The organism is Streptomyces sp. NPDC018029, from assembly GCF_044327655.1.
Taxonomy (GTDB): domain Bacteria; phylum Actinomycetota; class Actinomycetes; order Streptomycetales; family Streptomycetaceae; genus Streptomyces.
In genome coordinates, this window is record NZ_JBIRFV010000013.1 from 169,400 (window position 1) to 225,534 (window position 56,135).

At 72.6% G+C, this 56,135-nt stretch carries 49 protein-coding genes and 3 pseudogenes (1 of these 52 cut by a window edge); 14 read left to right on the forward strand and 38 right to left on the reverse strand.

Annotation, left to right across the window (positions count from 1 at the left end; genetic code table 11):
• Positions 1-132: the beginning of an MFS transporter gene (locus ACH4D5_RS33550; RefSeq protein ID WP_398310110.1), read on the reverse strand. It extends 1,500 nt beyond the left edge of the window; 132 of the gene's 1,632 nt are visible here — the first part of the coding sequence; it begins with the start codon at positions 130-132; its stop codon lies beyond the left edge, outside the window.
• 253 nt (positions 133-385) lie between these two features.
• Between ACH4D5_RS33550 and ACH4D5_RS33555 the strand changes: the two genes are divergently transcribed.
• Positions 386-1,543, forward strand: a complete 1,158-nt coding sequence (locus ACH4D5_RS33555) for a glycosyltransferase family 39 protein (RefSeq protein ID WP_398310113.1) — start codon at positions 386-388, stop codon at positions 1,541-1,543.
• Positions 1,544-1,791: 248 nt separating this feature from the next.
• A complete protein-coding gene (locus tag ACH4D5_RS33560) occupies positions 1,792-2,820 on the forward strand; it encodes a phosphatase PAP2 family protein (RefSeq protein ID WP_398310116.1) in 1,029 nt (342 codons plus the stop codon).
• Between the two features lie 129 nt (positions 2,821-2,949).
• Here the strand turns inward: ACH4D5_RS33560 and ACH4D5_RS33565 are convergent, their stop codons facing one another.
• Positions 2,950-3,174: an I78 family peptidase inhibitor gene (locus ACH4D5_RS33565; protein ID WP_398310119.1), complete on the reverse strand. Its 225-nt coding sequence runs from the start codon at positions 3,172-3,174 to the stop codon at positions 2,950-2,952.
• A gap of 452 nt (positions 3,175-3,626) precedes the next feature.
• On the opposite strand from ACH4D5_RS33565, the pseudogene ACH4D5_RS33570 reads away from it, so the two are divergent.
• Positions 3,627-5,156: pseudogene (locus ACH4D5_RS33570) on the forward strand (cbb3-type cytochrome c oxidase subunit I); the annotation flags it as partial.
• 43 nt (positions 5,157-5,199) lie between these two features.
• Here the strand turns inward: ACH4D5_RS33570 and ACH4D5_RS33575 are convergent.
• The 5 genes from ACH4D5_RS33575 to ACH4D5_RS33595 form a co-directional block, all read right to left on the reverse strand.
• Entirely contained in the window at positions 5,200-6,276 is a 1,077-nt protein-coding gene (locus ACH4D5_RS33575; protein WP_398310122.1) for a helix-turn-helix transcriptional regulator, read from the reverse strand.
• A 59-nt stretch (positions 6,277-6,335) separates the two neighbouring features.
• Positions 6,336-7,229, reverse strand: a complete 894-nt coding sequence (locus tag ACH4D5_RS33580) for a hypothetical protein (RefSeq protein WP_398310125.1) — start codon at positions 7,227-7,229, stop codon at positions 6,336-6,338.
• A complete protein-coding gene (locus ACH4D5_RS33585) occupies positions 7,226-8,488 on the reverse strand; it encodes a glycosyltransferase family 4 protein (protein WP_398310128.1) in 1,263 nt (420 codons plus the stop codon). The genes ACH4D5_RS33580 and ACH4D5_RS33585 overlap by 4 nt, the downstream gene beginning before the upstream one ends.
• 163 nt (positions 8,489-8,651) lie before the next feature.
• The gene (locus ACH4D5_RS33590; RefSeq protein WP_398310131.1) at positions 8,652-9,947 is read right to left on the reverse strand and encodes an ABC transporter substrate-binding protein; all 1,296 of its coding nucleotides are present in this window, start codon (positions 9,945-9,947) and stop codon (positions 8,652-8,654) included.
• Positions 9,922-10,491, reverse strand: a complete 570-nt coding sequence (locus ACH4D5_RS33595) for a hypothetical protein (RefSeq protein ID WP_398310133.1) — start codon at positions 10,489-10,491, stop codon at positions 9,922-9,924. Before ACH4D5_RS33595 ends, ACH4D5_RS33590 begins: the two co-directional genes overlap by 26 nt.
• A gap of 148 nt (positions 10,492-10,639) precedes the next feature.
• On the opposite strand from ACH4D5_RS33595, the gene ACH4D5_RS33600 reads away from it, so the two are divergent.
• From ACH4D5_RS33600 to ACH4D5_RS33610, 3 genes are read left to right on the forward strand one after another with little or no spacing between them, the layout of a single operon-like run.
• Positions 10,640-11,185, forward strand: coding sequence for a hypothetical protein (locus ACH4D5_RS33600; RefSeq protein WP_398310136.1), 546 nt, complete (start codon positions 10,640-10,642; stop codon positions 11,183-11,185).
• A gap of 4 nt (positions 11,186-11,189) precedes the next feature.
• On the forward strand, positions 11,190-14,021 hold the full coding sequence (locus ACH4D5_RS33605; RefSeq protein WP_398310139.1) for an ATP-binding cassette domain-containing protein: 2,832 nt from the start codon (positions 11,190-11,192) through the stop codon (positions 14,019-14,021).
• Positions 14,022-14,705 carry an ATP-binding cassette domain-containing protein gene (locus tag ACH4D5_RS33610; RefSeq protein ID WP_398310142.1) on the forward strand — a complete coding sequence of 228 codons (684 nt, stop codon included), beginning with the start codon at positions 14,022-14,024 and terminating at the stop codon, positions 14,703-14,705.
• On the opposite strand, the gene ACH4D5_RS33615 is transcribed toward ACH4D5_RS33610, so the two are convergent.
• A complete protein-coding gene (locus tag ACH4D5_RS33615; protein ID WP_398310144.1) occupies positions 14,671-15,264 on the reverse strand; it encodes a transglycosylase family protein in 594 nt (197 codons plus the stop codon). The two genes, ACH4D5_RS33610 and ACH4D5_RS33615, sit on opposite strands and share 35 nt — an antisense overlap.
• A gap of 83 nt (positions 15,265-15,347) precedes the next feature.
• Positions 15,348-15,968, reverse strand: coding sequence for a transglycosylase family protein (locus tag ACH4D5_RS33620; RefSeq protein ID WP_398310147.1), 621 nt, complete (start codon positions 15,966-15,968; stop codon positions 15,348-15,350).
• A 526-nt stretch (positions 15,969-16,494) separates the two neighbouring features.
• Here ACH4D5_RS33620 and ACH4D5_RS33625 point away from each other — a divergent pair.
• Together ACH4D5_RS33625 and ACH4D5_RS33630 are read left to right on the forward strand one after the other, a co-directional pair.
• Positions 16,495-17,301 carry a hypothetical protein gene (locus ACH4D5_RS33625; RefSeq protein WP_398310150.1) on the forward strand — a complete coding sequence of 269 codons (807 nt, stop codon included), beginning with the start codon at positions 16,495-16,497 and terminating at the stop codon, positions 17,299-17,301.
• A gap of 177 nt (positions 17,302-17,478) precedes the next feature.
• Complete coding sequence (locus tag ACH4D5_RS33630) at positions 17,479-17,784, forward strand: hypothetical protein (protein WP_398310153.1); 306 nt, start codon at positions 17,479-17,481, stop codon at positions 17,782-17,784.
• An 82-nt stretch (positions 17,785-17,866) separates the two neighbouring features.
• Here the strand turns inward: ACH4D5_RS33630 and der are convergent, their stop codons facing one another.
• The 5 genes from der to aroH form a co-directional block, all read right to left on the reverse strand.
• Positions 17,867-19,345 (reverse strand): ribosome biogenesis GTPase Der, encoded by a 1,479-nt coding sequence (gene der / locus ACH4D5_RS33635; protein ID WP_398310156.1) that lies wholly within the window; start codon positions 19,343-19,345, stop codon positions 17,867-17,869.
• Between the two features lie 81 nt (positions 19,346-19,426).
• On the reverse strand, positions 19,427-20,074 hold the full coding sequence (locus ACH4D5_RS33640; protein WP_398310158.1) for a lysophospholipid acyltransferase family protein: 648 nt from the start codon (positions 20,072-20,074) through the stop codon (positions 19,427-19,429).
• Positions 20,071-20,766, reverse strand: a complete 696-nt coding sequence (gene cmk / locus ACH4D5_RS33645) for a (d)CMP kinase (RefSeq protein ID WP_398310161.1) — start codon at positions 20,764-20,766, stop codon at positions 20,071-20,073. Before cmk ends, ACH4D5_RS33640 begins: the two co-directional genes overlap by 4 nt.
• 141 nt (positions 20,767-20,907) lie before the next feature.
• Entirely contained in the window at positions 20,908-21,993 is a 1,086-nt protein-coding gene (locus ACH4D5_RS33650; RefSeq protein ID WP_398310164.1) for a prephenate dehydrogenase, read from the reverse strand.
• Positions 21,990-22,358 (reverse strand): chorismate mutase, encoded by a 369-nt coding sequence (gene aroH, locus ACH4D5_RS33655; RefSeq protein WP_398310167.1) that lies wholly within the window; start codon positions 22,356-22,358, stop codon positions 21,990-21,992. The genes ACH4D5_RS33650 and aroH overlap by 4 nt, the downstream gene beginning before the upstream one ends.
• A 108-nt stretch (positions 22,359-22,466) precedes the next feature.
• Here aroH and ACH4D5_RS33660 point away from each other — a divergent pair, with 108 nt between their 5' ends.
• Positions 22,467-23,219, forward strand: a complete 753-nt coding sequence (locus ACH4D5_RS33660) for a DNA polymerase beta superfamily protein (RefSeq protein ID WP_398310170.1) — start codon at positions 22,467-22,469, stop codon at positions 23,217-23,219.
• On the opposite strand, the pseudogene ACH4D5_RS33665 reads toward ACH4D5_RS33660, so the two are convergent.
• The 12 genes and pseudogenes from ACH4D5_RS33665 to ACH4D5_RS33720 all read right to left on the reverse strand — a co-directional run bounded on the left by ACH4D5_RS33665 (position 23,136) and on the right by ACH4D5_RS33720 (position 36,398).
• Positions 23,136-23,740: pseudogene (locus ACH4D5_RS33665) on the reverse strand (DNA polymerase beta superfamily protein). The gene ACH4D5_RS33660 and the pseudogene ACH4D5_RS33665 sit on opposite strands and share 84 nt — an antisense overlap.
• Before the next feature lie 3 nt (positions 23,741-23,743).
• On the reverse strand, positions 23,744-24,718 hold the full coding sequence (locus ACH4D5_RS33670; RefSeq protein ID WP_398310276.1) for an ADP-ribosylglycohydrolase family protein: 975 nt from the start codon (positions 24,716-24,718) through the stop codon (positions 23,744-23,746).
• A gap of 23 nt (positions 24,719-24,741) precedes the next feature.
• On the reverse strand, positions 24,742-25,467 hold the full coding sequence (locus tag ACH4D5_RS33675; protein WP_398310173.1) for an NUDIX hydrolase: 726 nt from the start codon (positions 25,465-25,467) through the stop codon (positions 24,742-24,744).
• Between the two features lie 103 nt (positions 25,468-25,570).
• Positions 25,571-26,713 (reverse strand): pseudouridine synthase, encoded by a 1,143-nt coding sequence (locus ACH4D5_RS33680; protein ID WP_398310176.1) that lies wholly within the window; start codon positions 26,711-26,713, stop codon positions 25,571-25,573.
• A 12-nt stretch (positions 26,714-26,725) separates the two neighbouring features.
• Positions 26,726-27,373 carry an SMC-Scp complex subunit ScpB gene (scpB, locus tag ACH4D5_RS33685; RefSeq protein ID WP_398310179.1) on the reverse strand — a complete coding sequence of 216 codons (648 nt, stop codon included), beginning with the start codon at positions 27,371-27,373 and terminating at the stop codon, positions 26,726-26,728.
• Complete coding sequence (locus ACH4D5_RS33690; RefSeq protein ID WP_398310182.1) at positions 27,370-28,350, reverse strand: segregation and condensation protein A; 981 nt, start codon at positions 28,348-28,350, stop codon at positions 27,370-27,372. The genes scpB and ACH4D5_RS33690 overlap by 4 nt, the downstream gene beginning before the upstream one ends.
• 19 nt (positions 28,351-28,369) lie before the next feature.
• On the reverse strand, positions 28,370-28,981 hold the full coding sequence (locus ACH4D5_RS33695; protein ID WP_398310185.1) for a hypothetical protein: 612 nt from the start codon (positions 28,979-28,981) through the stop codon (positions 28,370-28,372).
• The gene (locus tag ACH4D5_RS33700) at positions 28,966-30,138 is read right to left on the reverse strand and encodes a ParA family protein (RefSeq protein WP_398310188.1); all 1,173 of its coding nucleotides are present in this window, start codon (positions 30,136-30,138) and stop codon (positions 28,966-28,968) included. Before ACH4D5_RS33700 ends, ACH4D5_RS33695 begins: the two co-directional genes overlap by 16 nt.
• Before the next feature lie 324 nt (positions 30,139-30,462).
• Positions 30,463-31,578, reverse strand: a complete 1,116-nt coding sequence (ald, locus tag ACH4D5_RS33705; RefSeq protein WP_362991203.1) for an alanine dehydrogenase — start codon at positions 31,576-31,578, stop codon at positions 30,463-30,465.
• Between the two features lie 145 nt (positions 31,579-31,723).
• A pseudogene (locus ACH4D5_RS33710) lies at positions 31,724-33,815 on the reverse strand (tetratricopeptide repeat protein).
• A gap of 175 nt (positions 33,816-33,990) precedes the next feature.
• Positions 33,991-34,617 (reverse strand): NUDIX domain-containing protein, encoded by a 627-nt coding sequence (locus ACH4D5_RS33715; RefSeq protein WP_398310191.1) that lies wholly within the window; start codon positions 34,615-34,617, stop codon positions 33,991-33,993.
• Positions 34,618-34,703: 86 nt separating this feature from the next.
• The gene (locus ACH4D5_RS33720; protein WP_398310194.1) at positions 34,704-36,398 is read right to left on the reverse strand and encodes a CTP synthase; all 1,695 of its coding nucleotides are present in this window, start codon (positions 36,396-36,398) and stop codon (positions 34,704-34,706) included.
• A gap of 443 nt (positions 36,399-36,841) precedes the next feature.
• Here ACH4D5_RS33720 and ACH4D5_RS33725 point away from each other — a divergent pair, with 443 nt between their 5' ends.
• Positions 36,842-38,653, forward strand: a complete 1,812-nt coding sequence (locus tag ACH4D5_RS33725) for a glycoside hydrolase family 15 protein (protein ID WP_398310278.1) — start codon at positions 36,842-36,844, stop codon at positions 38,651-38,653.
• 5 nt (positions 38,654-38,658) lie between these two features.
• On the opposite strand, the gene ACH4D5_RS33730 is transcribed toward ACH4D5_RS33725, so the two are convergent.
• Positions 38,659-40,179, reverse strand: a complete 1,521-nt coding sequence (locus ACH4D5_RS33730) for an APC family permease (RefSeq protein ID WP_398310197.1) — start codon at positions 40,177-40,179, stop codon at positions 38,659-38,661.
• 159 nt (positions 40,180-40,338) lie between these two features.
• On the opposite strand from ACH4D5_RS33730, the gene ACH4D5_RS33735 reads away from it, so the two are divergent.
• Positions 40,339-41,982, forward strand: coding sequence for a PucR family transcriptional regulator (locus tag ACH4D5_RS33735; RefSeq protein ID WP_398310200.1), 1,644 nt, complete (start codon positions 40,339-40,341; stop codon positions 41,980-41,982).
• Between the two features lie 37 nt (positions 41,983-42,019).
• On the opposite strand, the gene ACH4D5_RS33740 is transcribed toward ACH4D5_RS33735, so the two are convergent.
• The 4 genes from ACH4D5_RS33740 to recN all read right to left on the reverse strand — a co-directional run bounded on the left by ACH4D5_RS33740 (position 42,020) and on the right by recN (position 46,943).
• Positions 42,020-43,156, reverse strand: coding sequence for a glycosyltransferase family 4 protein (locus ACH4D5_RS33740; RefSeq protein WP_398310202.1), 1,137 nt, complete (start codon positions 43,154-43,156; stop codon positions 42,020-42,022).
• A gap of 168 nt (positions 43,157-43,324) precedes the next feature.
• Positions 43,325-44,377 carry a hypothetical protein gene (locus ACH4D5_RS33745; protein WP_398310205.1) on the reverse strand — a complete coding sequence of 351 codons (1,053 nt, stop codon included), beginning with the start codon at positions 44,375-44,377 and terminating at the stop codon, positions 43,325-43,327.
• A 27-nt stretch (positions 44,378-44,404) separates the two neighbouring features.
• A complete protein-coding gene (locus ACH4D5_RS33750) occupies positions 44,405-45,184 on the reverse strand; it encodes a hypothetical protein (protein WP_398310208.1) in 780 nt (259 codons plus the stop codon).
• A 31-nt stretch (positions 45,185-45,215) separates the two neighbouring features.
• Positions 45,216-46,943: a DNA repair protein RecN gene (gene recN / locus ACH4D5_RS33755; protein ID WP_398310281.1), complete on the reverse strand. Its 1,728-nt coding sequence runs from the start codon at positions 46,941-46,943 to the stop codon at positions 45,216-45,218.
• A 202-nt stretch (positions 46,944-47,145) separates the two neighbouring features.
• Here recN and ACH4D5_RS33760 point away from each other — a divergent pair, with 202 nt between their 5' ends.
• Positions 47,146-48,501 (forward strand): FtsX-like permease family protein, encoded by a 1,356-nt coding sequence (locus tag ACH4D5_RS33760; protein ID WP_398310211.1) that lies wholly within the window; start codon positions 47,146-47,148, stop codon positions 48,499-48,501.
• Between the two features lie 117 nt (positions 48,502-48,618).
• On the opposite strand, the gene ACH4D5_RS33765 is transcribed toward ACH4D5_RS33760, so the two are convergent.
• From ACH4D5_RS33765 to ACH4D5_RS33775, 3 genes are read right to left on the reverse strand one after another with little or no spacing between them, the layout of a single operon-like run.
• Positions 48,619-49,524: an NAD kinase gene (locus ACH4D5_RS33765; protein WP_398310214.1), complete on the reverse strand. Its 906-nt coding sequence runs from the start codon at positions 49,522-49,524 to the stop codon at positions 48,619-48,621.
• A gap of 11 nt (positions 49,525-49,535) precedes the next feature.
• Positions 49,536-50,351, reverse strand: a complete 816-nt coding sequence (locus tag ACH4D5_RS33770) for a TlyA family RNA methyltransferase (RefSeq protein WP_398310217.1) — start codon at positions 50,349-50,351, stop codon at positions 49,536-49,538.
• Between the two features lie 7 nt (positions 50,352-50,358).
• On the reverse strand, positions 50,359-50,670 hold the full coding sequence (locus tag ACH4D5_RS33775) for a hypothetical protein (protein WP_398310220.1): 312 nt from the start codon (positions 50,668-50,670) through the stop codon (positions 50,359-50,361).
• Positions 50,671-50,712: 42 nt separating this feature from the next.
• Between ACH4D5_RS33775 and ACH4D5_RS33780 the strand changes: the two genes are divergently transcribed.
• A complete protein-coding gene (locus ACH4D5_RS33780; RefSeq protein WP_398310223.1) occupies positions 50,713-51,060 on the forward strand; it encodes an alkyl sulfatase C-terminal domain-containing protein in 348 nt (115 codons plus the stop codon).
• On the opposite strand, the gene ACH4D5_RS33785 is transcribed toward ACH4D5_RS33780, so the two are convergent.
• The 3 genes from ACH4D5_RS33785 to ACH4D5_RS33795 all read right to left on the reverse strand — a co-directional run bounded on the left by ACH4D5_RS33785 (position 51,044) and on the right by ACH4D5_RS33795 (position 54,017).
• Positions 51,044-51,883 carry an ABC transporter ATP-binding protein gene (locus ACH4D5_RS33785; protein ID WP_398310284.1) on the reverse strand — a complete coding sequence of 280 codons (840 nt, stop codon included), beginning with the start codon at positions 51,881-51,883 and terminating at the stop codon, positions 51,044-51,046. The genes ACH4D5_RS33780 and ACH4D5_RS33785 overlap by 17 nt on opposite strands.
• Before the next feature lie 65 nt (positions 51,884-51,948).
• The gene (locus ACH4D5_RS33790) at positions 51,949-52,977 is read right to left on the reverse strand and encodes a FecCD family ABC transporter permease (protein WP_398310226.1); all 1,029 of its coding nucleotides are present in this window, start codon (positions 52,975-52,977) and stop codon (positions 51,949-51,951) included.
• Complete coding sequence (locus tag ACH4D5_RS33795; RefSeq protein WP_398310234.1) at positions 52,974-54,017, reverse strand: FecCD family ABC transporter permease; 1,044 nt, start codon at positions 54,015-54,017, stop codon at positions 52,974-52,976. The genes ACH4D5_RS33790 and ACH4D5_RS33795 overlap by 4 nt, the downstream gene beginning before the upstream one ends.
• 99 nt (positions 54,018-54,116) lie before the next feature.
• Here ACH4D5_RS33795 and ACH4D5_RS33800 point away from each other — a divergent pair, with 99 nt between their 5' ends.
• On the forward strand, positions 54,117-54,950 hold the full coding sequence (locus tag ACH4D5_RS33800; RefSeq protein ID WP_398310237.1) for a siderophore-interacting protein: 834 nt from the start codon (positions 54,117-54,119) through the stop codon (positions 54,948-54,950).
• A gap of 129 nt (positions 54,951-55,079) precedes the next feature.
• Here ACH4D5_RS33800 and ACH4D5_RS33805 read toward each other — a convergent pair whose 3' ends face one another.
• Entirely contained in the window at positions 55,080-56,132 is a 1,053-nt protein-coding gene (locus tag ACH4D5_RS33805; protein ID WP_398310240.1) for an HAD hydrolase-like protein, read from the reverse strand.
• Positions 56,133-56,135: the final 3 nt, after the last annotated feature.

Here is a 56,135-nt window from a genome sequence, read left to right on the forward strand (position 1 = left end):
GACGGTGGCGTCGACGGCGACGAGCAGCAGGCTGACGCAGAGGACGACGAGCACGACCCAGCGGTTGGCCCCGGCACCGGCCCCGGATCCCCGACGGCCCTGCGGTGCTGCGGCCGTGGTCGTCCCGGACATGTGCGTACCTCCCAGTGGTCCCTCGCAACAGCGGCCTGCGGGAGGGGGAACTCCCTGCTCCGGCGGCACAGACAAGGCGAGTGAGCCGTCAGAGTACGCGAGTCCACGCCTGGGGCGCGTGGCGGACCTCTCACGGTTGTACGGATGCGGTGTGGTGTGCGCCACGCCCGCGACTTCCGGCCATGCCCCCGCACAGGCGTACGACATGCCCCGCGCGGGCGTCCGACTTCCCCCACGGCCGATAATCGAGCCCGTGACTGATCTTGATCAACGCCGCACGCCGTCCCCGCCGTCCCCGGCGGGCCACGTGCTGCGCCGCGCGGCGCCCGCGGTCCTCGTGTACGCGGGGGTGCGTGCGCTGGGACTCGCCGTCCTCGCGGTGTGGGGCGCGGTGGCCGGCAAGAGTCCGCACACGCTGCTGTCGGCCCGCTGGGACTCGCTCTGGTACACCCGCGTCGCCGAGCACGGGTACGGCTGGGAAGTGACGCTCCCGGACGGCAGCGTCCACTCGAACCTCGCGTTCTTCCCGCTGCTGCCCTGGCTGGAACGGCTCGTCTCCGCGGTCGGTCCGCTGTCGTACGCCGACGCGGGGCTCGTGGTGAGCTGGGTCGCCTCGCTCTTCGCCGCCGCGGGGATCTTCGCGGTCGCCGACCATCTGTACGGGCGCCGGGCGGGGATCTGCGCGGCCGCGCTGTGGGCGGTCCTGCCGGTCGGCATCGTGCAGTCGATGGCGTACAGCGAGTCCCTGTTCACGGCGCTCGCCGCCTGGTCGTTGTACGCGGTGCTCAGGGAGCGCTGGGTGGCGGCGGGTGTGCTCGCCTCGCTCGCGGGGCTGACCCGGCCGGTGGGCGCCGCGGTGGTCGCGGCGATCTGGGCGGCTGCGGCCGTGCGGATGTACCGGGAGCGGCGGGCCGACCGGCGCGTGCTCCTCGGGGTGATCCTGGCTCCGCTCGGCGCCGCGGGCTATGTGCTCTGGGTCGGCCACCGCACCGGCGGCGGTCTCTTCGGCTATCTCGACGTCCAGGCGGGCTGGGGCAACGGCTTCGACTTCGGCTATGCCTTCGCGCGGTTCGTCGGGGAGAAGTTCACCTCGGTCCCCGGCGCCCTCGCGGGTCTCGGCCTCATCGCCGGTGTCGCCCTGGTCTGCGGGCTGTACGTCCTCGGCGTACGCGGGAAGCAGCCGCTGCCGCTGCTGGTCTACTGCGGGATCGTCGTCGTGCTCGCCCTGTGCGCGGCCGGCTACTTCGGCTCGAAGCCGCGGCTCCTGATGCCCGCGTTCCCGCTCCTGCTGCCGGTCGCGGTGGCGCTGGCCCGGCTGCGTACGTCCAGGTCGGCGCTGGTCCTGGGCGGTGTGGCCGTGGTGAGCGCGGTCTACGGGGCGTTCTGGCTGCACGGCTCGGGCCCGCCCTGATCACGTCATGATCATTTCGGCGGCCCCCGGCGATCGAACGGGAAATTCCACACCAGCCCCCGGTGAACCAATTCAAAAGGGCTATAAAACAGCACCGGAAATGATCAACGAATTGGGTAAGGGGTCGGCGCACAATAAACAAACCATGAGGAATAAACCTCTTCCTGAGATCAATCCCACATCACATCGTCATCACAAAGCCACTGATTCGGCCTAGTGCCGCACTCACTCGCTGTAACGTCGATTGGGTGCGTACCGAACGAAACCTCACCCGTCTTGACCGGGTCTTCGCCCGGCTGGACCGTGAGCCGGAACGACCGGCCCACCTCGCCATGCCGAGGATGAGCCGGCACAGGGTCGTGCTCTTCGGCGCGACCCTGGCCTTCTACCTGGCCATCGTCGTGGCCGTGCTGACCACCTCGTGGCTGGTGCGGTTCGACTGGCAGGTCATGTTCTTCCGGCCCTACCAGCAGTGGCCGGAGATCCACGCCTTCCTCGACTACTGGGTCGTCCTCGGCCAGCGCGGCCCGACCGCCGTCATGGTCGCGGCCTGGCTCGGCTGGCGCTCCTGGCGGCAGCACACGCTGCGCCCGCTCCTGATGTTCGGCGCCTCGCTCCTCCTGCTGAACGTCACGGTCGGCGCGGCCAAGCTCGGCATGGGCCGCCTCGGCCCGCACTACGCCACCGCGATCGGCTCGAACGAGATGTGGCTCGGCGGCGATATATTCCCTTCGGGCCACACCGCCAACGCCGTCGTGACCTGGGGAATCCTGGCCTATCTCGCCTCCACCCCGCGCACCCGCCGCTATCTGTCGGCGCTGTCCGCGGTGGTCTCGCTGAGCGTCGGCCTCACCACCGTCTACCTCGGTACGCACTGGCTGAGCGATGTCTTCCTCGGCTGGGCCGCGGGCCTGCTCATCCTGCTCGCGCTGCCCTGGTTCGAGTCGCTGATCGCCCGGGTCGAGGCCGGGATCTTCCGCGTCCGCGACTCCTGGCGCGCCCGCCGCGCCCAGATCATCACGGTGCCCGAGCCCGCGTCCGCGCCGGTCGGGGCCCCCGCGATGGTGCCGCAGCGCCCTGCCGCGGACGACAGCGCGCCCGCGCGCGAGCCGGTCGGCGCCGCCCGCGGCGGCCGCCCCGCGGCCTATCTGGCGCCGGGCCCGCACACGGCCCGTTCCGAGCGCACCCCGGTCACCCCGGCGGGCAGCCGCCGCCCGCCGCACTCCGACCGCGTCACCCGCGGCACCACGTCGGCCCGCCCGGTGCCGGGCGGCTGACCCCACAGGCAGCGGGGGCCGGTACGCACAGCCCACCCCCCGCACCGCGAAGGCCCCGGCTCCGTTCAGGAGCCGGGGCCTTCCGCCATGTGCCTCGGGTGTGTCCCGGATGTGTCTCGGAGCGGGCTCTCAGCCCTTCCAGCAGCGCCTCACGACGCCTTCCTCCACCTCGAAGTTGAGCCGTCCCGCGAGGTACTCCATGGTGATGATCGTGCCCGGGGCCAGCGACCTGACGGTGGACCAGCCGCGCTCACGCGCCCGCTGCCCGGCCGCGTCGGCCGTCAGGCCCACGTAGCCGTCCAGGCTGTCGGCGCTCTCGGGGGGCTCTGCGGGAGGGGTCGGAATAGGTGCCATGGCCGCCACGTTAGGCGGCGCGGCACCGGCGGGGAAGCCCGGGAGGCGCACACCATGCGTCACCGGTACCTCTCCGGTCACGCTTTTGTCACAGGATCACCACGTGCGTTTCGGTCGAACTCCGTCACACGAACGGGCGGTTCCGTCCTTCTACCGACGTAATTCGGTGGTGTCTTCGCGTCACTCGGAAGGCTTCTTTCCCACTCCCGGAAAAGCGCCTCCCGAATGAGACCGCGGGCTCTTTACGAACCCTCCGCATTTCCGAATCCCGGCGCCCGCACGGGATGTGACGGCGCATGGGGGAATTACCCATTCCGGCACCGGTGTCCGCTCACCGGTCACCCGCAACCGGCGTACGCCCTCTGTCGAAGCCGCCCCGACGCGAGCATCATGGCGTGAGCTTCGAACAGCCTGCGGGCAGGGCCCGGGACGCGATGGCGAAGGGGCGAGCGATGGGGACGGAGACGGCGCGGGAGACCGGAGAGCCGGTGCGGGAGCAGCGCCCCGGCCGGGTGATCGTCGACTGGCTGACCACCACGGACCACAAGAAGATCGGTCACCTGTACCTGATCACGTCGTTCGTCTTCTTCCTGGTCGCCGGCGCGCTGGCCCTGCTGATGCGGGCCGAACTGGCCCGTCCCGGGCTGCAGCTGATGAGCAACGAGGAGTTCAACCAGGCCTTCACCATGCACGGCACGATCATGCTGCTGCTCTTCGCGACGCCGACGTTCGCGGGGTTCGCCAACGAGATCATGCCGCTGCAGATCGGCTCGCCCGACGTGGCCTTCCCCCGGCTGAACATGCTCTCGTACTGGCTGTTCCTCTTCGGCGCGCTGATGGTCCTCGGCTCGCTGATCGTGCCGAGCGGGCCCGCCTCGTTCGGCTGGTTCGCGTACGCCCCGCTCAACAGCATGGAGCGGTCGCCGGGCATCGGCGCCGACCTGTGGATCATGGGGCTCGCGCTCTCCGGCTTCGGCACGATCCTCGGCGCGGTGAACTTCCTGACCACCATCATCGGAATGCGCGCACCCGGTATGACCATGTTCCGGATGCCGGTCTTCACCTGGAACGTGCTGTTCACGTCGATCCTCGTGCTGATCGCGTTCCCCGTGCTCGCCGCCGCGCTGCTCGTCCTGGAGGCCGACCGCCGCTTCCACTCCCTCGTCTTCGCCTCGGAGAACGGCGGGGCGCTGCTGTGGCAGCACCTGTTCTGGTTCTTCGGGCATCCCGAGGTCTACATCATCGCGCTGCCGTTCTTCGGCATCATCACGGAGATCATCCCTGTCTTCAGCCGGAAGCCGATCTTCGGCTATCTGCCGCTGGTCGGCGCGACGATGGCCATCACCGGGCTCTCCGTGGTCGTGTGGGCGCACCACATGTTCGCCACCGGCGCGGTCCTGCTGCCCTTCTTCTCCTTCATGTCCTTCCTGATCGCGGTGCCGACGGGCGTGAAGTTCTTCAACTGGACGGGCACGATGCTCAAGGGCTCGCTGTCCTTCGAGACGCCCATGCTGTGGGCGGTCGGCTTCCTGGTGAGCTTCCTCTTCGGCGGCCTGACCGGCGTCATCCTGGCCTCGCCACCGCTCGACTTCCACGTCACCGACTCGTACTTCGTCGTCGCGCACTTCCACTACGTCGTGTTCGGCACCGTCGTCTTCGCGACCTTCGGCGGCTTCTTCTTCTGGTGGCCGAAGCTGACGGGCAAGATGCTGGACGAGCGGCTCGGGAAGATCCAGTTCTGGACGCTCTTCGTGGGCTTCCACACGACGTTCCTCGTCCAGCACTGGCTGGGGGCCGAGGGCATGCCCCGCCGCTACGCCGACTACCTGGCGGCGGACGGCTTCACGGTGCTCAACACCGTCTCGTCCATCGGGGCGTTCCTGCTCGGCCTGTCCACGCTGCCGTTCCTCTACAACGTCTGGAAGACCGCCAAGTACGGCGAGAAGGTGGACGTCGACGACCCCTGGGGCTTCGGCCGCTCCCTGGAGTGGGCGACCTCCTGCCCGCCCCCGCGGCACAACTTCGTCACGCTGCCCCGGGTCCGCTCCGAGTCCCCGGCGTTCGATCTGCACCATCCCGAGTACGCGGCGTTCGAGGCGCGGGACCAGGACCGGGTGCGTCAGGATCCGCAGACGGAACACCCCGGTCCAGGGCCCGGCTCAGGAGGTCCCTAGCGGACCTGACCCGGTCGGCGAGCTCCGGCGGGTCGACGATCTCAAACTCGATGCCCATGAACAGCACATGGAAGACCATCACGTCCAGGCTCGTCGCGCCGGTGTGCAGGAGGCAGCTCTCCTCGGTCTCGGCCTCCAGGGTGCCGTCGGTGGGCGTGATCCGCTGGGCGGCATCGGCGAGCGGGACGAGGAGCCGGACCACGGCATGGGTGGCGTACGCGCGCGTGGAGACGCCCTGCGCGACGTACGCGGCGAGATCCTCGGCGGGCGGGGTGCGCGGCGCGAAGCGCGGTCCGTGCGGCGGCCTCGGCTCGACGCGGTCCGCGCGGAACGTGCGCCAGTCGTCGCGGTCGAGGTCCCAGGCCACGAGGTACCAGCGCCGCTCGCTGCACACCAGGCGGTGCGGTTCGACGGTCCTGCGAGTCGACGTGCCCTCGTGGTCGCGGTAGTCGAAGCGCAGCCGCTCCGAGTCCCGGCAGAGGTCGGCGAGTTCGGTGAGGACCGCCGGGTCGACGCCCTGCGGCTGCGGGGGGCGCAGCATCGGCACGGTGTACGCGTGCAGGGCGCCGACGCGGCGGCGCAGCCTGTTCGGCAGCACCTGTTCGAGCTTGGAGAGCGCGCGGACCGAGGTCTCGCCGATGCCCTCGACGCCCTGTCCCGCGGCGGTGCGCAGGCCCACGGCGACCGCGACCGCCTCGTCGTCGTCCAGGAGCAGCGGCGGCAGCTCGGCCCCCGCGCCGAGCTGATAGCCGCCGCCGGTGCCCGGGGTGGCGTTGACGGGGTAGCCGAGCCCGCGCAACCGGTCGACGTCGCGCCGGACCGTGCGCGGGGTGACCCCGAGCCGGGCGGCGAGGTCCGCGCCGGACCAGTCGCGGTGGGCCTGCAGCAGGGAGAGCAGGCGGAGCAGTCGTGCCGAGGTCTCCAACATGGACGTGATTGTGCCGGTGTCCGAGGACAGCCACGGTCCGCGGTGCCGCTCCCCCGGCGTCAGCCGCCCTGGCCGGCCTCCTTCTCGCCGCGCGGCTCGCGGACGCGCACCGACAGGTCGTTGTCGAGGGTGTAGTACGGGCCCGCCTCCAGCGTGCCGTGCCGCTCCGTCACGCACGGCACGACCGGGTAGGTGAAGATCGTCTTCTTGTCCGGGACGTCGTCCAGGATCCGGGCCAGGCGCACCCGGGGGCCGCTCTCGCCGGCCGGGCACAGCCACAGGTCCCAGGGCCCGGCACCGTGCCCTGCGAGGGGGGCGTACGGCAGCGTGAAGGTGAACTCCGGTCCCTCCGCGGTGACGTCGACGCGGTGGACGACGTCCGGCTCGGCGCGCCGGACGGCCTCGACGTACGCGCTGTCGGTGAGCCCGGTGCCGTACACCCGGCCCTGCGCGCTCATGGCGGCGTCGGTGATCTGGATCTCGCCGGCCTCGGCGTGCGGCGCGCGCAGCCAGCTGCGCACCGAGAGGTTGCCCTGCTTGGTGGCGTAGGGGATGCGCACCGCGACATGGCCGCGGTTGCCGCTGGGCGCGCGGTCGACCAGCGAGCGCAGGTCGTTCACGCCCGGCATGAGGCGGCGCGGCTCGCCGCCCGCGACCTGTGCGTACGCGTTCCAGCGGCCCTCGGCGAGCTCGACGCTGCTGGGCAGCGCGGCCCGCAGCCGGCCGTCCGCCGACGGGGAGAGCGGCAGCCGCACGCAGTCCTCGGGCGATTCGGCGTCGCGGCGGCGCAGCAGCAGGTGGGCGGCGTCCGCCGTGCCGGGTTCGCCGGGGTCCGTGACGTCGAAGGTGAGTCCCCCGGCGGAGTCGGCGATGCAGTCGGCACGGGGCGCTCCCGCGGCCTCGTGGTCGTCCCCGGCGTGCGACGCCGACTGCGAGGTGGCCAAGGCCGTCATGCGGTCGATCCCTTCGTCTGTATGCGGCCGAGATCACGCACGGCGTACGCGCCCCCGAGCAGCGCGCCTCTCGTGCGGTGCAGGGAGCCGCGCATCCGGCCCCCCATCGAGCTGCTCCGGGCGATCATCCCGGAGAACATCGCGTCGTAGCGCTCGGCTATGCGTTCCGGGTCGAAGCGCTCGGAGTCCTGGAGCGCCGCGCCCGCCATCCGCTGCCGGAGCGAGTCGTTGTTGATCAGTTCGAGCAGTCCGCCCGCTATGGCGTCGGCGTTGCCCGTCTCGACGAGCCGCCCGTCGACACCGTTGTCGATGATCTCGCCGGGTCCGTGCGGGCAGTCGGTGGCGACGACGGGGAGCCCGCAGCGCATCGCCTCGACGATCGTCATGCCGAAGGACTCCAGGCTGGAGGTGACGGCGGCGATGGAGCCCTTGGCCCACTCGGGCTCGATCGGGTGGGCGGGGCCCATGAGGAAGACGTGGTTGTAGAGGCCGAGTTCGTCGATCAGGGCGCGCAGCTTCTCCTTCTGCTTGCCGCCGCCGTAGATCCGCAGCCGCCAGTCGGGGCGCTCGCGCCGCACCTTGTCGAAAGCCCTGATCAACAGGTCGTACCGCTTGACGGGGGCCAGCCGGCCGGCCGCGACGACCCACTTGTGGGAGCCGTCGGCGGGCTCTATGCCGGGCGCGGGCACGGGGTTCGGCACGGCCTGGACGTGCACGCCGGGCAGCCGCATCTTGCGGGTGTAGGCGCGGGCGTCGGCCTCGGTCGTCGTGGTCAGGACGTCGAGGCGCGGGTAGACGCTGCGCAGCTGGCGGCGCAGTTCCTTGCTGTGGCTGTCGAGCGTGAGGTGTTCCTGGCCCACGCGCAGCGGGCCCCGCGCGGTCTGCCGGGCGATGTGTACGTTGAGGCCGGGCCGGGTACCGACGACGACGTCCGCGTCGAGACGCGCGAGGTGGTCGGCCACGCGGCGGTCGGTGAGGGCGCTGTACTGGGCGTAGCGGCCCTCGGCGCTGGGGAACGTCCGGGCAGGGGTCAGATGCTCCGGGTCCTTCCCCTCGTAACCCGATGTGCCCTCGCGGAGGTCGACGAGGTGCCTCAGTCGCACGCGCTGGTCAGGCGCGAAGACGGGCTCGTCACGGTGCCGGAAGACGGATACGACCTCGACGTCGTGCTGTTGGGACAGCGTGTTCGCCAGGTTGTACGTCGTCCGGATCGTCCCTCCGATTCCGTACGCGTTGTGAATCAGGAAAGAGATGTGCATGCGTCCCCGTATTCCGCGCTTCCATGCGGACAGTCCCCCTCGTCCGCCTACCGCAGGGTTAGACGGGGATTCCTGGCCAATGGTTGGGTGACAACACCATCCTGTTTCCGAACAGATGCGTGATCGCAAGCCAAGGAGGGGAACTTTTTCGCGTTGTCGCCCATCAAGGCTGGTAGGAGAGCTGAGGGACGTCGAAGCAGTTTTCGTTCATGTCGCCGCCCTGAGTGACCCAGCCCTTCCCGTCCCGCCAGCGGGCCACCGACACACACGTCCTGCGCGTCGCGGGCGGCTCCCTGCGCTGCTCGAAGGTCACGGGCACCAGCAGCCCCCGCGCGGAGTACGGCTCGTTCCTGCGCATGAAACGGTCCACGCACGCGCGCGTGATGCCGGCGCCGCTCCCGCCCGGGCAGGACCGCGCCGCGTCGGTGAACCACATGGCGGCGGCCCACCCCTCCAGCTGCCACTGCGAGAGCGCCTTGCCCCGCATGGCCGTGCGGAACTCCCGCACGGCCGGGTGGCCGGTGTCCTCGTGGTTCCTGCTCGACCCGGTGGCCCACAGGGCGTTGCGGCAGCGGGGCGCGTCCTTGTAGTCGTCGGCGACGGCCGAGGTCCAGTTCTGGACGTTGGTGACCTTGGCGGTGACCCGCGCGCCGACGTCGTCCATCGCCTCGCACAGCCGCGCGTTGCCGTGTGTGTCCATCGCGTCGAAGACGAGGTCGGCGCCCTGCTCCTTCAGGTCGGCCGCCGCGGCACGGAAGTTGGGCAGCGCGAAGTCGACCTGTTCGGTGACCACCTTGTAGCCCTCGGCCTTCAGGCCCCGGGTGACGAGCCGTGCGTACGCGGCGGACGCGGCCTGGTTGTAGGAGACGACGGCGGCGGTCCGCGCGCCGTGCTCCCGCTTGAAGTAGCGGTAGACCTCCGTCCCGCCGTACAGCTTGCCGTCCCAGCCCGGCTTCCCGTTCCGCGGGGCGAGGCTGCCGTAGATCCCGTACAGATGCGGATACGTGTCGTAGGCGGACCCGATGGGCTGGCCCCCGATGTCGGGCACGCGCGCGCGGGAGACGCGTGCCGCCCCCGCGTAGTCCAGCGAGGACGTGGCGACGAGCGCGACGACCCGCTGCTCCTCGACCAGCTTGCGCACGCAGTCGTTGTTGCCGACGCCGCTGCCGCCGTCGTCGCAGGTGCGCACCTCGACCCTGCGCCCTTCGATGCCGCCGCGCGCGTTCAGCCGGTCGAAATAGGCCTTGGCCCCGTCCCGCGGCCCGGTGAAGGCGGCGCCGCCGACCGGGCTGGTCGCGCTGGTGATGATGCCGACCCTGACCGGCGCTCCCCCGGCCGGGGCGGGCCCGGTGCCGCGCCGTTCGAAGTCGCTCTCGGGCAGCCGGCTCCCGCAGGCCGCGCACGCCACCAGGAGTGCGGCGGCGGTCAGTACCTCAGCAGCCCGGACCGGGCGACGCATTCCCGCTCAGCTTCACCAGGGCGCAGAGGGTCTTGACCGACACCTTCCAGGTGCCGTCCTCGTCGACGGCCGTCCCGGAGGCGTCGGGCAGCGCGGTGGCGCCCTTCAGCGTCAGCGCGTACGTCACCTCGGCCTCGGTGGCGGAGTCGAACTCGACCTCGCCGACCTCGGCCGCGACCTGCTCGCCCCGCTCGTCGCCGCTGAAGCTCCTGAGCACGGCGCGCATCTCGGCGCCGTTCTCCAGGACGGTCTCCTTCTCCTTCAGGGACGTCTTCGGGTCGAAGAACTTCTCCCAGTTCTCGCGGACTTCCTTCTCCGCGGCGGCCCGGTCGGCAGGCGCGCTCGCTTCGGTGGGCTCGGCCGCTTCGGTCGTCTTCTGCACGGACGGCTCGGGCGGCGTGCCGCTGTCCCCGCCTCCGCTGTCGTCGCCGCAGGCCACGGCGGCCGGTCCGATCAGCAGGACCGCGGCGGCCGCCAGCGCCGCGCCCCGCGCCCTGCCCCGCCCGGGGCGCGTCCCCCGCCTTGGGCTGCTCCCGAGAACCATCTGGCTCACCACCGGGTGTCGGTCCGGACCGCTCGGGCCCGGAGCTTTCAGCGTCGGCTTCCAGAAGGCATAGTGCAAGCCATCGGCTGACATGGACAGCCCACTGACGTCACTGACGTGACCGACGACGTGTCCCAGGGGGGCTCCGATGGGGGCGGATCGGACAGTTCGGACGGCCGGTGCGTCCGGCCGGGACCGCTCGCGCGCCGTGCGCCCCGTGCTGTGGGCGGCCTTCGCGGCGCTCGCCGGCGGCGCGGTGCTCTGCGTGATCGGCTGGTACGGCGTCTCCGGAGAGCGGTTCACCGAACGGCAGTTGCCCTATCTCGCCTCCTGCACGGTGCCGGGCGCCGCGCTGATCGTCGCGGGTGCGGTGCTGCTCACCCACGGCAGGAGCGCCTTGGCGGCGGCGCGCGTCGAGGAGCTGTACGGACTCCTGGTGGCGACGGAGCCCGCGCCCGCCGGGGACCGGCCGCAGCCCCCCGTGGCGACCGGCGACGCGCTCCTCATGGTCCCCGGCGGCACGCTCTGGCACCGCGCGGACTGCCCGCTGGTCGCCGGCAAGCCGACGGCCGTCCCCGCCGACGCCACGATCCTCGCGGCGGGCGCCCTGGCCCCCTGCCCGATCTGCGAACCACGGCGTCCCCCGGAGCCCGACGACCCGCCGGCCGCCCCCGCACCGGCGCCGGAGGACTGACCCGGTGGCGTCCCTGAGCTACGACCTGACACTGGCCGGGCTCTCGGTCGGCAGCGCCGCCGCCCTCACCGGCATCGGCCTGATCGTCACCCACCGCGCCACCGGCGTCCTCAACTTCGCGCACGGCGCGATCGCCATGCTCTGCGCCTACGTCCTGCGCCAGCTGACGGCCGAATGGCACTGGCCGCTCCCCGTGGCGGCCGCCGTCACCCTGCTCGTCGTCGCCCCGGCCATCGGCCTGCTCCTCGACCGCGCGGTCTTCCGCCCCTTGGCGGTCCTCGGCGGAGACCCGGCGCAGACCCTGGTCGCCTCGATCGGCGTCTTCGTCCTGCTCGTCGGCGGAGCGGCGCTCCTCTGGGGCCCCGGCGCCCGCGACGACGCGCCCGAACTCCTCTCCGCCGACCCCTGGGCGCAGCTCGGCGCGGCCGTCGCCCTCGCCGCCGCCGTGGGCGCGCTGACCCGCTGGACCCGCTTCGGCAGGGAGCTGCGCGCGGTGGTCGACAACCGCCACCTCGCCGTGCTCTCCGGCATCGACGCGGACCGGGTGGCAGCGGCGGGCTGGGCCTTCGGCTCCTTCACGGCCGGCCTCACCGGCGTCCTGCTCGCCCCCCACGTACGCCTCGATCCGTACGGCATGCCGCTGCTCGTCATGGAGGTGGTGGCGGTCGCCGTGGCGGCCGGCATGCGCAGCCTGCCCGTCGCCGTGGCGGTCGCCCTCGGCCTGGGCGTGGCGCAGAGCCAGCTGACGCGCCTGCACCCCGGGGGCCGGCAGGAGCAGCTCCTCCAGACGGCGGGCGCCAACCTCTTCGTGATCGCCCTGCTGATCGCGGCGCTCGTCCTGCCCGGCATCGGCTCCCGTGACGCCCTCCCCCGCACGGCGACGGCCCGCGTCCCCACGCCGCCGGGCGCCTGGATCGTGGCGACGGTCCTCTTCCTCATCCCGCTGGGCTTCGCGGGCAGCGACCTCACGACGTCGGTGCAGGTCCCGGCCCTTGCGGTGATTCTCCTCTCGCTCGTGATCGTGACGGGCCGGGGCGGCCAGATCTCCCTCGGCCAGGCGGCGTACGCGGGTCTCGGCGCCCTCTTCACGGCGCTCCTGACGGCGGGCCGCTTCCCCGGCCTCCCCGAACTCCCGCACCTGCCCGCCCTGGCCGTCGCCGTCCTCCTCGTCGCGCCCCTCGGCCTGCTCACCGGGCAGCCCGCGATCAGCAGACACGGCCTGGCACTGGCCCTTGCGACCTTCGCGGTCGGCGTGGGCGTCAGCCGCTTCGTCTTCACCCAGCCGTACGCGACGGCGGGCCTGACCATGGACCGCCCCGCGGGCTTCACGGGCGACCGCGCGTACTACGTCCTCGAACTCGCCCTCCTCGCGGGCGCGTTGCTCCTGGTCACCGCGTTGCGCCGGGGCCGCACGGGCCGGGCGCTCGCGGCGCTGCGGGACCACGAGGCGGGCGCGGCGGCCGCCGGGGTGCCGGTCCCCGGCCTGAAACTCGCCGCGTTCGTCACCGGGGCGGCGCTCGCCGCGCTCGGCGGCGGCATGCTCGCCATGGGCCACCGGGCGTTCGACGCGGGCGCGTACGACCCCGTGCGCGGACTCCTCTGGTTCGCCGCGATCGTGGTCCTCGGCTCGGACAGCGTCCTCGGCGCCCTGGCCGCGGCAGCGCTCCTGGTCGGCCTGGACGCGGGGACGCAGGGCGGCATGGCCGCGGCGGTGATCGGCCTCCTGGCCGTCCTGATCGGCCGCTTCCCGGGTGGCCCGTACGAGGCACTGCACGCGGCCACCCGCGGCTTCCGCCGCACCCCGCGCCTCACCCCGGCGGGCCGGTCGGCCCGCGCGATGCTGACGGTCGCCACGAGCGCCACCGGCCCGCGGCCGCCGAACCCACGGGAGGGGATGTGGGGGTTCCTGCGAGCGCGGCACCGAGCCAACGCTGACAGCGCCGCAGCAAGGGGACCCGGCCGCAGCGACGGCGAGCACGCAGACACCCCCGCGGCCCCACACCCCACCCGGACCACACCCGCACCCGACCACCCGAGCCGCACTCCCCCGCGCACCGTCGCCGACAAGGGGAAGGCCGCCCCCACACCCCCGCAGCCGCCGAACCGGCGACACGCAGCACAGGGGTCCACCCGAACGGCGCGCACTCCCGACCACCCGAGCCACACCCTCGCCGCCCACCACCTCACCCTCACCTACGACGGCTTCAAGGCGCTCGACGACGTGAGCCTCACCGTTCCGGCGGGCCGCGTCACCGCGATCGTGGGGCCGAACGGCGCGGGCAAGAGCAGCCTCTTCCACTGTCTGGCAGGGACCCTCCGGCCCACGTCCGGAAGCGTGACCCTGGGCCCCCGCGACATCACCGCGCTCCCCGCCCACGCCCGCACCCGCACCGGCCTGGCCCGCACCTTCCAGCAACTGGCGGTCTTCCCGTCGCTGACGGTCGCGGAGAACATCCAGGTGGGCGCGGACCGAGACCCCGGACAGCGCCCCGGCGCCACCGCCCGGGCCCTGCGCCTCCTGGGCCTCACGCCCCTGGGCGCCCACCCCGCCGCCGACCTCTCCACCGGCGTCCTCCGGCGCACGGAACTCGCCAGGGCCCTCGCGGGCGACCCCCACACCCTCCTCCTGGACGAGCCGGCCGCGGGCCTGGACGAGTCCGAGGTGGCGGCCCTTGCCACCCTGTTGCGCGCCCTCGCGGCCGACGGCACGGCGCTCCTGGTCGTCGAGCACGACCTCGACCTCGTGGCGGGCCTCGCCGACACCGTGCACGTGATGGCGGCGGGCCGCATCGTGACCACGGGCCCCGCGGGCCAAGCACTGGAAGAGGTCCGCTGAATGCGAGGAGGCATCGAACTGCGAGCGGCCCGCGTCCGCTACGGCCCCCTGGAGGCCCTGCACGGCGTGACCCTGGCCGCCCCCGCGGCCGCCGTCACCGTGCTCCTGGGCCGCAACGGCGCCGGCCGCACCACGGCCCTGCGCGCCCTGGCCGGCACGGCCGCCCTCTCCTCGGGCGCGGTCGTCCGCGACGGCCGGGACATCACGCGCCGCCCCGCCCACGAACGAGCGGCGGAAGGCGTGTGCTTCGTACCGGACCGCCGGGCGGTGTTCTCCTCCCTCACCGTCGCGGAGAACCTCGCCCTGTCGTACCCGGCGGGCGACTTCACCCGCGCCCTCGACGCCTACCCCGAGCTGCGCCCGCTGCTGCGCCGCCGCGCGGGCACCCTCTCGGGAGGCGAGCAGCGCATGCTGGCCCTGACGCGGGCGCTGCTCCCGACGGTGGAGGTCGTCCTCGCGGACGAGCCGACGCAGGGCATGTCGCCTGCCGTCGCGGCCCGGACCTACGCCCTCCTGACGGAGCTTGACGCATGTGTGGTCCTGGCCGAGCAGCGCCTGCCGCCCGCCTTGCGCGAGGGCGCGAGCCGGACGGCGGTCGTGCACGAACTGCGCCGCGGCGCGGTCGTGTTCAGCGGTGAGCCGGGAGAGCTCAGCTCCGCCCCGCCGCGGTACGCCCCGGAATGACGAGGACGGCGCCCACGCCGATCCGGTCGGGGCTGCTCCCGATCGTGTCGCGGTTGGCCTTGTACAGCGCCTGCCAGCCTCCCTTCACCCCGTACCGGCGCGCGATCGAACTCAGCGTCTCGCCCGCCTTCACCGTGTGGCCGTCCCGCTGGAACCGCGCGATGCGCACCTTCTTGGAGCAGGCGGGCCAGGCGCCCCAGCCCTGGGTGCGCAACACCTTCTCGGCGACCTTGATCTGCTCTTCCTTGGTGGCGAGGTCGGCGCGCGGCGCGTACTTGAGCCCGCCGTACGCCTCCCAGGTGGGCTGCCAGAACTGCAGCCCTCCGTAGAAGCCGTTTCCCGTGTTGGTGTGCCATCGGCCGTTGCTCTCGCACTCGGCGAGGCACTCCCACGGTCCTTTGGTCGTGGAACAGTCGTACGCCCTGGAGGCCGCGCCCGGCTTCGACGGCGGAGCCGCGGACGCGGCGGCCGTCGGCAGCGCCGCCGCCGCCAGGACGGCGCCGAGGACCAGGGACACGGACCGGACACGCTTGGTCAACTTCCGGTGCATCGGGTGCATCGGGTCACGCTAGGCAGCTCCGCGGCGGGCCCGGAGTGTGCCGCGCCGCCGCGGAGCCGCCCCCACCCGGTCGGACTATCGGGTCAGACGCTCAATCGCTGTCCCGGCACGATCACGTCCGGATCACCGCCGATGACCTGCCGATTGGCGGCGTAGAGCCGCTGCCAGCCGATGCCGTGCTTGGCCGCGATGCGGCTGAGGGTGTCGCCCTGCTGGACGGTGTAGGTGCCGGAAGCGCCGCGGGAGGCCCCCCGGTCGGACCGGCCGGGTGCCTCGCCGGACCGCTGCTGCACGGCCTTCGGCGCCGGCTTCGCGGCCTTCGGGACCGGTGCCGCGGCGGACGGCGCGCTCCCGTACGCGCCCGCCCGGGCCGCACAGGTGGGCCACGCGCCCCATCCCTGGGCGCGCTGGACCTTGGTGGCGACCGCGATCTGCTGCGCCTTCGACGCCTTGTCGGCGGTCGGCGCGTAGGCCCCGCCGCCGAACGCACGCCACGTACCGGCGGAGAACTGCAGTCCGCCGTAGTAGCCGTTGCCCGTGTTGATCTGCCAGTTCCCGCCGCTCTCGCACCGTGCGATGCGGTCCCACACTCCGCTGTCGGCCGCGCCGGCCTGGCCGGTCGCGGCGAGCAGGCCCAGCGGGGCCAGGAGTGCGGCCCCTCCGATCACTGCCGTGGTGCGCGTGCTCTTGGGACGTGCGGACATGTATTTCCCTCTCGGAGGACCCGGGCTCCCCCTGGCCGTGCGGGCCCCTCACGCATCCGGCGCTCAGGACCCCGCAGGACCCGCCCGCCGGTGTCGGTGCTCGAGCTGGCTGATGCGACCGGCGGACGTACCCGAGCGGTGCTCGCTGCACACGGCGGTGGAATCTAGGAGTCCCCTCGCCCGGTATCAACCAAGTCCTTGTCATTCCAGGCCAGTTGAGCGTTACCTACGGTATCGGCGACTTTCGGCCACCCACTTCATAGGCCGATATCAGGATTTATCGACCACTCGCCGTGTCGATCTGTGACTCAGCTCACTGGCCCAACTTCCTTGGCCCCAGCACCTGTTGGCGCGGAGTGACGGATTCCGCGAGCCGTTTCACCCTCCGCTGCGGATGGTTCGATTCCGTTCGCCTTCGCGCGTGACTTGCGCCACTGATCCACCGTTGTCTTCTTACGAGTCGGACACCGTCCGGCTCGGCACACCTTCCCCATGCACCCCAGAAGACGATCCCGAGGAGCCACCCGTGCCGCGCATGCTCGACCTCAGCGACGACGTACGCGCCGAGATCGGCGACGAAGAAGCCGACCGGCTGCTCGCCGGAGACAACACCCCGGGCAGCTACGACTGCACGTCCTGCCGCACCCCGGGCGACGCCGAACAGGAGCGCACCAGCACGGTCCTGTTCGTCGGCGACGAGACAGCCGTGCTCGCCTTCGCCCACTCCAGCTGCCTGCCCTCCCAGATCGTCACGGTCTCCGAGGAGCAGCTGCAGGGTGCCGTGCGCTCAATCACCGGGGACGACGGCGGAGCGGCGCCGGAGGCGGCGTCCGGGGCGGTGCCCGAGGCGGCGCCGACCCAGGCCGTCCTCGGCGTGACCAGCGGCCTCGTCCTGATCGAGGGCGAGCTGCGCCCCGCGCTCGTCGTCGAGCCGACCGGCCCCATCGCCCGCCCCGGCGCCGCGCCGGGCGGCGGTGACGACTTCCTGCCGCTCCTGATCGAGCAGGGCTTCACGCCGGTCGCCTCGCTCGACTCCCCGCCGCCCGCGCTGCCCGGCTGGTCCGTGCTGCTCGCCATGGGCCAGCTGCACGCCGTCCTGCAGCCCGGCACCGGCGGCGGCTCCCCCGTCGCCTGGTGGCAGGCGCACCACCCGCTCCAGGTCACCGAGGACTGGCGGACCGCGGCCAACAAGACGCAGACCGTGCTGCTCTTCGCGGCGCCGGTCGGCTCCATCGGCCGGCAGCCCCGCGAGGACATGCTGCGGGCCGCACTGGACAAGGCCGCGACCCACGGCCGCCTCGTCGCGGCCACCATGCCGCTCGCCGGAACCTGAGCTCCCGGGAGTACGCGGGAGGCCGCCCCGGGCCCCGAAAGTGCCGGTCACACCCCTGCCGGACCGGGGAAAGCGGCGCGGCCCCCGCATCCGTAGAGCGGTCGTTTCGTTGGCACAGTCGTGCACCCATACGACCCCTCCCGTCACCGGCCGGCGTACCAGAGCCCCATCCCGTCCATGCGCACCGCGCCGGACACCGCGGGCAGCCACTCGGCCACACCCATCTACGACACGCTGTACTCGGAGTACCTCAGGTCCTTCAGGTCCCTGCCGGGCGACCGGTCCGGCGAGGAGAACCTGGGGTTCGTCTCCTTCGGCTCGGGGCAGTACGGCGTCCAGCACCGCACCGACGGACGGCACGAACCGCGCCACAGCTCCTACGGCCAGTTCCAGATGGCCCGCTACGGCCAGCAGGACCACTACGCCACGGGCCACTACCAGGTCCCCGCGGCCCTGCCGCCGGGACCGCGCCGCGAGCACTGAGCCGCGCCCCCGGACAGCCGAATGCCCGGCCTCCCCTCTACGGGGGGCCGGGCATTCTCTCGTACGCCTTACCGCTTACTGCTTACTTCTTACGGCCGCGCTTCTCGCGCACCCGCACCGAGATGTGGATCGGCGTCCCCTCGAAGCCGAACTCCTCGCGCAGGCGACGCTCCAGGAAGCGGCGGTAGCCCGCCTCGATGAAGCCGGACGCGAAGAAGACGAACCGCGGCGGCTTGGTGCCCGCCTGCGTGCCGAAGAGGATGCGGGGCTGCTTGCCGCCGCGGACCGGGTGCGGGTGGGAGGCGACGATCTCGCCGAGGAACGCGTTGAGGCGGCCGGTCGGCACGCGCGTCTCCCAGCCTGCCAGAGCCGTCTCGATCGCCGGGACCAGCTTCTCCATGTGGCGCCCGGTGGCCGCCGACACGTTCACGCGCGGCGCCCAGGCGACCTGGCCGAGCTCGGTCTCGATCTCCCGCTCCAGGTAGTAGCGGCGCTCCTCGTCGAGGGTGTCCCACTTGTTGTACGCGACGACGATCGCGCGGCCCGCCTCGACGGCCATCGTCACGATGCGCTGGTCCTGGACCGAGATCGTGTCGGAGGCGTCGATGAGGATCACCGCGACCTCCGCCTTCTCGACGGCGGCCGCCGTGCGCAGCGAGGCGTAGTAGTCGGCGCCCTGCTGGAGGTGGACGCGCTTGCGGATGCCCGCCGTGTCGACGAACTTCCAGGTGATGCCGCCGAGTTCGATGAGCTCGTCGACCGGGTCACGGGTGGTGCCCGCGAGTTCGTTGACGACGACGCGGTCCTCGTTCGCCACCTTGTTGAGCAGGGAGGACTTGCCGACGTTCGGCCGGCCGATGAGGGCGATGCGGCGGGGGCCGCCGATGGCCGCGCCGAAGGTCTGCGCGGGCGCCTCGGGCAGCGCCTCCAGGACGGCGTCCAGCATGTCGCCGGTGCCGCGGCCGTGCAGCGCGGAGACGGGGTGCGGCTCGCCGAGGCCGAGGGCCCACAGGGCGGTGGCGTCGGCCTCGCCGGACGGGCCGTCGACCTTGTTGGCGCAGAGCACGACGGGCTTGCCGGCCTTGCGGAGCAGGCGGACGACGGCCTCGTCGGTGTCGGTGGCGCCGACCGTGGCGTCGACGACGAAGACGACGGCGTCGGCGGCCTCGATCGCGTACTCCGCCTGGGCGGCGACGGACGCGTCGATGCCGAGGACGTCCTGCTCCCAGCCGCCGGTGTCGACGAGCTTGAAGCGGCGGCCCGCCCATTCGGCCTCATAGGTGACGCGGTCGCGGGTGACGCCCGGACGGTCCTCCACGACGGCCTCGCGGCGGCCGATGATGCGGTTCACCAGTGTCGACTTGCCGACATTGGGGCGGCCGATGACGGCGAGGACGGGCAGCGGGCCGTGGCCCGCCTCCTCGATGGCGCCCTCGACGTCCTCGATGTCGAAGCCCTCTTCGGCGGCGAGCTCCATGAACTGTGCGTACTCGGCGTCGCCGAGCGCCCCGTGGTCGTGCTCGGCGGAGCCGTCGCCCTCGGGCTGGATCTGGTCGTTCATGAAGTCCGTACCTCGTCGTTCATCGTGGTGATCGGTGCACCGTCCTGCCTGTCGGGCCGGGGCACTACTGATAAGTCTCGCTCAGCGCCCGGTCAGGCGCCTGGCGTTTTCCAGGTGGGCGGTGAGCCGCTCCTGGATGCGCACGGTCGCCTCGTCCAGCGCCTTGCGCGTGCGCCGCCCGCTTCCGTCACCCGCGTCGAAGGGGTCGCCGAAGACGACGTCGACGCGGCTGCGCAGCGGCGGCAGCTGCTTTATCAACCGTCCGGGACGCTCGGTGCTTCCCAGCACCGCGACCGGCACGATCGGGGCGCCTGCCCGCACCGCGAAGTACGCGAGGCCGGCCCGCAGCGACGCGAAGTCGCCGTCCCCCCGGGTGCCCTCCGGGAAGATCCCGAGGACGCCGCCCTGCTCCAGGACGCCCAGGGCGCGGGTGATGGCCGTGCGGTCGGCGACCGAGCGGTCCACCTTCAGCTGGCCGATGCCGTGCAGGAAGGAGCCGAGGGGCCCGATGAACGCTTCCTTCTTGATCAGGAAGTGCGTCGGCCGGGGCGCGACGCCCATGACCATCGGGCCGTCGACGTTGTGCGAGTGGTTGACGGCCAGGATGACCGGGCCGCTCACGGGCACCCGCCAGGCGCCGAGGACGCGCGGCTTCCAGAGCCCGTACATGAGGCCGACACCGATCCGGCGGCCGACCTCGGCCCCCCGCGCGGAGGGAGCGTCGCTCACTTCGCGGCCCGCTTCTCCTCGACGAGGGTGACGACGCACTCGATGACCTGCTGAAGCGTGAGTTCGGTGGTGTCGACCTCGACGGCGTCGTCGGCCTTGGCCAGCGGGGACGTCTTGCGGCTGGAGTCGGCCGCGTCCCGCTTGATCAGGGCCTCCTGGGTCGCCTTGATGTCGGCGCCCTTCAGCTCGCCGGAGCGGCGGGCGGCGCGCGCCTCGGGCGACGCGGTGAGGAAGATCTTCAGGTCGGCGTCGGGCAGCACGGTCGTACCGATGTCGCGGCCCTCGACGACGATGCCCTTCTCCGCCGAGGCCGCGATGGAGCGCTGCAGCTCCGTGATGCGGGTGCGCACCTCGGGGACGGCGCTGACCGCGCTGACCTTGGAGGTGACGTCGGTGGTGCGGATCGGTCCTGCGACGTCCGTGCCGTCGACCGTGATGGTCGGGGCGGCCGGGTCGGTGCCGGAGACGATCTCGGGCTTGCCCGCGACGGCGGCGATGGCCGTCGGGTCGGTGAGGTCGATGCCGTTGTGGACCATCCACCACGTGATGGCCCGGTACTGGGCGCCGGTGTCCAGGTAGCTGAGACCGAGCTGGGCGGCGACGGCCTTCGAGGTGCTCGACTTGCCCGTGCCTGACGGTCCGTCGATGGCGACGATCACGGCTGCCGGGGCGGCGGTTTCGGCTGTTTCCACGGGGCGGTGGGCACCTTTCGCTGTACGCGGGCCAGGGAAGCGGGGCGCGACCGCGCCCCGCACAAGGTTACTGGCTCGCACACCCTGCCCCGACAGCCCCTGCGGAGATGGCCCGGGGCCCGGCCCGGAGCCCGTGTGCTCCTACTGCCTGATCGACCAGCCCTGCTCCCGCAGCGCCGCGGTCAGCACGGGCGCGGAGGCCGGCTCGACCATCAGCTGCATCAGACCCGCCTGCTGTCCGGTCGCGTGCTCGATGCGGACGTCCTCGATGTTGACCCCCGCCCGGTCCGCGTCGGCGAAGATCCGGGCCAGCTGGCCCGCCTTGTCGTCGATGAGCACCGCGACGATCTCGTACGCCGCCGGGGCCGCCCCGTGCTTGCCGGGCACCCGGGTCCGGCCCGCGTTGCCGCGCCGCAGCATGTTCTCGACGCCGGCCGCGCCCTCCGACCGCTTCGCCCCGTCGGCGGACTGCAGCGCGCGCAGGGCGGCGACCGTCTCCTCCAGGTCGGATGCGACGTCGGCGAGCAGGTCGGCGACGGGGCCGGGGTTGGCGGAGAGGATGTCGATCCACATCCGCGGGTCGGACGCCGCGATCCGCGTGACGTCGCGGATGCCCTGGCCGCAGAGCCTGACGGCCGACTCGTCGGCGTTCTCCAGGCGGGCCGCGACCATGCTGGAGACCAGGTGCGGCATGTGCGAGACGAGGGCGACCGCGTGGTCGTGGGCGTCGGCGTCCATGACGACCGGCACGGCGCGGCAGAAGGCGACGAGCTCCAGGGCGAGGTTCAGCACCTCGGTGTCGGTGTCCCGGGTCGGGGTCAGCACCCAGGGCCGGCCCTCGAAGAGGTCGGCGGTGGCGGCCAGCGGGCCGCTGCGCTCCCGGCCCGACATGGGGTGCGTGCCGATGTACGTGGTCAGGTCGAGGCCGAGCGCCTCCAGCTCGCGGCGCGGGCCGCCCTTCACGCTCGCCACGTCGAGGTAGGCGCGCGCGGCGCCGCGCCGGATGACGTCGGCCAGCGTGGTGGCGACGTGCGCGGGCGGCACGGCGACGACGCAGAGGTCCACGGGGCCCTCGGGCGCCTCGTCCGTACCGGCGCCGAGCGCGGCCGCGGTACGGGCCTGCTCCGGGTCGTGGTCGGCGAGGTGGACGGCGATGCCGCGGGAGGCGAGGGCCAGGGCCGCGGACGTGCCGATCAGACCGGTGCCGATGACGAGGGCGGTTCTCACTGGGCGATGTCCTTGCGGAGTGCGGCCGCGGCGCCGAGGTACACGTGCGTGATCTCGGAGCGGGGCCGGTCGGTGTCGATGTGGGCGAGGACGCGGACGACGCGGGGCATGGCGCCCTCGACGTCCAGTTCCTGGGCGCAGATCAGCGGTACGTCGGAGAGGCCGATGCCGAGACCGCGGGCGGCGGCCGCCGGGAAGTCGGAGTGCAGGTCGGGCGTGGCCGTGAACCAGATGCTGATGAGGTCGTCCCCCGTCAGCCCGTTCCGCTCCAGGAGGGCGGTGAGCAGCGCGCTGACCTGCTCGCCCATGTGTCCGGCCTCGTCCCGCTCCAGCTGGACGGCGCCCCGGACCGCTCGTACCGCCACGTCGCTGCCCCTTCTCGTCTTGCGCGCGCCATATGTGAAGGCAAGCCTATCGGGGGTCGTGCGGACCTGGGGCGTACGGGCCGCGGACCCTGGCCGTACGCTCGCCGCATGCGCCCTCAGGACCTGGTACGCGACCACACGATCTACTCCTGCGTGATGGGCTCGCGCGCCTTCGGCCTGGCCACGGACGGCAGCGACACCGACCGCAGGGGCATCTTCCTGGCCCCCACCCCGCTGTTCTGGCGCTTCGAGAAGCCCCCGACGCATGTCGACGGGCCGGCCGACGAGCAGTTCAGCTGGGAGCTCGAGCGCTTCTGCGAGCTCGCCCTGCGCGCCAATCCGAACGTGCTGGAGTGCCTGCACTCCCCGCTCGTGGAGCACGTCACCGGCACCGGCCGCGAACTGCTCGCCCTGCGCGGAGCGTTCCTCTCCCGCCAGACCCACGAGACGTTCGCCCGCTACGCGCTGGGCCAGCGCAAGAAGCTGGACGCGGACGTCCGCACCCACGGCGCCCCGCGCTGGAAGCACGCGATGCACCTGCTGCGGCTGCTGATGTCCTGCCGCGATCTGCTGCGCACCGGCGAGCTGCGGATCGACGTCGGCGAGCAGCGCGAGCCGCTGCTCGCGGTGAAGCGCGGCGAGGTCTCCTGGCCGGAGGTCGAGTCCTGGATGAACCGCCTCGCGGCCGAGGCGGAGGCGGCGGCGGAGCACAGCCCGCTCCCGCCGGAGCCCGACCGGGAGCGGATCGCCGACTTCCTGTTCCGTACGCGCCGGGCGTCAGCCCTGAGTCCCCTGGAGCCGTACGCGGACGACGAGGTCGTGCAGGGCGTCGTACGCCGTGTGGGCACCGGGCAGGGCTGACTCCGCCTGCGCCGCGTCCAGGAGGGCGTGCAGCCGCTCCACGTCGGCGGCCACGCGCGCGTGGTCCACGTCGGCCCCGCCGTGCTCGGCCTCTGCCTTGGCGGCGATGAGCTCCGGCAGGTACGCGGGGGCTTCCGCCACCTCGCCGAGCAGCGTGGGCAGATGGGCGACCACGGCGCCGCAGCGCATCAGGTGGATGCCGGTCAGCAGCACCCTGAACGTGTAGAGCAGCGGCTTGAGCTCGCCGTTCTTCTCGAAGAGCCGCCACTGGGTCGGTCGTGCGTGACGAGGTCCATCTCGACCCCGTCCCGGTCCCACATCCTGGACCGGGTCTCGTCCGCTTCCCTCAGCCCCACCAGGTCGGTCACCGGCAGCAGGTGCACCCCGCGCAGGTCCACGTCCGAGTCGCGGGACGGGAAGCCGTACAGGTGCGCTCCCGAGACCGTCGCGAAGAGCAGCGGGTCGCGCTGCTCTTCGACGACGGAGCTCAGGTCGGCGTCGAGTCCCAGGTCCACAGTCATCCGTCAAGAGTCCCAGAGGGCTCCGAACTCCTGGAGCTCGGCCCCGTGTTCGATCCGGTCCGTCCACTCCGCCGGCCAGGCGTCCGCGCCGAGGTGGGCCCCCGCGAAGGCACCGGCCAGGCAGGCGATCGAGTCCGAGTCCCCCGACGTGCAGGCGGCCCTGCGCAGGGCGGTCACCGGGTCGTCGACGAAGAGCAGGAAGCACAGCAGGCCGGTGGCGAGCGCCTCCTCAGCGATCCAGCCCTCGCCCGTGGCGAGGCAGGGGTCGGTCTCCGGTGAGGGTGAGCGCAGCGCGGCCCTGAGCCGCTCCAGGGCGTCGAGACACTCGTCCCAGCCGCGCGCGATGAACGCCTGCGGCGTCGCGTCCCCGCCCCGCGTCCACAGCTCGCCGAGCCAGCGCTCGTGGTACGTCTCGCGGTTCTCGTACGCGTACGAGCGCAGCAGTCCGACGAGTCCGGTCGGCTCGGCGCCCTCGGCGAGCAGCCGCACGGCGCGTGCGGTGAGGTCGGAGGCGGCGAGCGCCGTCGGGTGGCCGTGGGTGAGCGCGGACTGCAGCTGGGCGGCACCGGCCCGCTGCTCGTCGCTCAGGCCGGGGGCGAGGCCGAGCGGCGCGACGCGCATGTTGGCGCCGCAGCCCTTGGAGTGCACCTGGCTGGCCTCTTCCCAGGGCTTGCCGGTCTTGAGGAGGGAGCAGGCCTTCAGGCAGGTGTTGCCGGGCGCGCGGTTGTTCTCCGGCGACTGGTACCAGTCCACGAACTCCTCGCGCAGCGGCCGCTCCAGCCGCTTCGGGCCGAGGAGCCCCCGATCCATGGCGGTGCGCAGCCCGCGGCTCAGCGCGAGCGTCATCTGGGTGTCGTCCGTGATGAACGCCGGTTTCGGCAGCTCCATCCCGCGCCAGGGCCCGCACTTGGCGAGGATCGACGGTACGTCGTTGAACTCGGCCGGGAAGCCGAGTGCGTCCCCGAGGGCGAGACCCATGAGGGATCCGGTGGCGGCGCGCTTCACGAGGACTGTCCTTCCGGAGCGGGGCGGAGCAGCGGCGGGTGCAGGGCGGTGGCGGTGCCGGCCCGGAAGAGGGCCGCGGGCTTGCCGCGTCCGCCGGTCAGCCGGGCGGCGCCGGGGACCGCCTCGACAAGCCCGGCGGTGCCGACCACCTTGCGCCGGAAGTTGGCGGGGTCGAGCTCGGCGCCCCACACGGCCTCGTAGACCTGGCGCAGCTCGCCGAGCGTGAACTCGGGTGCGCAGAAAGCCGTGGCGAGCCCGGTGTACTCCAGCTTGGCGCCGACCCGGTCGTGGGCGTCGGCGAGGATCCGGTCGTGGTCGAAGGCGAGCGGCCGGTAGCCGGCGGGGCTGTACGGCAGCCAGGCGGCGCGGGCCGCGTCACCGCCGCCGTGGACCTCGGGCGGGTCCGGCACGAGCGCGGCGAAGGCGACCGAGACGACCCGCATGCGCGGATCGCGGTCCGGGTCGCTGTAGGTGCGCACCTGCTCCAGGTGCAGCCGTCCGACATCCGCGATGCCGGTCTCCTCGGCGAGCTCCCGCCCCGCGGCCTGCTCGGCCGACTCCTCGGGCAGCACGAAGCCGCCGGGCAGGGCCCAGCGGCCCGCGTACGGCTCCTGGCCGCGCTCGACGAGCAGCACGTGCAGCGCGCCGTCCCGGACGGTGAACACCGCCAGGTCGACGGTGACGGCAAAGGGCTCGAAGGCGTACTTGTCGTATCCCTGCATGCACAACCACCCCCCTCCCTTTATGGTCTCGATGACTATAAAGAGAGGGGGGTGGTTCGGGCAAGCGATGAAGCGATCCCTACAGACCGACTTCCTGTATCTCCTACAGGTCGACTTCCTGCATCAGCATGCCGACCTCCGTGTTGGACAGCCGCCGCAGCCAGCCCGACTTCTGGTCTCCCAGGGTGATCGGCCCGAACGCCACCCGCACCAGCTTGTCGACGGGGAAGCCCGCCTCGGCGAGCATGCGCCGCACGATGTGCTTGCGGCCCTCGTGCAGGGTGACCTCGACGAGGTAGTTCTTGCCGGTCTGCTCGACGACGCGGAAGTGGTCCGCGCGGGCGTACCCGTCCTCCAGCTGGATGCCGTCCTTGAGCTGCTTGCCCAGGTCACGCGGGATCGGGCCCACGATGTGCGCGAGGTAGACCTTCTTCACGCCGTACTTGGGGTGGGTCAGGCGGTGCGCCAGCTCGCCGTGGTTGGTGAGCAGGATGACACCCTCGGTCTCGGTGTCGAGCCGCCCCACGTGGAACAGCCGCGTCTCGCGGTTGGTCACGTAGTCCCCCAGGCACTGGCGGCCCTCGGTGTCCTCCATGGTGGAGACGACACCGGCGGGCTTGTTCAGCGCGAAGAACTGGTACGACTGCGTGGCCACGGTCAGACCGTCGACCTTGATCTCGTCCTTCTCGGGGTCGACGCGCATGCCCTGCTCCAGGACGATCTCGCCGTTGACCTCGACGCGAGCCTCCTCGACCAGCTCCTCACAGGCACGGCGCGAGCCGTAGCCCGCGCGCGCGAGCACCTTCTGCAGGCGCTCACCCTCCTGCTCGGCGCCCGGGAACGTCTTGGGCGGGCTGACCTTCGGCTTGCCCGCGTACCGCTCGCGGTTGCGCTCCTCCGCCCGCGCGTCGTACTCACGGGAGGTGGCCGGAGCCCAACGGCCCCGTCCGCTGCCCTGGCCCTGCTTGGGGCCGCCCTTGGCGCCGCCGCGCGCCGAGGCGCCACGGCCCGACTTCGGACCGTTGTGCGTGCCGTCGGCACCTACGTCGTAGCGCCGCTCCTCGGGACGCGGCTTCTTCGGACGGCCGCTGCCGCCCTGCTTGTCGTCACGGTTGTTACCGGCACCCCGGTAATCGCCGCGGCCGCCGGTGCTTCCCCGGCCGCCGCTTTTGCCGCGGCCGCCGCTGTTGCCACCACGGCTCCCGCCGTTGTTTCCGCTGCTGTTCCTGCCGCTGCTGCTTCGCATCAAAGGTTCCGTCTAATCGGCTGTGTCCTGGGTGTACTCGTACCCCGGCGCATCGGGTGCGTCCGGGTCGAACGACGGAACGCCTTCCTGCGTCTCTCCTTCGATCGCGTCCGCCTCGGGGAGGAAGGGCGCGAGCTCCGGAAGCTCGTCAAGGCCACGCAGGCCCATCCGCTCCAGAAAGTAGTTCGTCGTCCTGTACAGGATCGCACCTGTTTCGGGTTCCGCGCCCGCCTCCTCCACCAGACCCCTCTGGAGGAGGGTGCGCATCACACCGTCACAGTTCACGCCGCGCACCGCGGAGACCCTGGAACGGCTGACCGGCTGGCGGTACGCGACGACGGCGAGGGTCTCCAGGGCCGCCTGGGTGAGCCGCGCCTGCTGCCCGTCGAGGACGAAGCCCTCCACGGCCGCGGCGTACTCGGGCCGGGTGTAGAACCGCCACCCGCCGGCGACGAGCCGCAGCTCGAAACCGCGCCGCTGCACGGTGTACTCGTCGGCGAGCTCCCGCAGCGCGTCGGCGACGGCGCGCCTGGGCCGTCGCAGGACCTTCGCGAGGTGCTCCTCGGTGGCCGGCTCGTCGACGACCATCAGCACGGCTTCCAGAGCGGGCCGCAGCTCCAGCTCCGCGACGTCTCCCGCCCCCGCAGGGTGCTCGCTCACGCCTTGTCCTCCATCGGTTCGGGGGCCCGGTCGAACTCGTCGGTCACGGTCGGCTCCTCGGCGCCGTCCCCGCCGGTCCACCGCACCATCAGCTCGCCCAGCGGGTCCTCCTGGTCCAGGGCGACGGCCTTCTCGCGGTAGAGCTCGAGGAGGGCGAGGAAGCGGGCGACGACCGTGAGGGTGTCCCCCGCGTCCACCACCAGCACCCGGAAACTCGTCTCCCCGTGCTCCCGGAGCCGGGCGACGACGAGCCCGGCCTGCTCCTGCACGGAGACCAGCGGAGCGTGGATGTGCTCGACGTAGACCTGTGGCTTCGCACGGGGCTGCATCGCCTTCACGGCGAGCTTGGCGAATCCTTCCGCCCCGATGCTGATGACGACCTCCGGCAGCAGCTCGGCGTGGTGCGGCTCCAGGCCCACGGTCCGCGGATAGCGCCGCGCCTCGTCGTCGAGCCGCCCGCTGAAGATGTCCGCGACCTGTTTGTACGCGCGGTACTGCAGCAGCCGCGCGAACAACAGGTCCCGTGCCTCGAGGAGCGCCAGGTCGGCCTCGTCCTCGACCTCGGCGGTGGGCAGCAGCCGCGCCGCCTTGAGGTCGAGCAGGGTGGCGGCGACGACCAGGAACTCGGTCGTCTGGTCCAGGTCCCAGTCGGCCCCCATGGCCCGGATGTGCGCCATGAACTCGTCGGTCACCTTCGACAGGGCGACCTCGGTGACGTCCAGCTTGTGCTTCGAGATCAGCTGGAGCAGCAGGTCGAAGGGCCCTTCGAAGTTCGCGAGCCGCACCTTGAACCGCCCGTCGCCGGGCTCGGCCCCGGCGGGCTCGGCGGCCTCAGCAGGCTCGGCGGGCGCGGGCTCCGGCGGCTGCTCGACGGGAGGCTGCTCGGCGGACGGCTGCTCCACGGGCTCCGCCCCCGGGCCGCGCCCCAGGGAGCGGCGCCGGGCGGCGGGCGGTGCGGATTCACTGTTCGAGGCCATGAGGCCAGAAACGCTACCCCTACCGCCCGCGCAGCCGTCGTACGAGGATGCTCGCGTCCCCGCGGGACTCCAGATCGGCGAGGACGACCGCGACGGCCTCCCGCACGATCCGCCCGCGGTCGACCGCGAGCCCGTGCTCGCCACGCAGCACGAGCCGCGCGTGTTCGAGGTCCATCAGCTCTTCGGCGGAGACGTACACGGTGATCTTCTCGTCGTGCCGCTCGCGCCCGCTGGGCCGCCGGTTGGCCGCCCTCGCCCGCCGCCGCGCCTGCGCGGTCGACGAGCCAGACTTGCCGCCGCCCTGGGCGGCCGAACCTTCCTGCGCCGAGGGTGCCGACGACGCGGCCGACGAGCGCCGTCCAGCGCCCTTCTCGGCGTCGCCCGCGGTGCGGCTGCGGGACTCGCCGGAGCCGGACTCCGCGTCGGTGGCCGCGTGTTCGGCGGGGTCACCGCCGTCGCCCTGCGCCGCCGTGTCCTCGGCCGATGCGGCCGTCTCGTCGCTCTCGCCCGCCGGGGCGGGCACCTTCGCCTCGCCGTTCGCCTGGCGGCGCGGGGACGACGACTGCAGCGCCATCCCCCCGGTCGTACGGAACAGTTCGTCGGCCCCGGGCAGACTCACTCGGCGTGACACCGGGCGAGCACCTCCCTGGCGAGCTGGCGATAGGCGGCCGCGCCGACCGAGTTGGAGGCGTACGTCGTGATCGGCTCACCGGCGACCGTGGTCTCCGGGAAGCGGACCGTGCGGCCGATGACCGTGTGGTAGACGTGGTCGTCGAAGGCCTCGACCACGCGCGCGAGCACCTCACGGCTGTGCACCGTGCGGGAGTCGTACATGGTCGCGAGGATGCCGTCGAGCTCCAGGTCGGGGTTGAGCCGCTCCTGGACCTTCTCGATGGTCTCCGTGAGGAGGGCCACACCGCGCAGCGCGAAGAACTCGCACTCGAGCGGCACTATCACCTTGTGAGCGGCCGTCAGGGCGTTCACGGTGAGCAGGCCGAGCGAGGGCTGGCAGTCGATCACGATGTAGTCGTAGTCCTGCATCAGCGGCTTCAGGGCGCGCTGGAGCGTGGACTCGCGCGCGACCTCGCTCACCAGCTGGACCTCGGCCGCGGACAGGTCGATGTTGCTGGGCAGCAGGTCCATGTTCGGGACCGCCGTCTTCAGGAGCACCTCGTCCGCGGCCATGCCGCGCTCCATGAGGAGGTTGTAGACCGTGAGGTCCAGCTCCATCGGGTTCACGCCGAGGCCGACCGAGAGGGCGCCCTGCGGGTCGAAGTCGACGAGCAGGACCCGTCGCCCGTACTCCGCGAGGGCCGCGCCCAGGTTGATGGTCGACGTCGTCTTGCCGACGCCGCCCTTCTGGTTGCACATCGCGATGATCTTGGCGGGGCCGTGGTCGGTCAGCGGGCCCGGGATCGGGAAGTACGGCAGCGGGCGTCCCGTGGGGCCGATGCGCTCGCGGCGCTGGCGGGCCGCGTCGGGCGCGAGCGTGGCCGCGTACTCCGGATCGGGCTCGTACTCGGCGTCGGGGTCGTAGAAGTGCCCCTGGGGCAGTTCCTCGTAGTCGGCGAGGTGGGTGTGGGTGTTATCGCCACTCCGGTCGCCGGCCATGGCGTTCACGTGATGGCCATCCATGCTCTGGGGTGCTGACTGTGTCGGCTGGGGGCTCTGCCGGGCTTCGAAGGTGCGGACAGCGACCGAGCCGACGGCCTCGAGCCCCACGGGACCCTGGTCCCGTGCAGACGTTCCTGGTTGACCACCCCCGGGAGCAAATGTCGACTCATTCACAAGTCGTCTTACCTCCTTGGTGACCAGGAAATTTCTCGATAGGTCAGCGTGGCACCATGCCGACGGTTGGCGACTCTATGGCGTGTCACCGGTCCACAGCAACACAATCCGCCGGACCCGGCCCGATGTGTCGGCAATGGACCACCCTTGTGTCAAGGGCGTGCGGCTCGCCATCGACGGCTTTCCGGGGTGGGCGAAACGGTTAAAGGGTTACGTTCAAGGCCAGTTGAGCGTGTCCACACTGATACGCATACGGCCGGACCCCTCTCAAGGTCCGGCCGTGGGCGTGAGATTGACGACTTTCGTTGACGAAAGCGGTCAGGTTCAGCCGAGGAGCGACTCCAGCTCGACGTGGTCGAGACCGTGGGCCTCCGCGACCTCCTTGTAAACGACCTTGCCGTCATGGGTGTTGAGACCCAGGGCGAGCGCGTGGTCGCGGCGCAGCGCCTCGACCCAGCCGTTGTTCGCCAGCGACACGATGTACGGCATCGTCGCGTTGGTCAGCGCGTACGTCGAGGTGTTCGGCACCGCGCCGGGCATGTTGGCGACGCAGTAGAAGACCGAGTTGTGGACCGGGAAGGTCGGCTCGGCGTGCGTGGTGGCGTGCGAGTCCTCGAAGCAGCCGCCCTGGTCGATCGCGATGTCGACAAGGACACTTCCCGGCTTCATGCGGGAGACGAGCTCGTTGGTGACCAGCTTCGGGGCCTTGGCGCCCGGGATGAGGACGGCACCGATGACGAGGTCGGCCTCAAGGCAGGCCTTCTCCAGCTCGAAGGCGTTGGAGACGACGGTCTGGATCTTCGTGCCGAAGATCTTGTCCGCTTCCTTGAGCTTGTTGATGTCCTTGTCGAGCAGGGTCACGTGGAAGCCCATGCCGATGGCGATCTGCGCGGCGTTCCAGCCGGAGACGCCGCCGCCGATGACGACGGCCTTGCCCGCGGCCACGCCCGGGACGCCGCCCGGCAGGACGCCGCGGCCGCCGTTGGCGGCCATCAGGTGGTAGGCGCCGACCTGCGGGGCGAGCCGGCCCGCGACCTCGGACATCGGGGCGAGGAGCGGGAGCGCGCGGTTCGCGGTCTCGACCGTCTCGTACGCGATGGCGGTGGTGCCCGACTCCAGGAGCGCGTCCGTGCACTCCTTGGACGCGGCCAGGTGCAGGTAGGTGAAGAGGGTCTGGTCCTTGCGGAGGCGGTGGTACTCCTCCGCGATGGGCTCCTTGACCTTGAGGAGCAGGTCCGCGGTGGCCCAGACCTCGTCGGCGGTGTCCAGGATCGTGGCGCCCGCCGAGACGTACTCGGCGTCCGTGATCGAGGAGCCGACGCCGGCGTTCCGCTCGATGACGACCTGGTGGCCGTGGCGCACCAGCTCGTGCACACCGGCGGGGGTGATGGCCACCCGGAACTCGTTGTTCTTGACCTCGCGGGGGATGCCGACCTTCATCGTCGATCACGGTCCTTGGCTCAGGGGATTTTTCGGGCAATGCAACGCATACCGATGCGCGTGGGGGCGCAGCGGGAGACACCGCAGAGGTACGCGGCGGAGCCAGTCTAATGAAGGATTTCGCGCTGTCTAGCCTTTCAATACTTCAATCTTCCGCAGATGCACTACGGATTTCGCAGGCGGAAGGCTCCGCTCCACCATTTGTTTCAAGCCTCGGCCCCCTCAGAGAGCTCACTTCCCAGCATGCGCTCGGCCGCGGCCCGGTGCAGCCGGGCGGCCGCGGGGTCCCCGAGCCGCTCCAGGGTGTCGGCGAGGCGGAGCTGCAGGGCGGCCTGCAGCCGGACGTCCTTGGCGTGCCGCGCCAGCTCGACCGCTTCCTGGCAGGTGCGCAAGGACTCCTCGGGCCGTCCCGCGTACTCCTGCACCCGGGCCAGCTCGCTCAACGCCCTTGCCTGGGCGGCCACATCGCCGTTCTTCCGGTGGCCGGTGACCGCCGAACTCCAGTTGCGCAGCGCCTCGCCGTAGCGCCCCGCGTAGGTGTGCACCGCGGCGATCCGGCCGTACAGCCGGGCGGCGTCCGCGCGCTCGCCGCGGGCCAGGCGCTGGGCCAGTGCGCGGCCGTACCAGTCGGAGGCCCGCGGCCAGTCCCCCAGCTCCTGGTAGGCGCCGCCTACGGATTCCATCGCGCGCCCGGTCGCGTACGGATCGTTCGCCGCGCGTCCCGCGTCCAGCGCCGCGCGGTAGCGGACCAGCGCGTCCCGGGTCCGCCCCGTCCACGCGTCGAGATCCGCGAGGTTCAGCAGCGCCGCCGCCTGCTCGCGCGGCAGGTTCCGCCGCTCGGCCACGTCCAGGACGAGGCGGTGGATGCCGTACAGCTCGGGGGCCGCGTCCTCGGTGCCGCGGTGCGCGACCAGCGCCCTGACGAGAGCCGCCATCAGGCGCCGCGCGAGGGTGTCGAGCTCGCCGTCGGCCACCGCGAGCCGGGCGGAGGCGAGCAGCGCGGGCTGGCGGACGCGCAGCCACTCGGCGGCGGCGTGCGGGCTGGGGAAGCGCAGTGCGCGCGGCAGTCCCGCGAGCTTCTTGCGGGCGGCGGAGGCGTCCGGCTCCGTGACGGCCCGGCAGGACTGGAGCAGGCGCACGGTCCGCTCCAGCATCCGTGCCCTGGCCAGCTGGATCTCGGCGGGGCGGTCCTGGCTTCCGGTGCGGGCCCGCAGCAGCGGGACCAGGCAGCCGGGCACCTCGTACTGCCGGAGCGGGGAGTCCACGGCCCGTACGAGCCCGAGCGCCACGAAGTCGTCGAGCGTGGTCCCGGCCGCGGAGACCGAGCAGCCGGCGAGCGCGGAGGCGGTGTGCGCGTCGACGTCGCCGGCCGGGGCGAGGGAGAGGAAGCGCAGTATCCGCGCGGCGGCCGAGGGCAGCGAGGCGTAGGTGTGAGCGAAGACACGCGCGAGGGCCGAGCCCTCGTCGGGCATGTCGTGCACCCGCTTGGCGAGGTCGGCGACGGCCGCCTTGGGCCGCGCGGCGAGCCAGCCGCCGGCGAGGACGAGCGCCGCCGGATGTGCCGCGCACGCCTCGACGAGGGATTCCGCGGAGCGCGGGTCGACGGTGATGCGGACGGGCCCGGCGGCGCGGGCGAGGAGCTCGACGGCGGCCGCCTTGTCGAGGCCGCCGAGGGTGCACGGCCGGACGTCGGGGATGCCGGTGAGCGGTCCCTCGGAGACCGCGACGACCAGGCAGTCGGGTGTCTCCGGAAGCAGCGGGTCGACCTGTTCGGCGTCGGCGGCGTCGTCGAGGAGCAGCAGCGCCCTGCGGCCGGACAGTGCCTTCCGGAGGATGTCGGTGAGGTCGTCCTCGGCCGCCCCGGGGGGTGCAGGCACGCGCAGGGCGTCGAGGAGTTCGCGGGCGGTGCGCTCCGTGGGCACCCGGCTGCCGTCGGGCTCGGTGAGGCGGGCGCGCAGCACCCCGTCGGGGTAGTCGCCGGCGACCTGCCGGGCGAGTTCCTCGGCGAGCGAGGTGCGGCCAGAGCCGGGGCGGCCCGCGATCAGCAGCACGCGCGCGCGAGGGGCCTTGCGGCCGGAGAGGGTGTCGAGGCCCGCCCGGTCGATGTCGGCGCGGAGTTCCTTCAGTTCCCGGCGTCTGCCGACGAACTGACTCCTCGTCGGCTCCACCGGGGCACTCGCGGGCGGCGGCACCGCGCCGCCCGCGACACCGTCCGTGTCGACCGCCTGATCCGTCACGGGCCACGCTCCCGTCCGCCTGCGCACGAGCCCGCCGGGACTCCGGGCGGGACGCTTTCAGAGCCTAGTTCAGGCCCCGCGTCGCTCCCGGTCGCGCAGCACGCACAAGTCACCCGATCGGATCTACAGATCGTCACATCGGAAGCCCCGGACGGCCCTGGGCCTTCCGGAGGGGCTACGCCTCGAAGGGGCGGGCCGGCCACGGCGCCTCGGCCGGGCGCAGCGCGTCGAGGCCGTCGCCGTTGAGGGCCGCGTGCAGCGAGAGGGCGCCCACGACCAGGCAGTTGTTGTGCAGCTCGCCGGCGAGCACACCGCGCACCAGCTCCTCGAGGGGGATCCGGGCGAGCTCCATGTCGGCCTCCTCCTCGGAGACCTCGAAGCGCTCGCCCTCGGCCTCGGAGAGCTCGCGGGCGAGGAAGATCCGCACGGCCTCGTCGCAGCCGCCGGGGGTGGTGTAGACGTCGGTGAGGACGCGCCAGTCCTCGGCCTTGACGTGCGCCTCTTCGTACAGCTCGCGCTGGGCGGCGTGCAGCGGGTTCTCGCCGGGGACGTCGAGGAGGCCCGCGGGGATCTCCCAGAGCTTCTGGCGGACCGGGTGGCGGTACTGGCGGATGACCAGGACGCGGCCCTCGCCGTCGAGCGCGAGGACGGCCACCGAGCCGGGGTGGACCTGGTAGTCGCGGCGGACGACGGTGCCGTCGGGCATGACCACGTCGTCGGTGCGCACGGAGGTCTTGTTTCCGACGAAGGGGGTCTCCGTCGCCGTGACCTGCCACTCCTCGGCGGTGTCCTTGATCGTCATGTCGCCCTGTCCTCCCACGTGCAAAAGAAAAAACCGGAGTGTGCGCCTCGTGAGACGCACACCCCGGCAACCGTATCGCTCCGGTGTTACTTGCCCGACTTGCCGCCGGACTTCTGCTCGCGCTGCTGGCGCTCGACGGCGGCCTTCACCAGGCCGGCGAAGAGCGGGTGCGGACGCGTCGGACGCGAGCGCAGCTCCGGGTGCGCCTGGGTGGCGACCAGGTAGGGGTGCACCTCGCGGGGGTACTCGACGTACTCGACGAGCTTGCCGTCCGGGGAGGTGCCGGAGAACTGGATGCCCGCCTTCTTCTCCAGGTCGGCGCGGTAGGAGTTGTTCACCTCGTAGCGGTGGCGGTGGCGCTCCTCCACGTACTCCTTGCCGTCGTACACCTCGCGCGCGATGGAGCCCTCGGCCAGCTTGGCCGGGTACATGCCGAGGCGCATCGTGCCGCCCATGTCGCCCTCACCGGCGACGATGTCGAGCTGCTCCGCCATGGTGGAGATCACCGGGTGGGCGGTGGCGGCGTCGAACTCCGTGGAGTTGGCGTCCGGGATGTCGGCGAGGTTGCGGGCCGCCTCGATGACGATGCACTGCAGGCCGAGGCAGATGCCGAGCAGCGGCACCTTGTTCTCGCGGGCGTACCGGATGGCGCTGACCTTGCCGTCGACGCCGCGCTCGCCGAAGCCGCCGGGGATCAGGATCGCGTCGACGTCGCCGAGCTGCTTCTTGGCGCCCGCCGGGGTCTTGCAGTCGTCGGAGGTGACCCACTTGACCTTGACGCGGGCCTTGTTGGCGAAGCCGCCGGCGCGCATGGCCTCGGTGATCGAGAGGTAGGCGTCGGGCAGGTCGATGTACTTGCCGACCAGGGCGACGGTGACCTCGTGGTTCGGGTTGTGCACCCGGTCCAGGAGGTCGTCCCACTGGGTCCAGTCGACGTCGCGGAACGGCAGGTCGAGCTTGCGCACGACGTACGCGTCGAGGCCCTCGGTGTGGAGCACCTTCGGGATGTCGTAGATCGACTTGGCGTCGATGGCGGCGACCACGGCGGCCTCGTCGACGTCGCACATCAGCGAGATCTTGCGCTTGATCGCGGTGGGCACCTCGCGGTCGGCTCGCAGCACGATCGCGTCCGGCTGGATACCGATGTTGCGCAGGGCGGCCACCGAGTGCTGGGTCGGCTTGGTCTTCAGCTCGCCGGAGGGGCCGATGTAGGGCAGCAGCGAGATGTGCACGACGAAGACGTTGTCCCGGCCGACCTCGTGGCGGACCTGGCGGACGGTCTCCAGGAACGGCAGCGACTCGATGTCGCCGACCGTGCCGCCGACCTCGGTGATGACGACGTCGACGTCGTCGGTCGCCATGCGGCGGATGCGGTGCTTGATCTCGTTGGTGATGTGCGGGATGACCTGCACGGTGTCGCCGAGGTACTCGCCGCGTCGCTCCTTGGCGATCACCTGGGAGTAGACCTGGCCGGTGGTCACGTTCGCCGAGCCGTCGAGGTCGACGTCGAGGAAGCGCTCGTAGTGACCGATGTCGAGGTCGGTCTCCGCGCCGTCGTTGGTGACGAACACCTCACCGTGCTGGAAGGGGTTCATCGTGCCGGGGTCCACGTTCAGATACGGGTCGAGCTTCTGCATCGTGACGCGCAAGCCCCTAGCCTTGAGCAGCGCGCCGAGACTGGACGCCGTCAGACCCTTACCGAGCGAGGAGGCGACACCCCCGGTGACGAAGATGTGCTTGGTCGTCGTGGCTGTGCTGTTTCGGAAAGCAGCGGGCTGCATGGCCAAGAGGGGGCTCCCGTGGTCGCGGTCTGGAGGTGCGTACCGACGTCCTCACCAGGGATTCGGGGAGGCGCCGTCGCTGCGGTTCGGGGGTTCTATGACCACCGGCTCACGGGCTACCAGGGTATCAGCGACGGAACGAGGCTGCTTCCGGCCACGCTCCGCCACCAGGCGCACACAACTTGCTCACCGGACCCGCACGCCCCTACTTTTTCCCGCCCGCACCCGCTCTCACCTGGCGCTCACCCGTTCGGCGCAGCATCGTTGCCGGGAGGGGCGCGCGGATCACCAGGGTGCGTCGTATCCTGCTCAAACACTCGCTGCCGAGCCCCTCCGGCACACGGCATCATCCCGCCTTGCACCCGGAACAAGCGCTCGGCAACGATCACTTGACCCCTGATCTGTAAGCGCCCCGCGGGGCGAACGTGGCCGTTCGACTGGAGATAGACGTGGCCGGGCGCATCGAGGACTACGCACTCATCGGAGACATGCAGACCGCCGCCCTGGTCTGCCGGGACGGCACAGTCGACTGGCTGTGCCTGCCCCGCTTCGACTCCCACGCCGTTTTCGCCGGCCTGTTGGGCACCGAGGAGCACGGCTTCTGGCGCCTCGGGCCCGCATACAGCCCCGACGCGCAGCCCCCCACTGCCGCGCGCCGCACCTACCGCGGCGACTCACTGGTGCTGGAATCCGAGTGGGACACGCCACGCGGCACGGTCCGCGTGATCGATTTCATGCCTCCGCGCGGCAGCGACTCGCCGCAGCTGGTGCGGATCGTCGAGGGTGTCACCGGCCGGGTGCCGATGCACTCGGCCCTGCGGATGCGGTTCAGCTACGGCCGCGTGGTCCCCTGGGTACACAAGTTCGACGGACGGACGGTGGCCGTCGCGGGCCCCGACTCGGTCTGGCTGGACACCACCGCCGAGACCTACGGCAAGGACCTCACCACCTACGCCGACTTCACGGTCTCGCCGGGTGAGCGGATCGCGTTCACCATCTCGTGGCAGCCCTCGCACAAGGAGCAGCCCGCGCTCGCGGAGCCCGAGGCGGCGCTCACCGCGACGGAGGACTTCTGGCGGGAGTGGGTCGACCACTGCACGTACCACGGCCCGTACCGCGAGGCCGTGATCCGTTCGCTGATCACGCTCAAGGCGCTGACGTACGCGCCGACCGGCGGCATCGTCGCCGCGCCCACCACCTCGCTGCCCGAGGACGTCGGCGGCTCCCGGAACTGGGACTACCGCTTCACCTGGCTGCGCGACGCCGCGATCACCCTCTCGTCGCTGCTGCGCACGGGCTACCGCGAGGAGGCCCGCGCCTGGCGCGAGTGGCTGCTGCGCGCGGTGGCGGGCGACCCGGAGAACCTGCAGATCATGTACGGCATCGCGGGCGAGCGCGAGCTCGGCGAGACGGAGCTGGACTGGCTGCCCGGTTACGAGGGCTCACAGCCCGTCCGGGCGGGCAACGGCGCGGCGGGCCAGCTGCAGCTCGACGTGTACGGCGAAGTCACCGAGGCCCTCCACCTGGCCCACATGACCGGCCTGACCCGCAACGACTACGCCTCACTCCTCCAGCTCAAGCTGATCCGGTATCTGGAGGACCACTGGGACGAGCCGGACGAGGGCATCTGGGAGGTGCGCGGCCCGCGCCGCCACTTCGTGCACTCCAAGGTGATGGCGTGGGTCGCCGTGGACCGCACCATCAAGCTCATCGAGTCCGGTGACGCGGACGGCCCGCTGGAGAAGTGGCGCGAGCTGCGCGACGACATCCACCGGGACGTCTGCGAGAAGGGCTACGACAAGGAGCGGAACACCTTCACGCAGTCGTACGGCTCGAAGGAGCTGGACGCCTCGCTGCTGCTGATTCCGCAGATGGGCTTCCTGCCGCCCGACGACAAGCGGGTCATCGGCACGATCGAGGCGATCCAGCGGGAGCTGTCGACGCCGGACGGCTTCATCCTGCGCTACCCGACGGCCGGCGACGACGAGGGCGTGGACGGCCTCGAGGGCGACGAGGGGGCGTTCCTGGCCTGCTCGTTCTGGATGGCCGACGACCTCGCGATGATCGGCCGGGTCGACGAGGCCCGCAAGCTCTTCGAGAAGCTCCTGGCCCTCCGCAACGACCTCGGGCTCCTCGCCGAGGAGTGGGACTCCAAGCTGCAGCGCCAGGTCGGCAACTTCCCGCAGGCGTTCAGCCACGTGCCGCTGATCGACACGGCACTGCGGCTGACGGCCTCGGGGGCGTACGGCGGCTAGGGCCGTCAGCTCCGGCTCCGGACGGCGACGGGCCGCTGCCCGTCGCCATCCGTGCGTTCGGCCGCGTCCTCCAGGACGATGCGGCCGATGATCTCGTAGCGCCGCGGGTGCCTGACCCGCAGGTACAGGCCGAGCCCGAGGCCCCCGAGGAAGACCAGGCCGACGATCCAGGGGATGGCCTCGAACAGGAGCGAGCCGGCCGCCGTGCCCGCCGCGGTGTCCATGTTGATCACCAGCAGGACGACGACGGCGATCATGCCGAGGCCGCCAAGGAGCGGCGCGAGGAACGTCCTGAACCAGTGCCGGTCCTCGGGGTGGTTGCGCCGGAAGTAGCCGATCACCGCGAAGGAACAGAGCGTCTGGACGATGAGGATCGCCATCGTGCCGAGGATCGCGAGCAGCGTGTACAGGTGGATGTACGGGTCCTGTCCGGTGAGCCAGAAGGCGGCCACGAGGGCGACGGCGATGACGGACTGGACGTACGAGGCGATGTACGGCGAGCCGTGCGTGGGGTGGGTCCGGCCGAGCGCTGGGTGCAGGAAGCCCTCTCGGCCGATCGCGTACAGATAGCGCGACGCGCACTGGTGGAAGGCCATGCCGCAGGCGAACGAGCCCGTGATGAGCAGCCACTGGAAGGTGTCGACCGCCCAGGCGCCGATGAAGCGGTGCGCCGGGTCGAAGAACAGGTCGAGCGGTCCTGCCGACCGGGAGACCTCGACGGAGCCGCTCAGGCCGTTGCCCGCGATCGTCATCCAGGAGACGTAGATGTAGAAGAGGCCGACGCCGACGACGGAGACGAGGGTGGCGCGCGGGATGACGCGTTTGGGGTCGCGGGACTCCTCGCCGTACATCGCGGTCGACTCGAAGCCGACCCACGACCAGAAGGCGAAGAACAGGCCGAGCCCGGCGGAGGTGCCGGTGAAGGCGTTCCGCGGGTCGACCGGCTCGACGGGGATGCCGTCGGGGCCCCCGCCGTGCACCAGGACGGCCGTGGCCACCGCGAAGAGGACGGCGATCTCCGCGACGAGCATCACGCCGAGCGCCTTCGCGGTGAGGTTGATGTCGAAGTACGACAGGACCGCGGTCGCCGCGAGCATCACGGCCGCATACAGCACCCACGGCAGGTCGACGCCCAGCTGGTCGAGGACGGTGGTCTGCGCGAAGTACGCGAAGACGCCCACGATGGACGCCTCGAAGACGATGTAGGCGAGGACGGCGAGCATCCCCGACGCCATGCCGGCGATGCGGCCGAGACCGTGCGAGATGTAGCCGTAGAAGGCGCCCGCGGCGGTGATCCGCTTGGCCATGGCGACGTACCCGACGGAGAAGACCGTCAGGACGAGCGTCGCGAAGAGGTAGCCGGCGGGGGCTCCGGTGCCGTTGCCCGCGCCGACGGCTATCGGGAGGTTGCCGGTCATCGCCGTGATGGGCGCCGCGGTGGCGACCGCCATGAAGACGACGCCGACGACCCCGACGGAGTTCGCTTTGAGACGGTGGACCTCGGGTGTGCTGGGTTGCTCTGGCATGGCGGGCACCCTGCCGTCGCGTGACGTACGCCACAACCGGCAGAGGGTCGCGTAATTGCCGCGCGGGCACGACGAGTTGTCGGGCCGCGAGGTCCGGCGGCCTACGCCGTGATCGACCGGAGATGTGCCGCGGACGGGCGCGGCGGTAGCGTCCGCGCCATGGACAGTCAGGGCACTCAGGGCGGGATCACCGTGCAGCGCGCGCTGGAACTTCCGGGGTTGCGCGGTGGACTCCCCGAGGTCGTCGCGGGCGCGGAGCGGCTGCAGCGGACGGTGCGGTGGGTGCACGCGGGCGAGGTGCCCAACATCGCCTCGCTGCTCAAGGGCGGCGAGCTGCTGCTCACCACGGGGCTCGGGCTCGGCGCCCGCCCGGCCGAGCAGCGCTCCTTCGTGCGCAAGCTCGCCGAACGGGGCATCGCGGCGCTCGTCGTCGAGCTGGGGCCGCGCTTCACGCGGCTGCCCGCGGCGATCGTGGAGACGGCGCGGGCCGCCGGCCTGCCGCTGGTGCAGCTGCACCGCGAGGTGCCGTTCGTGACGGTCACCGAAGAGGTGCACACCGAGATCGTCAACGGTCATTACGCGCTGTTGCAGCGGGCCGAGGAGGTCCACCGGCGCTGCACGGAGGCGCTGCTCGGCGGGGGCGGCATACCGCAGGTCCTCGCCGTCCTCGCGGAGTTCAGCGGCAACCCGGTGTTCCTGGAGACGGCGGACGGGCAGCTCCTGTACGCCGCCGGGGCGGGCACCGAGTGCGCGGATCCGCTCCAGGTGTGGGAGGGGCTGCGGGGCCGGCCCGTCGACCGGGAAGGGCCGCCCGCGAGCGCGGTCATCGTGGACGTGCCGGGCGGCGGCCCGGGTGGTGGTTCGGTGCGGGCCCGGCTCGTGCTGCTCGCCGTGGAGTCGGCGCCGCTGCCGGTGCACCGCATCGCCGCGGAGCGGGCCGCGGGCAGCCTCGCGGTGGTGCTGATGCAGGCCCGCCAGGAGGAGGAGCTCGCGGCGCGCGGGCGGGGTGACTTCCTCACCGATCTCGCGGAGGGGCGGATCGCCGCCGAGGACGCCCCCGCGCAGGCGCGCGTCCTCGGTTTCAAGCCGGTCTCGGCGGGCAGCCCGCTCCTGCCGGTGGTGATGCGGCTCGCCGACGGGCTGCCGACCGGTGGCGGCTGGGCGGTGCTCGCCCGGGCGGTCGCGGAGGAGCTGGCGTCGGTGGGGGTGCCCGCGCTGCTCGGGGTGCGGCCCGTCGAGGGCCGTGTGCCGGTGCTGCTCGGTCTGCGGTCGGAGTCCGAGCGGACCGCGGTGGCCGACCGGGTCGCCGCCGCGCTGCGGGCCGGTGTCGAGCGGGCCGGGATGCAGCGGCCCGGGGCGCAGCCGCCGGTCGTGGTGGTCGGGGTCGCGGGCGGCTGGGCGGCGGCGTCGGCGGGGCTGCGGCACGCGGCGGAGACGGCGACGGCCGCGCAGGGCCTGTCCGACCGCCCTTGGTACGACGCGCGGCGGCTCGACATCGACTTGCTGCTGTGGCGGCTGCACCGGCATGACGAGGACGGGGTCCTCGCGGCGTTCGTGGACCGGGCGATCGGTCCGCTGCGCGCCCATGACGAGCGTTCGAAGCCGCCGCTGCTGCCGACGCTCCAGACGTATCTGGCGCACGCTGGCCGCAAGGCGGAGACGGCCCGCGAGCTGCACCTGAACCGTCAGACCCTCTACAACCGGCTCGCCCGGATCAGCGAACTGCTTGGCACCGATCTCGACGATCCGCAGACGGTGCTCGCGCTGAGCCTGGCGCTGCGGGCGCGCAGACACGTGGCGTGACCGCCGCCCGAGCCGTGCCGGGCCAGCCCGTACGCGCTCAGCTGTACGGCAGGGGCTGGGTCAACTCGTCGTAGACGCTGAGGACTTGGGTGACCGTGTCGTCCTCGGTCGGCCAGGTGGCGGCCTGGGCCGCGCCCCGGTCCGTCAGCTCCGCCCGGCGGACCGGGTCAGCGAGGAGGCGTGCGACCGCGGTGGCGAGGGCTTCCGCGTCGCCGTACGCGACGAGTTCCGCGGCGTCGCCGACCAGTTCGGGCACGCCGCCGACCGCGGTCGCCACGAGCGGCACGCGCGCGTGGAGGGCTTCCTGGGCGAGCACGGAGCGCGACTCCCAACTGCTGTGCAGCACCGCGAGGTCGGCGGCCGCGAGGAGTTCGGGGACGTCGTCGCGCCGTCCGAGGAGGCGGGCCGGGAGCTGCTCGTCCTCGATGCGGCGCTGCAGAGCGGTCCGTTCGGGCCCCTCCCCCGCGACCACGAGGAGCGGCAGCGGGTCCAGGTGCCGCCACGCGCGGGTGGCGTCCAGGAGCACGTCGTACCCATGGTTCTGTTCGAGGGCGCCGACGGCCAGGATCAACGGGCGGTCCACGGCGCCGAGTTCGGCGCGGGCCTTGTGGAGCAGGCCGTCGGGCTCCTCCGCCGGGTCGGGGCGGCGCGGCGCGGGCAGTGCGATGGGCGCGAGGCGGGCGTCGCGTGCGCCCCTGCTGCGGGCCCGGTCGACGAGGTCGGAGGAGGCCCCGAGGACGACGGCGGCGGCCCTCGCGACGCGCCGCTCCAGGAGGCGCAGGAGGCGGGCGCGCGCCCCCTCGGCGTGTGTGCGGGTGTGCCAGGTGACGACGAGCGGGGTGCGGCGCCCGGTGAGGGCGACGGCGGCGCGGAGGGCGGCGTGCAGTCCGTGCGCGTGGACGAGGTCGGCGTCGGCGCAGGCCGCGCGGAGGGCGGCCACGGCGGCGGGGTCGCCGCTGCGGGGCACGGGGACGTGCCGGGCGCCGGTGCCCGTGAGGTCGTAGGCACGGGCGGCCTCTTCGGGGGCGCACACGGTGACCCGCACGCCCCTGGCGGCGAGTCCCGTGGCCAGTGACCTGACGTGCGCGCTGCTGCCCGCGCTGCCTCCGCCGAGAACTTGAACGGTGTGCAGCGGCGTCTGTCCGTGCGGCGAGTGGCTGCTCACGTGGCTCACGTGGCCGGGGCTCCTGGGTCTGCGTCGGGCGGTGCTCGGACTGGTACTCGGGCAGATGCTGCGCCAAGGATGCCAGTCCGTACGGGCGTTCCGGCACTGCCGAAAGGTCACTTCAGCATTTGGACGGGCAACTCCGCGGACGGGATCACCCACATGGGTGATGGCTGTTCAGAACGGAGAGCCGTAGGGGTGGTCCAGGAACCGGTCGTGGATCTCGCGCAGCCACGGCTCACGGACGGCGGGCAGTCGCGCCAGCGTATCGAGGAACACCCACCGGTCGGGGGTGAACAGCCGCAAGGGGTACGGCGGCAGCGGATCGTCGCGGAAGACCCCCTCGGGCATGCCGCCCGTCACGGGAACGGGCAGCTGGACGCGGGGAAGGGCCATGGACAGCCACACGTCGGCTTCGAGCGGCACGGCGGCCGCGGTGCCGGGCGGCTGCCACACCTCGCCCGTCCGCGGATGCCGCGGCACCACGGCGATGTCCGCGGCCGCCGGGGGCAGGCCTGGCCCGGCGAGGACCGCCCGCTTCCGCGTGGGCCCCGGCGGGAACAGCATGTCGAGCGCGCGGCCGAAGGTGTCCGCCATGACGCCGTCGGGGAGGGCCACTCGGGCGCCCGCCGAGACCGCGAGGAGATGGGCGAGCGCCGCCCCGACGGCCGCCTCCCACCGCGCGCTCCAGCCCCCGTTCGACTCGATCGGCGCCGCGCCCTGATACTCCCGCGCCAGCGCCGCCCAGTCGGCCACCCCCTGCTCGGGGCCTTCGCCAGGGACACGGCGGACGGCGTCCGGCACGAACCACACCGCCTGCCAGTACGAGCAGTCGTCGACGCGGGTCGCCACCGCGCTGCCGCAGTGCGCGCAGGCGAGGTTGGGGCCGCTCCGTCCGTCGAGGCCGATGCAGTACCCGTCGCACCGCTCGGGGATCAGGACGGTGCCCCGGGTGTCCCCCGGCGCGACGACGACGGCGCCCGGCTCCCCGAAGGACAGAGCGGTGACGGGCGCGAAGACGCCGCGCGCCGCCGCCTCCTCGGCCCCGATCTCGCGCCACGGGCGCCAGGGCGGCCCGGACGGCTCCGGATCGACGGCGTACGTCCCCGACTCCATGAGTGCGGGCAGCAGGTCGTGCCCGTACGTCTGACGGGCACGCACGGGAAGCGCGACCCGCTCGACGGGCCGGGTCAGCACGGCATCACACCGCCCACACACGAACACACCCATCGGCCCTCCCCTGACCCCGCCCCTCACTCAGCCGAGGCCCACCCTCGCCACCCGGCTCACCTCCTCCCCGCACACCACAGCAGCCACCACCGCCGCAGCATGCAGCACCAAACCCGTGCGCCCGTTACCCGCGACAACAGCGACACCCAAGCCCGCACCCAATGCATGCGCACCGGCGTCCCCGATCATCGCGCGCTCACCGATGTCGTCGGGGAGCACGGCTGCCGCGGCGCCCATGGACGCGGCGGCGACGACCGCGCCCGGTCCCTTGCGGAGCAGCCCCGGTGCCCCCAGTGCCAGCACGGTCGCGCAGGCCCGCCCCGGGCGTACGTCGACGAGGTTCACGAAGTGCGCGGCCCCGGCGATCACCACGCCCGCGAGGAGCTTGTCCACGGGACGCTCCTTGAGCAGCGCCCCGGCGGCGAGCCCCGCCGCCGAGATGCCGAACAGCTTCACGGCACCGCTGGTGACCTCGCCGCTCCGCAGCGCCCCGAGGTGCGCCCGGAAACCGCGGCGCGGGTCACCCGCTCCCACCATGTCGTCGTACGCCCCGCAGGCACCGGCCGCGAGCACGGCCAGGGCGGTGGCCGCCCGCGGACCGGCGGGCAGCACGGCGGCACCGGCCGCGGCGCCGACGGCGGCAGCGGGCCCGGCGTACAACTCGACGTTCTTTCCCGCGTAGTTCCGCCGCGTCCACCGGGCGGCCCCGCCGGGCGCGCGCGATCGCAGCGCGGCGGTCGCGGCACGGGTGACACCGGCAGCGGCGAGCAGCGCACCGAGCCGCCGGCCGGACGTGGATTCGATCATGAGATCACCCTACGTCCGCCCGCTCAGGGAGCTAGCCGTCACCCCTGGCCGTGGCCAGCAGTTCCTCCGCGTGTGCCCGGGCCGTCTCCGAGTCCTCCTGGCCCGCCAGCATCCGTGACAGCTCACGCACCCGGGCCTCGCCCTCCAGGACCTGGACTCCGGAGCGGGTCACCATCCCGTCGTTCGTCTTCTCGACGAGCAGCTGGCGGTCGGCGAAGGCCGCGACCTGCGGGAGGTGCGTGACGACCACGACCTGCGCCGACTTGGCGAGGCGTGCCAGGCGCCGGCCGATCTCGACCGCCGCCTTGCCGCCGACGCCCGCGTCGACCTCGTCGAAGAGGTACGTGGGGACCGGGTCCGTGCCCGCGAAGACCACCTCGACGGCGAGCATCACGCGCGACAGCTCACCGCCCGACGCGCCCTTGGCGATGGGCCGGGGCGGCGCGCCCGGGTGCGGGGCGAGGAGCAGCTCGACCTCGTCGACGCCCGCGGGACCGTACGCGACCGTGCGGCCGCCGACCTCCACGCCGTCGGACCCCTCGGGCACCTCCGTGCTGCTGATGGCGATCGACACGCGCGCGTGGGGCATCGCCAGCGAGGCGAGCTCCTCGGTGACGGCCGCGGCGAACCGCGACGCCGCCTCCTGCCGCGCGTCGGTCAACGCCTGGGCGAGCCCGGCGAGTTCGGCACGCAGCGCGTCCCGTTCGGCGATCAGCTCCTCCAGCCGGTCGTCGTCACCCTCCAGTTCGGTGAGGCGCGCCGCGCCCTCCTCCGCCCAGGCGAGCACGGCGTCGATGTCCGCGCCGTACTTCCGGGTGAGCTGCGTCAGCGCGGCCCTGCGCTCCTCGACGGCCGAGAGCCGCAGCGGGTCGGCGTCCAGGTCGTCGGCGTATCCGGCGAGTTCGCCCGCCACGTCGCCCAGCAGGATGCCGATCTCGCCGAGGCGGTCGGCGAGGGCGGACAGGGCGGGGTCGTGGGAGCGTACGGCCTCCAAGGCCCGGGAGGCGCCCGCGACCAGCGCCGTGGCGTCGATGCCCTCGGGGTCCTCGGGGTTGCCCGCGAGCGCGGCGTGCGCGGCGGTGGCGGCGGAGGCGAGGGCCTCCGCGTGGCCGAGCCGCTCGGCCTCGGCCGCGAGTTCGACGTCCTCGCCCGCGCGCGGCTCGACCCCCGCGATCTCGTCGAGTCCGAAGCGGAGCAGATCCGCTTCCTGGGCGCGCTCCCGCGCGCGCGTGGTGATCTCCTCGACCTCGGCGGTGACGGCCCGCAGCCTGCGGTAGGCGGCCGTGTACTTGGCGAGCGGCACGGAGACCGCGTCGCCCGCGTACCGGTCGAGGGCGCCGCGCTGCCGGGCGGGCTTGAGCAGACCCTGCTGATCGGTCTGGCCGTGCACGGCGACGAGGTCGTCGGCGAGTTCGGCGAGCAGACCGACCGGCACCGAGCGCCCCCCGAGGTGCGCCCGCGAGCGCCCCTCCGCCGAGACGGTCCGGCTGATCAGCAGCGCCCCGTCGTCGAGTTCGGCCCCGGCCTCCTCGGCGCGCACGACCGCCGCGGCGTCGGCGGGCACGGCGATGCGCCCCTCCACCACCGCCGACTTCGCGCCGATCCGCACCAGGGCGGGATCCGCGCGACCGCCGAGCAGCAGGCCAAGGCTGGTGACCACCATCGTCTTGCCCGCACCGGTCTCACCCGTCACGGCGGTGAAGCCCGGCGACAGCTCGACGACCGCGTCGTCGATGACTCCGAGCGACCGTATCCGCATCTCCTCCAACACGGACACGACCTTACGAGGTCTGAGGCCCGGTGTGCGACGGGCCCTGGCCTCCGGCCGCGAAGGCGCAGGTCGAAACGGCGCATCCGCGGCCGCTGTCACCCGCTGGAGTGGAGGGGTGGGGTTATCCCCAGCAAGATCCACCGGCTCACCGCATGGCTCCGGGCCCGGGCCCGCGGAGACCATGATCCACATGGCAACAGGACTGGCACAGGCGGCACTGCGCGCGCACCGCCCGGCATTTGTGGGCACGGCAGTGGCCGCGCTCTTCGCGGCGACCGTGGTGAGCGCGTCGACGATGATGCTCGGCACGACGAGCACCGACCGTCCCGGGCTCTCCGCGGCGGCCCGCAGGCAGATCGCGGAGAACGGCGTGGGCGACATGGCCGTCGTCCTCCTGATCGGCTCCATCTACATGTCGATTTTTGTGGTCGTCTCGACGATGGGCACGGCCGTCGCGCAGCAGCACCGCGAGCTCGCGCTGGTGCGTTCCATCGGCGCCAAGCCCCGCCAGGTCCGCCGCGCGGTGGCCGTTCAGGCCCTCGCCGCGTCGGTCCCCGCCGCGCTCGCCGGCTTCGTGCTCGGCGGCTTCGCGGCCCGGTGGTGGCACGCCGGCATGGTCGACCACGGGCTGCTGCCCGCCGAGGCCGGCTTCCGCTTCAGCTGGCTCGCGCTGCCGGTGTGCGTCGGCGTGGCCGTGGTGACGACGACCGTCGCCGCGCTCCTGTCCGCGCTGCGGTTCTCGCTGCTCCGCCCGGCCCGCGCCCTGAGCGAGGCCGCCACGGGCCGCCGCGGGCTCGGCGTCCTGCGGGCGCCGCTCGGCGTGCTGGCGGTGGCGGGGGCCTGCTTCGTCTCCGTACTCCTGTCGGAGCAGCCCGCGGACGAGGCGAGCGAGGGCGCCTTCCTCGTCCTCATCCTCTTCTGCGCCGGCGCCGGACTGCTCGGCCCGCGCCTGATCGGCCCCGCGGCCTGGCTGGTCTCGGCGGCCGTCGGCCGGTTCGGCCCCAGCGCGCGCCTGGCGATGCTCAACGTCCGCTCGCAGCCCCGCCGCTTCTCCGCCGCGGTCGTCCCCCTCGTCCTGGTCGTGGGCTTCGGCCTCACCAAGATCGGCATGCACACCACGGCCCAGCACCACACCGGCTCCGCGGGCAGTGCGGGCGAGGTCTGGCTCGACTACGTGGGCACGGGCCTGTACGCGGGCTTCGCCGCCATCGCCGCGGCGAACACCCTCGCCATGATCTCGTTCGAGCGCCGCCGTGACGTGGCGCTGCTGCGGGTCGTCGGCAGCCGGCGGGGGCAGGTGGGCGCCATGGCGGCCTGGGAGGCGCTGGTGGTCGCCGGGACGGCGCTGCTGCTCGGCGGCGCGATCGCGCTCGGCACGCTGGCCCCGATCCTCAGCACGGCCTTCGGCTCGGCGCTGCCGTACCTGCCGTGGCCCGTACCGCTGGGCTTGGCCGCGGGCACGCTGCTCCTCACCCTGCTGGCGACGGGTGTTCCGGTCCAGGCGGCAGTACGGAGGCGCGCGATCTCCGAGCTCAGCGCGACGTAACGCCCCGGCCGAAGGCATCAGGGGCGCGGGGAACTGCGCGACCAGCCACAAGCAACCAGCACCGCGCAACCCCCCGAACCACCCCCGACGGAGCGACACCGCCCACCCGGCGGAGCGTCAGTGGGGCGCCCCGCGCCACCCGGACACAGGCAGCGCGAACTTGGCGACCAGCCGATCCGTGAACGACGCGTGGTGCAGCCGGGCAAGCCGCACCGGCACCTCACCCCTCCGCACCTCCACCCGCGCCCCGGAAGGCAGCTCCAGCGTCCGGCGCCCGTCGCACCACAGCACGCCGTGCGGTGTGTCCGGCTGCACCTCGACGGCGAGCACGGAGTCCGGCGAGGTCACCAGGGGCTTGGCGAACAGGGCGTGCGCGCTGATCGGGACCATGAGCAGCGCCTCGACCTCCGGCCACACCACGGGCCCGCCGGCGGAGAACGCGTACGCCGTCGACCCGGTCGGCGTCGCGCAGACGATGCCGTCGCAGCCGAAGCCGGTGACGGGCCGCCCGTCGATCTCCAGGACGACCTCCAGCATCCGCTCGGGTGACACCTTCTGCACGGCGGCCTCGTTCAGCGCCCAGTCGCGGTGCACGATGTCGCCGTTGCGGTGCACGACGACGTCGATCGTCATGCGCTCCTCGACCTCGTACGCCCGCGTGACCACCCGGTCGACGACCTTGTCGAGGTCGTCCCGCTCGGCCTCAGCGAGGAAGCCCACGCGCCCGAGGTTCACCCCGAGCATCGGCACCCCGGACGCCCGGGCGAACTCGGCGCCCCGCAGCAGCGTCCCGTCACCGCCGAGGACGACGATCAGCTCGCAGTCGTCGATGCACTCGGCGGTGGCCTCCTCGACCGTCTGCACCTCGTCCGGCAGTGTCAGGTCCACGGCCTCCGCGTCCAGGACGCGCACGCCGATGCCGCTGCGCAGCAGCCCCTGTACGACGAGCTCGGCGCTGCGGATGGCCGCGGGCCGTCCGGTGTGCGCGAGCAGGAAGACGGTACGAGCTCGGGTCTGGGTCACTCGGGTCTGGGTCAACGGGGCCCCTCCGCCACGGCACGGTCAACGTCCGCCGGGTCCAGCTCATCGGCCCCGGCGCGCAGCCACAGAAAGTACTCGACGTTCCCGGAGGGTCCCGGCAGCGGGCTCGCGGTCACGCCGCGCACCCCGAGACCGAGCCCCCACGCCTGCCGTGCCACCCCGCGCACGGCGTCGGCCCGCAGTTCGGCGCTACGCACCACACCGCCGCTGCCGAGCCGCTCCTTGCCCACCTCGAACTGCGGCTTGACCATCAGGACGAGGTCCGCGTCGGGCGCCGCGCACCGCACGAGGGCGGGCAGCACGAGGCCGAGCGGGATGAAGGAGAGGTCTCCGACGACCACGTCGACGGGGGTGCCGTCGATGGCTTCGAGGGTCAACTCGCGTACGTTCGTACGGTCCTTCACGGTGACCCGGTCGTCGCTCTGCAGCGACCACGCGAGCTGGCCGTAGCCGACGTCGACGGCCACGACGTGCGCGGCGCCCGCGCGCAGCAGCACGTCGGTGAAGCCGCCGGTGGAGGCGCCCGCGTCCAGCGCGCGCCGTCCCTCAACGACGAGCCCCTGCGGCGTGAAGGCGGCGAGGGCGCCCGCGAGCTTGTGCCCGCCGCGCGATACGTAGTCGGGGTCGCTGTCGTCCTGCGAGACCACGATCGCGGCGGCCGTCTCGACCTGGGTCGCCGCCTTGGTCGCGACGGTCTTGCCGACCGCGACCCGGCCTGCGGCGATCAGCTGGCTCGCGTGCTCGCGCGAGCGCGCGAGCTTCCTGCGGACGAGCTCGGCGTCGAGGCGGCGTCGTGCCACTCCTGCCACGTTCGGTTCAGCTCCTGTCGTACGAAGATGATGAGGGCGCCCCGACGGGTGCCGGTGGGCCGGGGCGCGCGTCCAGTGCGGTCAGCGCGTCGCGCAGGCCCCGGTGTACATCCTCGTACACCTCGATGTGGCCGTCCGTGGCGAGGTGGTCGGCGTCACCGAGCCGGGCGAGAGAGGCGTCCACCTCGGAGTCGCCGGTGGGCGTGCGCTCGACGCCGAGGGGCGCGGGGGCGGCGGGGTCGTACGACGGCTCGTCCGGAACCTGAGGCTCCGGCCGCACCGCCTCCCCTTCTTCGGGGCCCGCGTGTGAGTCGCTCATGGCATGACGCTACCTCGTGGGCCCGGTGTACGGTCGATCACGATGGCGACCATGGCGGAGTGCCGTACCGCACTCGACAGACTCTCGGACACGCTCGCGTCCGCCGACGGCGACGTGCGCGGTGCCGCTGCCCTGAACCGCTCGCTGAGCTGCCACATCACCGACCTCGACGCCACCTTCACCGGCCGTCTCGAGAACGGCCGGATCGCGGTGCTCGACGACCACCCGGGCCCGCCGCGCGAGAAGGCGGAGATCCGTCTCGCGATGACGGGCGACGACCTGGTGTCGATGGTGGGCGGCGAGCTCAACTTCGCGAAGGCCTGGGCCTCCGGCCGGGTCAAGCTGGAGGCGGGCTTCCGGGACCTGCTGAAGCTCAGGTCGCTGCTGTAGCCGGGGCCCGCCGCCCGGCGCGGGCGGCCGGGATCACCAGCGGCGTCCCCGTCTCCGGGTCGTCGATGACCCGGCACTGGATCCCGAAGGCCTGCTCCACCAGCTCCGCCGTGACGATCTCGGACGGCGGTCCCTCGGCGAGCACCGCGCCGTCGCGCAGCGCGATGAGGTGCGTGGCGTAGCGGGCGGCGTGGTTGAGGTCGTGCAGGACGGCGACGAGCGTGCGGCCCTGCTCCTCGTGGAGCTCGGCGCAGAGGTCGAGGACGTCGAGCTGGTGCTGGATGTCGAGGAAGGTCGTCGGCTCGTCGAGGAGCAGCAGCGGGGTCTGCTGGGCGAGCGCCATGGCGATCCAGACGCGCTGGCGCTGACCGCCGGAGAGCTCGTCGACGTAGCGCTCGGCGAGTTCACGCACACCGGTCGACGCCATCGACTCGTCGACGATCCGCTCGTCCTCCTCCGACCACTGCCGCAGCAGCCCCTGGTGGGGGTAGCGGCCGCGGGCGACGAGGTCGCCGACCGTGATGCCGTCGGGCGCGATGGACGACTGCGGCAGCAGGCCGAGCGTCTTGGCGACCTTCTTCGCCGGCATCGACTGGATGACGTTCCCGTCGAGCAGCACCCGGCCCGCGGACGGCTTGAGCATCCGGGACAGGGCGCGCAGCAGCGTGGACTTGCCGCAGGCGTTGGGGCCCACGATCACGGTGAAGGAGTTGTCGGGGATCTCGACGGACAGCTTCGACGCGATGACGCGCTGGTCATAGCCGAGGGTGACGTCGTCGGCGACGAGCCGGTTCACAGCAGCACGCTCCTGCTTCTGGTTCATGGGCTGGTTCGAGTCCTTGGACTTCGCGGGATTCGCGGGATGCGCGGCGGGTTCCGGGCTGGACTTCATATGCGTCCCGCCTTGCGCTGGGTGACGAGCAGCCAGAGCAGGTAGACGCCGCCGAGCACGCCGGTGACGACGCCGACGGGCAGCTGGTCCGCGCCGAAGGCCCGCTGCGAGGCCCAGTCCGCGACGATCAGGAGCGTGGCGCCCATGAACATGGCGGGCATGAGGTTGGGGCCCGGCGAGCGCGTGAGCCGGCGCGCCAGCTGCGGCGCGGTGAGCGCGACGAAACTGACCGGTCCCGCGGCGGCGGTGGCGGCCGCGGTGAGCAGCACGGAGGCGGTCAGCAGGACGAGGCGGGTGCGTTCGACGCGTACGCCGAGGGAGTTGGCGACGTCGTCGCCCATCTCCAGCATCCGCAGCGGACGCCCGTACACGAGGACGAGCGGTACGAGGACGGCGCAGAGCACGAGCAGCGGCCACACCTGCTCCCAGTCGCGGCCGTTGAGGGAGCCGGTCATCCAGACCACGGAACGGGCGGCGTCGACGAAGTCGGCCTTGGTGAGCAGATAACCGTTGATGGCCGTGATGAACGCGGAGACGCCGATGCCGACGAGGACGAGGCGGTAGCCGTGCACACCGCGCTTCCAGGCGAGCAGATAGATGGCGAGGCCGGTGACGAGACCGCCGACGAGCGCGCCGCCCGCGACCTCGGCCGCGCTGCCCTGGAACAGGACGATCATGGTGAGCGCCCCGGCGGTCGAGCCCTGGCCGAGGCCGAGCACGTCGGGGCTGCCCAGCGGATTGCGGGCGATGGACTGGAAGAGCGCGCCGCCGAGCCCGAGGGCCGCGCCCACCAGGAGCCCGACCAGGACCCGCGGCAGCCGCAGGTCGTTGATGATGAACTCCTGCCCGGCGTCGCCGTCGCCGAGCAGGGTGCGGATGACGTCGGCGGCCGGGATGGGGAAGTCACCGGTGCCGATCAGGACGACGCTCGCGGCGAGCGCGGCGACCACGAGGAGGGTGACGACCACGGCCGTGCGGACGTCGAGCCGGACGGAGAGGCCGCCCCTGGTGCGTATCGCCTTCACAGCTGGGCCACCTTCCGACGGCGTACGAGGAAGATGAAGACCGGCGCGCCGATGACCGCGGTCACGATGCCCACCTGGAGCTCCGAGGGCCGCGTCACGACGCGCCCGACGACGTCCGCGCCGAGCAGCAGGACCGGCGAGAGCACGGCCGCGTACGGCAGGATCCAGCGCATGTCGGGCCCGGTGAAGGAGCGCACGATGTGCGGCACCATCAGGCCGACGAACACGATCGGTCCGCAGGCGGCGGTCGCGGCTCCGCACAGCAGGGTCGCCGCCGCCATGGCCAGGACGCGCGTACGGGTGAGGTGGGCGCCGAGCGCGCGGGCGGTGTCGTCGCCCATGGCCATGGCGTTCAGCGGCCTGGCCAGACCGAGGGCGAGCACGGTGCCGATCGCGAGGAAGGGCAGCACCTGCTCGATGGTGTTCATGTTGGCGGAGGCGAGGGAGCCGACCGTCCAGAAGCGCATCTTGTTGAGCGCGGCGCCGTCCATGATCATGACGGCTTGCAGATAGCCGTAGAGGGCCGCGCTGAGCGCGGTCCCGGCCAGCGCGAGCCGCACCGGGGTCGCGCCGCGCGAGCCGCCGAGGAGGTAGAGCAGGACGCCGACGAGCAGCGCGCCCACGAACGCGAACCACACGTAGCCGCTCAGCGAGGTGACGCCGAAGAAGCTGATCGCGCTGACGACCGCGGCCGAGGCGCCGAGGTTGATGCCGAGCAGTCCGGGGTCGGCCAGCGGATTCCGGGTGAGCGCCTGCAGGACGGCGCCGGAGAGGCCGAGCGCGACTCCGGCGAGGACCCCGAGGAGGCTGCGCGCGAGCCGCTCACCGACCACGACGTCCGCGTACGTCCCCGTGTCGTGGAACAGCCCGTGCCAGACCTGGTCCATGGACAGCGACTTGGCGCCGACCGCGACGCTCGTCAGGAAGACGAGCAGCAGGACGGCCACCGCGACGAGCAGCCCGACGCTGCGTATCGCCCGGCGTTCGGGGGGCGCGGGGGCGGTCTCCGCGCGGCTTCCAGGGGGACTGTCGACCAACACCGGGTTAGGTTAGCCTACCCTCGCACTCGACTTCGAAGAGACTCCGACGAGAGAAGCACCACCCATGCACGCAGCCCGGCGCTCCCCGAGGCCCCAGCGATGACCGACTCCCCGTACCGGTACTTCGACGTCCAGGTGCTGCGCACCGAGCAGGTCACCCCCGCCATGATCAGGGTGGCCTTCGGCGGCGCCGAGCTGTCCGGCATGGCCGCGGGCGGCCCCGACCAGCGCATCAAGATCTTCCTGCCGCACCCCGGCCAGGACAGCCCGGTCATGCCGGACACCGGCTCCGGAGACACCTCCGAGTGGTACGCCGCTTGGTGCGCCCTCGACCCGTCGGTGCGCGGCATCATGCGCACGTACACGACCCGGCAGCTGCGCCGCGACCCGGACGAGCTGATCGTCGACTTCGCCGTCCACGACCCGGTGCCCTCGCCCGCCGACGGCCCGGCGACCAGCTGGGCACGGACCGCGCGCCCCGGCGACCGCATCGGCGTCCTCGGCCCGGTCGAGGAGGAGAACGCGGCGTACGACTTCCGCCTGCCCGAGGACACCGACTGGCTGCTCCTCGCCGCGGACGAGTCGGCGCTGCCCGCCGTCGCGAACATCCTCGAGAAGCTCCCGCCGGGCCTGCCGACCCGCGTCTGGATCGAGGTCCACGACCTCGCCGACCGCCAGGACCTGCCGACCGAGGCCGACGCGGAGATCCACTGGCTCACCAGGGAGGGCGCCACCACGGCCGCGATCCGCGGAGCGGACCTCCCCGAAGGCACCCCCTACGCATGGATCGCCGGCGAGTCCGCGACCGTCAAGGCCGTCCGCCGCCACCTCGTCGGCGAACGCGGCTTCGACCGCAAGAGGGTGTCGTTCTCGGGCTACTGGCGCAAGGGCACGACGACGGACCAGCTGATCGACAGCGGCGAAAGCGCCTGACGCCGAACCGTCGCACCGGTACCGCGCCCGCCAGGACCCTCCTCCTGAGCGGGCGCTTTCCGTCACCGACCGCGGGGCGCGGGAACACAACTCCCGGCGGGGGCTACTCTCTCCGCCCCCCCCCGGAACTCACAGCCCCAGCCGGGACAGCGCCTTCCCCGCGTCCAGCTCGCAGACGCCGTCGCCGGCCTGCGTCCAGGCCGCCGCGCACAGCGCCCGCAGCCCGTCCATGGCCTCACCCTCGCCGTCGAGCGCGAGCTCCTCGCCGCGCACCGAAGCGGTCCACCCGCCGCAGCCGAACCCGCCCTCCACCGGGGTGACTTCGGGCTGGCCGGTGAGCATCCCGCGCAGATCCGCGTCCACGTACGTCGGCCGGTGCTCGGGCCGCGCGGCCAGCAGCTGCGCGCCGTCCGTGACACCGGTCAGCACGAGCAGCGAATCCACCTCTCCGTTGAACGCGCCCTCGATGTCCGTGTCCAGCCGGTCGCCCACGACCAGCGGCCGCTCGGCGCCGGTCCGCAGGATCGTTTCCCGGTGCATCGGCGGCAGCGGCTTGCCCGCGACCTGCGGCTCGGCGCCCGTCGCGATCCGGACGACCTCGACCGCCGCGCCATTGCCGGGCGCGATGCCGCGGGCGCTCGGGATCGTCAGGTCCGTGTTCGAAGCGAACCACGGCACCCCGCGCGCGATCGCGTAACAGGCCTCCGCGAAGCGCCCCCACGCCAGGTCCGGCCCCCCGTACCCCTGCACGACCGCGACCGGATCGTCGTCGGCCGACTCGACCGGCTCCAGGCCCCGCTCGCGCAGCGCGACCCGCAGCCCCTCACCGCCGATCACCAGCACCCGCGCCCCCTCGGGCACCTGCTCGCTCACCAGGCGGGCCGCCGCCTGCGCCGATGTGATGACGTCCGAGCCGTCGGTGGCGATGCCCAGCTCCGTCAGGTGCTCCGCCACCGCGTCCGGAGTGCGCAGCGCGTTGTTCGTGACGTACGCGAGGTGCATACCGCCGTCGCGCGCCGTGCCCAGCGACTCGACCGCGTGCACGATGGCCCGGCCGCCCGCGTACACCACCCCGTCCAGATCGAGCAGAGCCGTGTCATAGACCTCACTCAGCGCCCGACCGCTGCCCTCCGGCCGTGTCCTCGCGCCCTTGTCGGCACTGCGGCCTGCGGTCTGGCTCATTAC

Excerpts from the sequence above, each read along its gene's own strand:
- ACH4D5_RS33565 (WP_398310119.1), bottom strand. The coding sequence starts at position 3,174 with ATGGCACCTATTCCGACCCCTCCCGCAGAGCCCCCCGAGAGCGCCGAC.
- ACH4D5_RS33575 (WP_398310122.1), bottom strand. The coding sequence starts at position 6,276 with ATGTTGGAGACCTCGGCACGACTGCTCCGCCTGCTCTCCCTGCTGCAG.
- ACH4D5_RS33580 (WP_398310125.1), bottom strand. The coding sequence starts at position 7,229 with ATGACGGCCTTGGCCACCTCGCAGTCGGCGTCGCACGCCGGGGACGAC.
- ACH4D5_RS33585 (WP_398310128.1), bottom strand. The coding sequence starts at position 8,488 with ATGCACATCTCTTTCCTGATTCACAACGCGTACGGAATCGGAGGGACG.
- ACH4D5_RS33590 (WP_398310131.1), bottom strand. The coding sequence starts at position 9,947 with ATGCGTCGCCCGGTCCGGGCTGCTGAGGTACTGACCGCCGCCGCACTC.
- ACH4D5_RS33595 (WP_398310133.1), bottom strand. The coding sequence starts at position 10,491 with ATGGTTCTCGGGAGCAGCCCAAGGCGGGGGACGCGCCCCGGGCGGGGC.
- ACH4D5_RS33600 (WP_398310136.1), top strand. The coding sequence starts at position 10,640 with ATGGGGGCGGATCGGACAGTTCGGACGGCCGGTGCGTCCGGCCGGGAC.
- ACH4D5_RS33610 (WP_398310142.1), top strand. The coding sequence starts at position 14,022 with ATGCGAGGAGGCATCGAACTGCGAGCGGCCCGCGTCCGCTACGGCCCC.
- ACH4D5_RS33615 (WP_398310144.1), bottom strand. The coding sequence starts at position 15,264 with ATGCACCCGATGCACCGGAAGTTGACCAAGCGTGTCCGGTCCGTGTCC.
- ACH4D5_RS33620 (WP_398310147.1), bottom strand. The coding sequence starts at position 15,968 with ATGTCCGCACGTCCCAAGAGCACGCGCACCACGGCAGTGATCGGAGGG.
- ACH4D5_RS33630 (WP_398310153.1), top strand. The coding sequence starts at position 17,479 with ATGCGCACCGCGCCGGACACCGCGGGCAGCCACTCGGCCACACCCATC.
- der (WP_398310156.1), bottom strand. The coding sequence starts at position 19,345 with ATGAACGACCAGATCCAGCCCGAGGGCGACGGCTCCGCCGAGCACGAC.
- ACH4D5_RS33660 (WP_398310170.1), top strand. The coding sequence starts at position 22,467 with ATGCGCCCTCAGGACCTGGTACGCGACCACACGATCTACTCCTGCGTG.
- ACH4D5_RS33670 (WP_398310276.1), bottom strand. The coding sequence starts at position 24,718 with ATGGGTCTCGCCCTCGGGGACGCACTCGGCTTCCCGGCCGAGTTCAAC.
- ACH4D5_RS33675 (WP_398310173.1), bottom strand. The coding sequence starts at position 25,467 with ATGCAGGGATACGACAAGTACGCCTTCGAGCCCTTTGCCGTCACCGTC.
- ACH4D5_RS33680 (WP_398310176.1), bottom strand. The coding sequence starts at position 26,713 with ATGCGAAGCAGCAGCGGCAGGAACAGCAGCGGAAACAACGGCGGGAGC.
- ACH4D5_RS33690 (WP_398310182.1), bottom strand. The coding sequence starts at position 28,350 with ATGGCCTCGAACAGTGAATCCGCACCGCCCGCCGCCCGGCGCCGCTCC.
- ald (WP_362991203.1), bottom strand. The coding sequence starts at position 31,578 with ATGAAGGTCGGCATCCCCCGCGAGGTCAAGAACAACGAGTTCCGGGTG.
- ACH4D5_RS33715 (WP_398310191.1), bottom strand. The coding sequence starts at position 34,617 with ATGACGATCAAGGACACCGCCGAGGAGTGGCAGGTCACGGCGACGGAG.
- ACH4D5_RS33720 (WP_398310194.1), bottom strand. The coding sequence starts at position 36,398 with ATGCAGCCCGCTGCTTTCCGAAACAGCACAGCCACGACGACCAAGCAC.
- ACH4D5_RS33730 (WP_398310197.1), bottom strand. The coding sequence starts at position 40,179 with ATGCCAGAGCAACCCAGCACACCCGAGGTCCACCGTCTCAAAGCGAAC.
- ACH4D5_RS33735 (WP_398310200.1), top strand. The coding sequence starts at position 40,339 with ATGGACAGTCAGGGCACTCAGGGCGGGATCACCGTGCAGCGCGCGCTG.
- ACH4D5_RS33745 (WP_398310205.1), bottom strand. The coding sequence starts at position 44,377 with ATGGGTGTGTTCGTGTGTGGGCGGTGTGATGCCGTGCTGACCCGGCCC.
- ACH4D5_RS33750 (WP_398310208.1), bottom strand. The coding sequence starts at position 45,184 with ATGATCGAATCCACGTCCGGCCGGCGGCTCGGTGCGCTGCTCGCCGCT.
- recN (WP_398310281.1), bottom strand. The coding sequence starts at position 46,943 with ATGCGGATACGGTCGCTCGGAGTCATCGACGACGCGGTCGTCGAGCTG.
- ACH4D5_RS33760 (WP_398310211.1), top strand. The coding sequence starts at position 47,146 with ATGGCAACAGGACTGGCACAGGCGGCACTGCGCGCGCACCGCCCGGCA.
- ACH4D5_RS33775 (WP_398310220.1), bottom strand. The coding sequence starts at position 50,670 with ATGAGCGACTCACACGCGGGCCCCGAAGAAGGGGAGGCGGTGCGGCCG.
- ACH4D5_RS33780 (WP_398310223.1), top strand. The coding sequence starts at position 50,713 with ATGGCGACCATGGCGGAGTGCCGTACCGCACTCGACAGACTCTCGGAC.
- ACH4D5_RS33785 (WP_398310284.1), bottom strand. The coding sequence starts at position 51,883 with ATGAACCAGAAGCAGGAGCGTGCTGCTGTGAACCGGCTCGTCGCCGAC.
- ACH4D5_RS33800 (WP_398310237.1), top strand. The coding sequence starts at position 54,117 with ATGACCGACTCCCCGTACCGGTACTTCGACGTCCAGGTGCTGCGCACC.
- ACH4D5_RS33805 (WP_398310240.1), bottom strand. The coding sequence starts at position 56,132 with ATGAGCCAGACCGCAGGCCGCAGTGCCGACAAGGGCGCGAGGACACGG.